The sequence below is a fragment of the Pantoea sp. EABMAA-21 genome, assembly GCF_030053335.1.
Lineage (GTDB): Bacteria > Pseudomonadota > Gammaproteobacteria > Enterobacterales > Enterobacteriaceae > Pantoea > Pantoea communis.
The window spans coordinates 1-57,671 of the sequence record NZ_JASGBX010000016.1; the positions used below are offsets into that span (position 1 = coordinate 1).

At 51.7% G+C, this 57,671-nt stretch carries 53 protein-coding genes, 1 tRNA gene and 1 other annotated feature (1 of these 55 running past the window's edge); of the genes, 33 read left to right on the forward strand and 21 right to left on the reverse strand.

Annotation, left to right across the window (positions count from 1 at the left end):
* Positions 1–24: 24 nt before the first annotated feature.
* Positions 25–100, forward strand: a tRNA-Asn gene (locus QMZ65_RS20010).
* 184 nt (positions 101–284) lie between these two features.
* Positions 285–3,887 carry an AAA domain-containing protein gene (locus QMZ65_RS20015; protein ID WP_283216553.1) on the forward strand — a complete coding sequence of 1,201 codons (3,603 nt, stop codon included), beginning with the start codon at positions 285–287 and terminating at the stop codon, positions 3,885–3,887.
* A gap of 147 nt (positions 3,888–4,034) precedes the next feature.
* On the opposite strand, the gene QMZ65_RS20020 is transcribed toward QMZ65_RS20015, so the two are convergent.
* The 5 genes from QMZ65_RS20020 to QMZ65_RS20040 form a co-directional block, all read right to left on the reverse strand.
* Positions 4,035–5,366, reverse strand: a complete 1,332-nt coding sequence (locus QMZ65_RS20020; RefSeq protein ID WP_160832748.1) for an MFS transporter — start codon at positions 5,364–5,366, stop codon at positions 4,035–4,037.
* A 627-nt stretch (positions 5,367–5,993) separates the two neighbouring features.
* Positions 5,994–6,296 (reverse strand): transcriptional regulator ProR, encoded by a 303-nt coding sequence (gene proR, locus QMZ65_RS20025; protein ID WP_097116700.1) that lies wholly within the window; start codon positions 6,294–6,296, stop codon positions 5,994–5,996.
* A gap of 4 nt (positions 6,297–6,300) precedes the next feature.
* Positions 6,301–6,654 (reverse strand): type II toxin-antitoxin system RelE/ParE family toxin, encoded by a 354-nt coding sequence (locus QMZ65_RS20030; RefSeq protein WP_283216554.1) that lies wholly within the window; start codon positions 6,652–6,654, stop codon positions 6,301–6,303.
* 242 nt (positions 6,655–6,896) lie between these two features.
* The gene (locus tag QMZ65_RS20035) at positions 6,897–7,553 is read right to left on the reverse strand and encodes a methionine ABC transporter permease (protein ID WP_283216555.1); all 657 of its coding nucleotides are present in this window, start codon (positions 7,551–7,553) and stop codon (positions 6,897–6,899) included.
* Positions 7,534–8,661 carry a methionine ABC transporter ATP-binding protein gene (locus QMZ65_RS20040; protein WP_283216556.1) on the reverse strand — a complete coding sequence of 376 codons (1,128 nt, stop codon included), beginning with the start codon at positions 8,659–8,661 and terminating at the stop codon, positions 7,534–7,536. The genes QMZ65_RS20035 and QMZ65_RS20040 overlap by 20 nt, the downstream gene beginning before the upstream one ends.
* Before the next feature lie 320 nt (positions 8,662–8,981).
* Here QMZ65_RS20040 and QMZ65_RS20045 point away from each other — a divergent pair, with 320 nt between their 5' ends.
* From QMZ65_RS20045 to QMZ65_RS20055, 3 genes are all read left to right on the forward strand, one after another.
* Positions 8,982–9,623: a TetR/AcrR family transcriptional regulator gene (locus QMZ65_RS20045; protein WP_058962323.1), complete on the forward strand. Its 642-nt coding sequence runs from the start codon at positions 8,982–8,984 to the stop codon at positions 9,621–9,623.
* A 74-nt stretch (positions 9,624–9,697) separates the two neighbouring features.
* Positions 9,698–11,080, forward strand: coding sequence for a D-arabinono-1,4-lactone oxidase (locus QMZ65_RS20050; protein WP_160832745.1), 1,383 nt, complete (start codon positions 9,698–9,700; stop codon positions 11,078–11,080).
* A 20-nt stretch (positions 11,081–11,100) separates the two neighbouring features.
* Positions 11,101–11,928: a glycosyltransferase family 8 protein gene (locus QMZ65_RS20055; protein ID WP_283216557.1), complete on the forward strand. Its 828-nt coding sequence runs from the start codon at positions 11,101–11,103 to the stop codon at positions 11,926–11,928.
* 38 nt (positions 11,929–11,966) lie between these two features.
* Here the strand turns inward: QMZ65_RS20055 and QMZ65_RS20060 are convergent, their stop codons facing one another.
* Positions 11,967–12,989, reverse strand: a complete 1,023-nt coding sequence (locus QMZ65_RS20060) for an LLM class flavin-dependent oxidoreductase (RefSeq protein ID WP_034824654.1) — start codon at positions 12,987–12,989, stop codon at positions 11,967–11,969.
* A gap of 217 nt (positions 12,990–13,206) precedes the next feature.
* Between QMZ65_RS20060 and QMZ65_RS20065 the strand changes: the two genes are divergently transcribed.
* Both QMZ65_RS20065 and QMZ65_RS20070 read left to right on the forward strand, forming a co-directional pair.
* Positions 13,207–14,256: a fatty acid desaturase gene (locus QMZ65_RS20065; protein ID WP_283216558.1), complete on the forward strand. Its 1,050-nt coding sequence runs from the start codon at positions 13,207–13,209 to the stop codon at positions 14,254–14,256.
* Positions 14,153–14,938 (forward strand): phosphate/phosphite/phosphonate ABC transporter substrate-binding protein, encoded by a 786-nt coding sequence (locus QMZ65_RS20070; RefSeq protein ID WP_502921539.1) that lies wholly within the window; start codon positions 14,153–14,155, stop codon positions 14,936–14,938. The genes QMZ65_RS20065 and QMZ65_RS20070 overlap by 104 nt, the downstream gene beginning before the upstream one ends.
* 109 nt (positions 14,939–15,047) lie before the next feature.
* Here the strand turns inward: QMZ65_RS20070 and fusA are convergent, their stop codons facing one another.
* The gene (fusA, locus tag QMZ65_RS20075) at positions 15,048–17,147 is read right to left on the reverse strand and encodes an elongation factor G (RefSeq protein WP_283216560.1); all 2,100 of its coding nucleotides are present in this window, start codon (positions 17,145–17,147) and stop codon (positions 15,048–15,050) included.
* A 214-nt stretch (positions 17,148–17,361) separates the two neighbouring features.
* On the opposite strand from fusA, the gene QMZ65_RS20080 reads away from it, so the two are divergent.
* On the forward strand, positions 17,362–18,279 hold the full coding sequence (locus QMZ65_RS20080) for a ketopantoate reductase family protein (RefSeq protein WP_283216561.1): 918 nt from the start codon (positions 17,362–17,364) through the stop codon (positions 18,277–18,279).
* Positions 18,280–18,374: 95 nt separating this feature from the next.
* On the opposite strand, the gene QMZ65_RS20085 is transcribed toward QMZ65_RS20080, so the two are convergent.
* Positions 18,375–19,142: a YdcF family protein gene (locus tag QMZ65_RS20085; RefSeq protein WP_283216562.1), complete on the reverse strand. Its 768-nt coding sequence runs from the start codon at positions 19,140–19,142 to the stop codon at positions 18,375–18,377.
* A gap of 99 nt (positions 19,143–19,241) precedes the next feature.
* Between QMZ65_RS20085 and QMZ65_RS20090 the strand changes: the two genes are divergently transcribed.
* Positions 19,242–20,309 (forward strand): LacI family DNA-binding transcriptional regulator, encoded by a 1,068-nt coding sequence (locus QMZ65_RS20090; protein WP_283216563.1) that lies wholly within the window; start codon positions 19,242–19,244, stop codon positions 20,307–20,309.
* 97 nt (positions 20,310–20,406) lie between these two features.
* On the opposite strand, the gene tmaR is transcribed toward QMZ65_RS20090, so the two are convergent.
* The 4 genes from tmaR to dacD form a co-directional block, all read right to left on the reverse strand.
* Positions 20,407–20,727 carry a PTS system regulator TmaR gene (gene tmaR, locus QMZ65_RS20095; protein WP_034824689.1) on the reverse strand — a complete coding sequence of 107 codons (321 nt, stop codon included), beginning with the start codon at positions 20,725–20,727 and terminating at the stop codon, positions 20,407–20,409.
* Positions 20,728–20,888: 161 nt separating this feature from the next.
* Positions 20,889–21,947: an FUSC family protein gene (locus QMZ65_RS20100; RefSeq protein ID WP_283216564.1), complete on the reverse strand. Its 1,059-nt coding sequence runs from the start codon at positions 21,945–21,947 to the stop codon at positions 20,889–20,891.
* 159 nt (positions 21,948–22,106) lie between these two features.
* Complete coding sequence (locus tag QMZ65_RS20105; RefSeq protein WP_182058091.1) at positions 22,107–22,571, reverse strand: GyrI-like domain-containing protein; 465 nt, start codon at positions 22,569–22,571, stop codon at positions 22,107–22,109.
* 83 nt (positions 22,572–22,654) lie between these two features.
* Positions 22,655–23,821: a serine-type D-Ala-D-Ala carboxypeptidase DacD gene (dacD, locus tag QMZ65_RS20110; RefSeq protein ID WP_283216565.1), complete on the reverse strand. Its 1,167-nt coding sequence runs from the start codon at positions 23,819–23,821 to the stop codon at positions 22,655–22,657.
* A 200-nt stretch (positions 23,822–24,021) separates the two neighbouring features.
* Here dacD and sbcB point away from each other — a divergent pair, with 200 nt between their 5' ends.
* Entirely contained in the window at positions 24,022–25,443 is a 1,422-nt protein-coding gene (gene sbcB / locus QMZ65_RS20115; protein WP_283216566.1) for an exodeoxyribonuclease I, read from the forward strand.
* Positions 25,444–25,601: 158 nt separating this feature from the next.
* On the opposite strand, the gene QMZ65_RS20120 is transcribed toward sbcB, so the two are convergent.
* The 5 genes from QMZ65_RS20120 to ltnD form a co-directional block, all read right to left on the reverse strand.
* A complete protein-coding gene (locus tag QMZ65_RS20120; RefSeq protein ID WP_283216567.1) occupies positions 25,602–26,954 on the reverse strand; it encodes a GntP family transporter in 1,353 nt (450 codons plus the stop codon).
* 234 nt (positions 26,955–27,188) lie between these two features.
* On the reverse strand, positions 27,189–27,968 hold the full coding sequence (locus QMZ65_RS20125) for an HPr family phosphocarrier protein (RefSeq protein WP_283216568.1): 780 nt from the start codon (positions 27,966–27,968) through the stop codon (positions 27,189–27,191).
* A complete protein-coding gene (otnC, locus tag QMZ65_RS20130) occupies positions 27,968–28,594 on the reverse strand; it encodes a 3-oxo-tetronate 4-phosphate decarboxylase (protein ID WP_034824702.1) in 627 nt (208 codons plus the stop codon). Before otnC ends, QMZ65_RS20125 begins: the two co-directional genes overlap by 1 nt.
* Complete coding sequence (otnK, locus tag QMZ65_RS20135; protein ID WP_097116682.1) at positions 28,591–29,850, reverse strand: 3-oxo-tetronate kinase; 1,260 nt, start codon at positions 29,848–29,850, stop codon at positions 28,591–28,593. Before otnK ends, otnC begins: the two co-directional genes overlap by 4 nt.
* A gap of 2 nt (positions 29,851–29,852) precedes the next feature.
* On the reverse strand, positions 29,853–30,761 hold the full coding sequence (gene ltnD / locus QMZ65_RS20140) for an L-threonate dehydrogenase (RefSeq protein WP_097116681.1): 909 nt from the start codon (positions 30,759–30,761) through the stop codon (positions 29,853–29,855).
* Positions 30,762–31,020: 259 nt separating this feature from the next.
* Between ltnD and ygbI the strand changes: the two genes are divergently transcribed.
* Positions 31,021–31,782, forward strand: coding sequence for a DNA-binding transcriptional repressor YgbI (ygbI, locus tag QMZ65_RS20145; RefSeq protein ID WP_097116680.1), 762 nt, complete (start codon positions 31,021–31,023; stop codon positions 31,780–31,782).
* 93 nt (positions 31,783–31,875) lie between these two features.
* Here ygbI and QMZ65_RS20150 read toward each other — a convergent pair whose 3' ends face one another.
* Both QMZ65_RS20150 and QMZ65_RS20155 read right to left on the reverse strand, forming a co-directional pair.
* Complete coding sequence (locus QMZ65_RS20150; protein WP_058962044.1) at positions 31,876–33,231, reverse strand: APC family permease; 1,356 nt, start codon at positions 33,229–33,231, stop codon at positions 31,876–31,878.
* 358 nt (positions 33,232–33,589) lie between these two features.
* Positions 33,590–35,005 carry a glutamine synthetase family protein gene (locus QMZ65_RS20155; protein ID WP_283216569.1) on the reverse strand — a complete coding sequence of 472 codons (1,416 nt, stop codon included), beginning with the start codon at positions 35,003–35,005 and terminating at the stop codon, positions 33,590–33,592.
* A gap of 213 nt (positions 35,006–35,218) precedes the next feature.
* Between QMZ65_RS20155 and puuD the strand changes: the two genes are divergently transcribed.
* The 6 genes from puuD to QMZ65_RS20185 all read left to right on the forward strand — a co-directional run bounded on the left by puuD (position 35,219) and on the right by QMZ65_RS20185 (position 40,860).
* Positions 35,219–35,983, forward strand: a complete 765-nt coding sequence (gene puuD / locus QMZ65_RS20160; protein WP_283216570.1) for a gamma-glutamyl-gamma-aminobutyrate hydrolase — start codon at positions 35,219–35,221, stop codon at positions 35,981–35,983.
* Positions 35,980–36,537: an HTH-type transcriptional regulator PuuR gene (gene puuR, locus QMZ65_RS20165; protein WP_097116678.1), complete on the forward strand. Its 558-nt coding sequence runs from the start codon at positions 35,980–35,982 to the stop codon at positions 36,535–36,537. Before puuD ends, puuR begins: the two co-directional genes overlap by 4 nt.
* Positions 36,538–36,561: 24 nt before the next feature.
* A complete protein-coding gene (locus QMZ65_RS20170) occupies positions 36,562–37,839 on the forward strand; it encodes an NAD(P)/FAD-dependent oxidoreductase (RefSeq protein WP_097116677.1) in 1,278 nt (425 codons plus the stop codon).
* Between the two features lie 201 nt (positions 37,840–38,040).
* On the forward strand, positions 38,041–38,397 hold the full coding sequence (locus QMZ65_RS20175; protein WP_084935105.1) for a GtrA family protein: 357 nt from the start codon (positions 38,041–38,043) through the stop codon (positions 38,395–38,397).
* On the forward strand, positions 38,397–39,311 hold the full coding sequence (locus tag QMZ65_RS20180; RefSeq protein WP_097116676.1) for a glycosyltransferase family 2 protein: 915 nt from the start codon (positions 38,397–38,399) through the stop codon (positions 39,309–39,311). The genes QMZ65_RS20175 and QMZ65_RS20180 overlap by 1 nt, the downstream gene beginning before the upstream one ends.
* A gap of 85 nt (positions 39,312–39,396) precedes the next feature.
* Positions 39,397–40,860 carry a glucosyltransferase domain-containing protein gene (locus QMZ65_RS20185; protein ID WP_097116675.1) on the forward strand — a complete coding sequence of 488 codons (1,464 nt, stop codon included), beginning with the start codon at positions 39,397–39,399 and terminating at the stop codon, positions 40,858–40,860.
* 373 nt (positions 40,861–41,233) lie between these two features.
* Here QMZ65_RS20185 and QMZ65_RS20190 read toward each other — a convergent pair whose 3' ends face one another.
* Positions 41,234–42,061: an SDR family oxidoreductase gene (locus QMZ65_RS20190; RefSeq protein WP_097116674.1), complete on the reverse strand. Its 828-nt coding sequence runs from the start codon at positions 42,059–42,061 to the stop codon at positions 41,234–41,236.
* A gap of 180 nt (positions 42,062–42,241) precedes the next feature.
* On the opposite strand from QMZ65_RS20190, the gene hisL reads away from it, so the two are divergent.
* The 16 genes from hisL to QMZ65_RS20270 all read left to right on the forward strand — a co-directional run bounded on the left by hisL (position 42,242) and on the right by QMZ65_RS20270 (position 56,529).
* Positions 42,242–42,289, forward strand: a complete 48-nt coding sequence (gene hisL, locus QMZ65_RS20195; RefSeq protein WP_100396937.1) for a his operon leader peptide — start codon at positions 42,242–42,244, stop codon at positions 42,287–42,289.
* Positions 42,265–42,386 (forward strand) — a sequence feature (His leader region). It overlaps the preceding gene by 25 nt.
* A gap of 54 nt (positions 42,387–42,440) precedes the next feature.
* Positions 42,441–43,340, forward strand: a complete 900-nt coding sequence (gene hisG, locus QMZ65_RS20200) for an ATP phosphoribosyltransferase (RefSeq protein WP_034824735.1) — start codon at positions 42,441–42,443, stop codon at positions 43,338–43,340.
* A gap of 4 nt (positions 43,341–43,344) precedes the next feature.
* The gene (gene hisD, locus QMZ65_RS20205) at positions 43,345–44,652 is read left to right on the forward strand and encodes a histidinol dehydrogenase (RefSeq protein WP_283216571.1); all 1,308 of its coding nucleotides are present in this window, start codon (positions 43,345–43,347) and stop codon (positions 44,650–44,652) included.
* The gene (hisC, locus tag QMZ65_RS20210; protein ID WP_283216572.1) at positions 44,649–45,719 is read left to right on the forward strand and encodes a histidinol-phosphate transaminase; all 1,071 of its coding nucleotides are present in this window, start codon (positions 44,649–44,651) and stop codon (positions 45,717–45,719) included. The genes hisD and hisC overlap by 4 nt, the downstream gene beginning before the upstream one ends.
* A complete protein-coding gene (gene hisB, locus QMZ65_RS20215; protein WP_097116671.1) occupies positions 45,716–46,783 on the forward strand; it encodes a bifunctional histidinol-phosphatase/imidazoleglycerol-phosphate dehydratase HisB in 1,068 nt (355 codons plus the stop codon). Before hisC ends, hisB begins: the two co-directional genes overlap by 4 nt.
* Positions 46,783–47,373: an imidazole glycerol phosphate synthase subunit HisH gene (gene hisH, locus QMZ65_RS20220; RefSeq protein ID WP_283216573.1), complete on the forward strand. Its 591-nt coding sequence runs from the start codon at positions 46,783–46,785 to the stop codon at positions 47,371–47,373. The genes hisB and hisH overlap by 1 nt, the downstream gene beginning before the upstream one ends.
* Positions 47,373–48,110: a 1-(5-phosphoribosyl)-5-[(5-phosphoribosylamino)methylideneamino]imidazole-4-carboxamide isomerase gene (hisA, locus tag QMZ65_RS20225; protein WP_045815223.1), complete on the forward strand. Its 738-nt coding sequence runs from the start codon at positions 47,373–47,375 to the stop codon at positions 48,108–48,110. The genes hisH and hisA overlap by 1 nt, the downstream gene beginning before the upstream one ends.
* A complete protein-coding gene (hisF, locus tag QMZ65_RS20230) occupies positions 48,092–48,868 on the forward strand; it encodes an imidazole glycerol phosphate synthase subunit HisF (protein WP_283216574.1) in 777 nt (258 codons plus the stop codon). Before hisA ends, hisF begins: the two co-directional genes overlap by 19 nt.
* Positions 48,862–49,473, forward strand: a complete 612-nt coding sequence (gene hisIE, locus QMZ65_RS20235) for a bifunctional phosphoribosyl-AMP cyclohydrolase/phosphoribosyl-ATP diphosphatase HisIE (protein ID WP_034824749.1) — start codon at positions 48,862–48,864, stop codon at positions 49,471–49,473. The genes hisF and hisIE overlap by 7 nt, the downstream gene beginning before the upstream one ends.
* A gap of 116 nt (positions 49,474–49,589) precedes the next feature.
* Positions 49,590–50,906, forward strand: a complete 1,317-nt coding sequence (locus QMZ65_RS20240; RefSeq protein ID WP_283216575.1) for a type II toxin-antitoxin system HipA family toxin — start codon at positions 49,590–49,592, stop codon at positions 50,904–50,906.
* Positions 50,903–51,238, forward strand: a complete 336-nt coding sequence (locus tag QMZ65_RS20245) for a helix-turn-helix domain-containing protein (RefSeq protein WP_283216576.1) — start codon at positions 50,903–50,905, stop codon at positions 51,236–51,238. The genes QMZ65_RS20240 and QMZ65_RS20245 overlap by 4 nt, the downstream gene beginning before the upstream one ends.
* Positions 51,225–51,701 (forward strand): YbaK/prolyl-tRNA synthetase associated domain-containing protein, encoded by a 477-nt coding sequence (locus QMZ65_RS20250; RefSeq protein WP_283216577.1) that lies wholly within the window; start codon positions 51,225–51,227, stop codon positions 51,699–51,701. Before QMZ65_RS20245 ends, QMZ65_RS20250 begins: the two co-directional genes overlap by 14 nt.
* Positions 51,702–51,767: 66 nt before the next feature.
* Positions 51,768–52,565, forward strand: coding sequence for an ABC transporter substrate-binding protein (locus QMZ65_RS20255; RefSeq protein ID WP_160832717.1), 798 nt, complete (start codon positions 51,768–51,770; stop codon positions 52,563–52,565).
* Positions 52,566–52,735: 170 nt separating this feature from the next.
* Positions 52,736–53,851, forward strand: coding sequence for a succinylglutamate desuccinylase/aspartoacylase family protein (locus QMZ65_RS20260; RefSeq protein WP_283216578.1), 1,116 nt, complete (start codon positions 52,736–52,738; stop codon positions 53,849–53,851).
* Between the two features lie 267 nt (positions 53,852–54,118).
* A complete protein-coding gene (locus tag QMZ65_RS20265; RefSeq protein WP_283216579.1) occupies positions 54,119–55,435 on the forward strand; it encodes a glycosyltransferase in 1,317 nt (438 codons plus the stop codon).
* Entirely contained in the window at positions 55,432–56,529 is a 1,098-nt protein-coding gene (locus QMZ65_RS20270; protein WP_283216580.1) for a hypothetical protein, read from the forward strand. The genes QMZ65_RS20265 and QMZ65_RS20270 overlap by 4 nt, the downstream gene beginning before the upstream one ends.
* A 730-nt stretch (positions 56,530–57,259) precedes the next feature.
* Here QMZ65_RS20270 and gnd read toward each other — a convergent pair.
* Positions 57,260–57,671 carry the final stretch of an NADP-dependent phosphogluconate dehydrogenase gene (gnd, locus tag QMZ65_RS20275; RefSeq protein ID WP_283216581.1) on the reverse strand. Its footprint extends 998 nt past the window's final position, so 412 of the gene's 1,410 nt are visible here — the last part of the coding sequence; its start codon lies off the right edge, out of view; it ends in the stop codon at positions 57,260–57,262.

Genomic DNA, 57,671 nt, shown 5'->3' on the forward strand with positions numbered 1-57,671 from the left:
TAATATGCGCCTCGTTCACACGATTCCTCTGTAGTTCAGTCGGTAGAACGGCGGACTGTTAATCCGTATGTCACTGGTTCGAGTCCAGTCAGAGGAGCCATATTTAGAGAAGCCCGCTCAGGGAAACCTGAGCGGGCTTTTTGTTTTTTCTATCACCAGCTTTCTGTCGCAACATACTGCTAACAATACATTCGCGATCCACTTTTAACTCTGAAATTCAAGGGTATGCTATCCTGCACCTGTCAATTCCTGCAATCATGGACCGATACGGTGCGGCAAAATCAATGAAAAACTCTTCGAAAGCTATTCTCTCGGCATGGCAAGACTATTTAAAATTCAGCGGCGCAGAAAAAAGCAAAATACCAGCTAGCCAGGTGCATGAAGATCATCAGTTGATGCTCGGTATAAATATCTGTGAGGACACGCCAAACGGTGTTTTGCTTCATGTTACCTCAGAGATGCGTGAGAACTGGCGTAAACGCTTCGTGAAGTATGGAGAAAAGGGAGAGATTACCGACATTGAACCCGTTAATTTACTCTTTCCGATATTGCGCTTTGTTGAAAAAGAACGAGAAAGGTTTATTACAAAGTATCTACCCCTGTTCTCATTCCCCCTGCCTAAATCTTTCTTTGAACAAGACAATAACTCATTGTTAATTCCTGTAAAGGATGGCCAGCAGGTTAGCGCTTTCCCATTCGTTTTTCGCGAAATATTCGGCATTGAGTTGGATGAATTAGGCGAAAACCGCCACATGATGAGCATTATCAGCTCACTTACCGAATGCAAATTCAGCACCTTTCTTGAAGCATTCGAAGCACTTCAGAAATGGGTTATTCAGCGAACCAACCACAGGCATCCGTCACTTGAAACAGCCTTCAACGCATTAATCGCTCCATTGCACAACGAAGATTATAACCTTAAACGGGATGGCGAAGATTTTGCCTGGCTTTGCGATAACGCCGTGGGGGAGTTCCCTCTACTTGAGCAGTACGTCAATCACATTCACCATGAAGAAAATCCATTAGATATAAAGGAGGTGGTGACTGGAGGATTGTTTGAAACGCAGTATCCGTTGGGTCATGGGCAAATGATGGCGATACAGGCCATAAATCAGGATGAGCGCCTGATTGCCGTGCAAGGAGCACCTGGTACGGGTAAAACGACACTCTTTAAATCTCTCATTGCGCAACAGTTGGTGGACAGGGCTCTGGCCATCGCTGATGGTAGAGACATGAATTACGGCATGCTGGTCACCTCGACAGCTATAAAAGCTGTTGAAAATATCATTGATGACTTACGCGTTGATCCTGTCACTAAGGATCTGGATTGGCTGTGGTTTCATAGCGGTTCAAACCAACAAATACAGCTTGAACTTGCCCGATTAGAACGCCTTCTCAATCGCTGGCGGCATGAAAGCTATGATCCACAAAGCCAGCATGCATCCCTATCTATACTATTAACACATCGCGCTGAATTGGATTCTTGCTACCGGGCCTATGTGCTTGAGAAAACTAATGCAAGTCAATCCATCATTGATTGCGGCTTCAATACAAGTGATGCGGAAGAGCTGTCGCATCTTTTAATGGCCAGAATAAAAGATGTATCTGCTCACGCCCAGCGCCTGGATATTCATGTCTGTGTACTACTTCCTGACGATCTCAATGCACTAGATAATGCTTTGCAGCAAAGGCTCCAGGAGCTTGAAGAGATAAAAGCACGGCATCAGCTGGCCACTAAAATGTCCCAGACATTGCTGGCAACATGGCCGCAAAAAAATAGTCTGGAACAAATACTGAGATGGATTGACTCACCTCTTCGCGTAGCACTTGAAATACACTATCGTGACTATCCCCGAAATGGATTGAAACGTCATCTGGCGCGCCTTTTTGAGGGAAAATATCCAGCTCGCTTACAGCAAATGAACCACGCTGCACCTGGAGATTTTCAATATTTCGGTCTCTCCTCGCTTTCTCATCGCCAGCTGGCAGCCCTGGCAGATGCCGGGGAAACTCTTGCGCACCAAACTGCCAATTTAGCGTTACTGGCACAGCTCCTGGATGGCGAACCCGATTTGCAGCAAATAGAAGAGATAATAAAGCTTCGCGCTGAAGTGGCCAAGATCCAACAGCAGTGTCTTCAGGTCACCCATGCACAACAGACCATGGCACTATACCGACAGCGTTACCCGGAAAATAATTGGTGTGACATTTTACGTAAACGCTTCATCAAACAACATCGAGAGATGTTTGAGGCTGCCATTTGTTTTATATGGCAGGAACAATTGAAGCGAAAAAATGAACTGGAAGAAGTTCTCACCCATTGGCGAAGTCTATTAAGTAACCAACGCAGTGCGGGATATCACCGCTGGCTGGATAAACTCGATGTATTTTACCGTGCTCTATCCTTGGTATACCCCGTAATGGCGACCACTTTAGTTTCTGCTTGGAAAGCGGCGGGCTACCGTAAACTGAGTGAGCTCAAGGGTCATAAACCGTGGAATCTTATACTGTGCGATGAGGCAGGGATGATTTCGCTTGAATCTGTGGTTCCTTTGCTCAGTCGCAGCGAGAAAGCCATGATTGTCGGCGATCCTTTGCAAATTGAACCCATCCGTAGCCTATCAGAAAACTTAATCATGCAACTCCGCATGAGCCATTTTGACGAAAATAATACGCTGTATGAACGGGTATCTCCTGCGACAGTTACCGCGTGGCATCGTGCCGCAGGGACACTTTCTGGCCGGGTTGATGCTACAGGCAACGGTATTGTTCTAGATGAACATCGTCGATGCCAGAAACCCATCGCTGATCTGTTTATCCGGCTGGCGGGTTACCGTGGCGTGAGTGTGGAAACCTCCTCGCCTTCTGAACGCATTATCAATGCTTTTGAGAAGTCAGGCGGGCACCATTTGATGTTTTACAGCGTCGAGGGCCAGAAAGGTGACAATGTGAATACCAATTTGGATGAGGTCGATGCTATTGAGCAATTGGTGAACAAACTGGAGGAAGCAGGCTATGATCTCACCTCCGATGTGGGCATTGTCACGCCCTATAGTAATCAGAAGTCATTACTTATTCAGCGCCTTGCTCAACGTATGAACCACCGACAGAAAAACTGCATTGGTACAGTACACCAATTCCAGGGGGTCGGTTTCGAAGTGATTATTTACAGTCCGGTTATTTTCCATCCTCTTGATAATCCAAATTTCCAGAATGCGTCACCCAATATGCTGAATGTTGTTGTTTCACGTGCGAAGCAACAATTCATCGTGGTTGGCAATCATCACCGGTTGCGAACAGCAGGAGGATATCTGAAAGTGCTTGCAGACAGCGTGGCGGAGGATTTTCTCCTTGAACAAGGAAGCCAGCACCCGCAGTTTGCTAACCTAAGCCAGACACCCCGCTTGCGCCGTTATTATCGTGATTGTGAACATATTGCTGCCTTTAGCGCACTGGCGGCGCAGAGTGAGCAGGAGCTTGTTATTATCACCCCGTGGATAAGGCAAGGGGGGCATCGCTCTCAGAGACCGGAACTGGCACTGCTTGTCGCAACTCAGCAACGCGGCGTCAAAGTGAAAATCTACTATGGCTATTATCATCAGCGATGGGCTCGTATCGATGATAATGATGAAGATCTGATTGCGCAGTACCGTGGACAGCTTGGGAAAGACAATGTTATCCGACTGACTGAAGGCACCCATGAAAAGGTCATGATGATCGATGGCCGTCACATCGTCATTGGAAGCTGGAACTGGCTGTCACACGGGTATCATGAGGGTTGTGAACGAGCTGAACAGTTCGGCCATGCTATTCGTCATGAAATCAGTGCCGAGTTAGATGACGAGTCTCTCGTGAAGGAACTAAGAGAGAGACTAAGCATGGACTAACCCTCAGAGATAATAACCCCCACTCCATCACGAGGAGTTGTTAATGTGCTCTTAGCAAAGCCCTCTTGGTCAGAGATGTAAAATGAAAAACCCCCGCTCAGGTTCCCTCGAGCGGGTTTTTGTCATTCTGGAAATGTCGTCTTTCTACTACCGCGCCAGCGAAGCCGCCTGACTCAGCGTCATATTACGCGTCTCAGGTGCCAGCCATACCGATACTAGCAGACCAATAAAGGAAACAATCGCGGCAGCATACATGGTGTATTCGATGCCCAGGCTTTGCAGGGAAATCGGCACCAGCCAGGTTCCTGCGGCAGAACCGATACGTGACATGGATGAACCCATACCGACAGCGAAGGCACGCACTTCCGTTGGGAACAGTTCGTTCGGATACACTAACTCCAGCACCTGCGCTCCGCCGATAAATACCGCGTAAGCGCCAAACATCACCAGCACCAGCATTTCAGAACCGTGGGAGAACATCCCCAATGCCAACAGCGCCAGACTTGACCATAAAAAGCTGTGGATGATCAGACGGCGGCGGCCCATGCTATCAATCAAACGGGTTGCCACAATACAGCCCACCACAAACAGCAAGGTGATGGCTATCGAACCCAGTGAGGCCCATTCGCCATCCAGATTCAGGGCTTTAAGTACTACGGGTGCGAACGAATACACCGCAAACATCGGTACGACGGCAGCACTCCAGAACACCGAGACAAACAACATACGTTTGCCGTAACCAGAGCGCACCAGATCTTTCAACGTGACTTTGGCTTCCACCGACTCCGCTGGCATATTTTTCAGCGAGAATTCTGGACCGTAGACTTTCTTGATGATCTGCTCAGCTTCATTGAAGCGACCTTTGCTGACTAACCAGCGTGGCGATTCCGGCGTGCCGATGCGCAGAACGAAAAGGAGTACCCCCAACACGGCCGGGCTGGCCAGTACCAGACGCCATGCGGCATCACCGCCAATCGAGAGAATGAGGTTACCCACGATATAAGCGAGGGCTGCACCGGCAAACCAGAGAATGGTCAAACCGGCCAAACGTTTACCACGATGCTTTTGCGGCAGGAATTCGGTCAGCAGTGAACCAGCGACCGGATATTCTAATCCCACCCCAACCCCCACCAGGAAACGCAGGATAAACAGCGTCAGCGCCGATTCCGCCCAGAAGGTGCCGACCGAACCCAGGATAAACAGGATTGGCCCGACAAAAAACAGACGACGACGACCCACAATATCGGTCAGCCACCCGCCAAGGAAACCACTGCAGAAGGTGCCGAGCATCGCTGAAGCGGCCACCATGCCCTGCCAGAAGGTATCAAGTTGCAGATGCTGGGAAAACTGCACGATCGCCACGCCGATAATACTCAGCACGTAGCCATCGAGGATCCAACCGCCACCCGCGCGCAGCGACATTAACTGGTGAAAATTATTAAGCGGGACATCTTCAATGGATATATTGGTGTTGCTCATAACAGGGTCTCTCCTGAATTATTCATTTCTCTGCAGGCGCAGCGATCTGTCCAAATCAAAAATGATTTGGCGGAACGTTAAAGAAACAGAAAAAACATCATTGACTGATTTAGGTATTTCTTTGAAAAAGAAATTGACCTATAAATTGAAAAACCCTGCGTTTAATCCCTGAACATAAATAATGAAATTAAGCATGATCCACTTGCAGATCGTCTGTCTTCATCATTGTTTAGCGGTGTGTTGACCCAATACGCATTTGTTCGCTTTTGTCTGTTAATCACAGGTTAACTCCATGTTCAAACTATGCTGAATTTCAGGTGGTGTAAACATGCCCAGGACACCCAAAACTTGAGATTGTGATCATCTCCAAAATTCATCTGAAAAAATAATTCGAAAAAGTTATACGTATAACTCATTGAAAATTAATTTATTAATTTCAAACCAAGGTAAAATCATACTACTTAATTGTATTTCCTTTGTATTTTTCATGTATGCAAAAAGTTACGTGGCGGGATGGATTTTCATGGGTTGGGGAGCAAGCAGGTAGGAGTGAGTCGGCGTGCAAGTACGCGAAACAGTGCGCCAGATCGCACTGTTTTTTCGCGGATAGAAAGTCAAAGAAGGGAATTAAACAACAAACTCATAATGCGAGCCATCGGGAAGCTCAATGTTGAGGCGCAGTTTTCCTCCTGCCGCTTCAACATAGCGCTTCAGCGTCGAGAGTTTTAAATCCCGGCCAGGCTTTTCCATTCCAGCCACGGTGGGTTGTTTAATATTTAATTGCTGCGCTATCTCTACCTGCGTTTTGTTTACTCTTTCACGCAATTCAGCAAGATGGATATTTAACAATACTTCTTCAGCCATGGCGTTAGCTTTAGCCACTACTTCAGACTTCTCAGACGCTAGAATCTGTTTGAGTGTTCTGCCCATGTCGTTACTCCTTTCTCTCTTCGCGTTGAAGATGATGGGTGAATTCTTTATCTGCGAGCGGGATCAGCTCAGCATAAAAACGCTTTTCATTGCCACTCTTATGACCTGCACAAAGCAACACACCGCTGCGCCAGGGGTCAAATGCGTAAAATGCCCGAATAGGATCACCTTTGCTCTGAATGCGAAGCTCTTTCATATTGCTAAAGCGAGAGCCTTTCAGGGAGTCGGCGTAGGGCCTGCATAATGCGGGGCCAGCTTGCTGCAATACAATCATTGCGGACAGAACGCAGGCTCGGTCAGTGTCGTCTTGCGCTACAAGCCAATCATCAAACGTGTCCGTTGTAATTATTTGCCACATGATACGCTCCTTGTGATATAGGTCAAATGCTATATAGGTTAAAGGCGATAATCAGTGTGGCGAGGCAGTTTGAATCATGCACTTGTTCTGTTAAAACGTGTCGATAAGGATTCCAAAAAAATGCCCGCTCAGTTATCCAGAGCGGGCATAAACAGAATCAACGACGATATTAATCCACGGCGGGCGGTAAAGGTGCCACATCTGCGTTGCTGTCGCCAATGATGGAATGCAATGCGCGAAGTCTAGTGTCGCTTATCGATGTGCTGCACCAGTCGATCGCCGGCCCACTGAATGCCGCACACCAGCACAATCAACACCGCGATCACCGCGATCATCACCGAGGTTTCAAAGCGTTGATAACCGTAACGGATCGCCAGATCGCCTAATCCGCCCGCACCAATCGCTCCCGCCATCGCCGATGCGCCGATTAATGCCACCAGAGTCACCACAAACCCCGAGAGAATGCCTGGCAACGCTTCAGGAATCAGCACATCCCAGACGATGCGCAGCTTGCTGGCGCCCATCGCGCGTACTGCATCAATCAGGCCCCGCTCCACATCACGCAATGACACTTCGGCCACGCGAGCGAAATACGGCGTTGCGGTGATCGACAGCGGGACAATCGCCGCCCAAGTGCCTAATGAGGTCCCCACCAGAAACCGCGTGAACGGGATCAGCGCCACCAGCAATATGATGAACGGCAGTGAACGGAAGCCGTTGATCACCAGGCCCAGCACCCGGTTAATCCCGCGATGTTCCGCAATGCCGCCCGCACTGGTCATCACCAGAATCAACCCCAACGGCAAACCGGCCACCAGCGAAAACAGCCCGGAAATCAGCGTCATTAATACCGTTTCACCTAACGCGTTGAGCAATAAATCAATCATCACTGGCGACATAACCCACTAACTCCACTTGCGCCTGCTGCCCGCGCAGCCAGCTGAGAATCTGTTGCTCATCGGTCACGTTGGCGACCGGAAGCGCAATAAAGAAGCGCACCACAGCGTAGTGCTGAATATGGTCGATGCCACCTTGCAGTAAGCGGAATTTACCCGGCAACGCTGCGGCAAAACGGGTCAGCAGACCACCCTGCGCGTCCTCGCCAGCAAAGTGCACGCTGTAAATGGCTTCGCCCTGTCTCCTCTCGGTCACCCGTGCGGCCAGCGCTTCCGGTAGCTGCGGCAGCAAACCACGCAATAAAGTTCGCGTCAGCTCGGATTGCGGATGGGCGAACACCTGCCACACCGGGCCTTGCTCAATGATCTCACCCGCGTCAATCACCGCCACGCGGTGCGCCACCGACTTGATGACTTCCATTTCATGGGTGATCAGCAGAATAGTGATACCCAGTTTTTGGTTGAGCGATTTCAGCAGCGCGAGAATAGAACGGGTGGTTTCAGGATCGAGCGCTGAAGTCGCTTCATCACACAGCAGCAGCGCCGGGCTTGCCGCCAGTGCACGGGCAATACCGACACGCTGTTTCTGACCGCCCGAGAGCGCCGCCGGATAATGCTGTGCCTTATCCGCCAACCCCACCAATTCCAGTAATTCCGCCACGCGTTGGGCACGTTGCACCTTATCCAGACCGGCAATTTTCAGCGGCAACGCGACATTCTGCGCCACGGTTTTCGCCGATAGCAGGTTGAAGTGCTGGAACACCATACCGACGCGACTACGCACAGATTGCAGCTGTTTTTCCGACAGGCCGGTAATTTTCCGGCCTTCGATTTCAATGACGCCTTCGTCAGGTTGCTCCAGCCCGTTCAGACAGCGAATCAACGTCGATTTGCCCGCACCACTGCGGCCAATCAGGCCGAGAATTTCACCTTTCTGCACCGTCAGTGAAATATCGCGTAGCGCCTGAGTTTGCCCAAAGCGACGTGAAACACCTTGCAAGCGCACCACGCTGCCGCTTTCGCGGGCAAGACGTTCACGGTCTTGCGCATTCTCTACCACGCCACGCGTTATCGCGCTAAACGGCGCTTCGACTCCTGTGAAAATCGTCATGCTAGATCCTTACCAGGCCGTTTCACCGATGCCTTTAGTGCCCGCCAGCAGCATAGCGCCAGCGGTTAACAAAAATGTCGTTTTGGCGGATGCCAGGCGAGTGTGCATAGTTATTTCCTCATCGTTATAATTGCAACGGTCAAAGTACACTGTCGTGATGAACAGATAGCCGCAGTATACGCAGATGCTTATTCCTGCATTATGATTTATCCGGGAATGCTATTCCTGAAAAGAATAAAGACACGCAGCCGCTCGCATCGCCACAAGTGAAAGGACGGCTGTGGTACCATGCCGTTTTGATTGACCTGTTATTGAGCGCTATGTCGGACACTACAACGAAACGTAAAAATGACCCGGAAGGGCTGAAAAAACGCATCCTTGCCGGTGCTCTGAAAACCTTCGCCGAGTTCGGTATGCAGGGCGCACGCCTTGAGCAGATTGCTGAACACGCGCAGACCACTAAGCGCATGGTGGTGTATCACTTCGTCAATAAAGAGAAGCTGTATATCGAGGTGCTGGAGCAGGTCTATCAGGCGATTCGTGAACACGAAACCGGATTGAACCTTGCACAGATGGAACCCGAGCAGGCGATGATTAAACTGGTCGAAGCCAGCTTCGACTATCACGCCACCCATCAGGATTTCATGCGTTTGGTGTGTACGGAAAACCTGTTGCGCGGTCGCTACATTGTGCAGTCCGAGCGCATCAAAGCGTTGAACAAAAGTACGCTGGATCTGCTGGATGACATTCTGACGCGCGGTCAGCAGCAAGGCATCTTTATTGATGGCCTGAACACCGTGGACGTGCACCGCTTATTGAGCAGTATCTGTGTGCACCACGTCGCCAACCGCTACACCTTCCACTTCCTGTTCACCCCTGAGGATACGGAAGAGGACAGCATCCGTCGTAACCGCCAACTGGCCGTGACCGCAACGCTGCGCTACATCTGCAAGGCACCTTAAACCTGGGCAGTGCTGTGATGGTCTACGCTTAAAGCTTTGGGACCGTCACAGACCTCAGTATAAGGAACGCCGTAGTGAACAGAGATTCCCTCCTTTACCCCCTTCGCAACCCGCAAAATACCGAGCACGACAGTGTCCTGTGGAACTGGGCGCAAAACACCGTGGTGGGCCAGCGTGAGCAAGTTCATCAGCCGCAAAACGAAGCCGAACTGCAACAGCTGCTGAGTTCGTCAACAGGCAAAGTGCGCGTCATCGGCAGCCGTTTATCACCCGGCCGCATGCTGTGTGTGAATGCCGACGATCTGTTACTCGATCTCAGCGCCATGCAAGGCGTATTGGGAGAGGATAACGACAGCATCACTTTCGCGGCAGGCACGCTGCTGCAGCATGTGTTCGACGCACTCACCGCGCGAAATCGCATGTTAGGCTGTTCGCCAGGCGTGATATCCGTTCAGACGCTGGCGGGCGCAATAGCGACGGGCACCCATGGCCAGGGATTGGATCAGAGTTCACTGGCGGATGAAGTGATAAGCATCCGCATGGTTATGGCCGACGGCAGCGTGCGGGAGTTTCAACGTGGCGATAGTGATTTCCCTGCGGCGCAAACCTCATTAGGTTCGCTGGGGATTGTGACCGCCGTGACGATGCGCACCCAGCCGTTCCGCCTGTTTACCTGCCATAAATTTGCCGAGTCCGCCGATACGCTGGAGCAGGATCTGCCGCGCTGGAATCAACAGTATGAGCTGAGCAAAGCCTGGTGGTTTGTGGATGACAACCTGATGCACGTCTGGAATGCCAACCCCGCCAGTGAAGCAGATGTTCAGGCGTGGCACACCAATGGCGGCGAGGTGATCGAGCATGGCGACGACACTGATAGCAGTCTGAATGACACCATCGATCAGACGCTGGCGCAGATGCATCGTGATACGCAAATTGAAGGTAAAGGTGGTAAACAGTTTCGCACCGTCACGCGCTTCCGCGATTTCACCGACCTCAGCGGCGACATCTATCAGCTGTTTTGTCGCGGTATTGCCGTGCCGCAAATCAACGTGGAAATTGGTGTGCCGTTGAATAAAACGCCGGAGATTATCAGCAAAATCAAAGCCTGGTATGCCGAGAATCATCCACACATGCACTACCCCATCATTCTGCGCTGCACGGGCGCGTCAGAAGCCTGGCTCAGTCCAGCGTATCAGCAGCCGACCTGTTTCTTTGGCTTCGTAGTCTATTACGCCGATGACGGTTCGCTGTCACAGGACGGTCTGCATTTCCTCACCGAGGTCGAGAAATTACTGGCAGCAGAAGGCGGACGACCGCACTGGGGAAAATACTACGATCCGCAGCGCTACAGCTGGCGGGATATCTATCCACAGTGGGATGCGTTCCGCGCGGTGCGGGAACAACTCGATCCGCAGCGTCGTTTTAGCAATGACTATGTCACGGCTTTGTTTGATTGAATTTTGACGGGGGAGAATGTATGTACGCCTGGGTAACACTACTAACACAACCGGATTATTTTATCGGCGTGAAAGCGCTGCACCGTTCACTAAAACGCAGCGAAACCGCATGGCCATTGATTGTGATGGTGACCGATGCGATTGACATCGAAACACGTGAAGATTTGCAGGCTTTAGGCTGTGTGATTCATCCGGTCGAGCCTCTGATGCCGAATGCGGACCTGGAGCAGCATTATGCCTCTGCGCAATTTGGTGAAGTGTGGAGCAAGCTGCGGGCATGGGAACTGACCGGCTGTGAGCGCGTGGTATTTCTTGATGCCGACATGCTGGTGCTGCGCAATATGGATGAGCTGTTTACGCTGGATCTCGGCGATCATGCGCTGGCCGCCTGTCACGCCTGTCGCTGCAATCCGAATAAAATCGCCAGTTATCCCGCCAGCTGGCAGCCGAAAAATTGCCACTATACCTGGCAGGATCGTGGTGAGTCGGCACCTGCCAGCCTGGACCGCTATCTTAATGGCGGCTTTTTGGTGCTCGAACCGGATGAAGAGGTGTTTAGCTGGCTACAGCAAAAAGTCGCTGCTATCACTGATCTACGCCGCTATCCGTTCTCTGAACAGGATTTACTTAATGAAGTGTTTGAGAATCGCTGGCTGCCGCTGCCGTATATCTACAACGCGCTGAAAACGCTGCCGTTCCAGCACAGCGCCATGTGGCGGGAAGAGGATGTAAAAAACCTGCATTTTATTCTGGCCAAGCCGTGGAAGCGCGATCTCAATCAACCTGAAAGCGAACGCGACCGCTACTACGCATTGGATAAGCTGTGGTGGGAGTTAGGGGTTAATTAAGAAAAGAGGCGCACTTCACAAAGTGCGCCTCTTTAGTTTTAACGCCAGCCCAGCTCCGGTGCCACATGGGTCAGAATACTTTCCATCACGTGCGCACAGTAATCCACGCCCAGCTGGTTAGGGATGGTGAGCAGCAGCGTATCGGCTTCGGCGATTCCTTCGTCCTGAGCCAGCTGTTTGATCAACTGCTCTGGCTCTGCCGCATAGCTACGACCAAAGATGGCGCGGGTTTTCTCATCGAGGAAGCCCACGGAGTCCTGATCCTGACCACTGCGACCAAAGTAAGCACGGTCGATATCATTGGTCAGCGCAAAGATACTGCGGCTCACTGACACACGCGGCGTGCGCTGATGTCCGGCGGCTTTCCAGGCTTCACGGTAAGCGCGAATCTGTTTCGCCTGCTGGATGTGGAACGGTTCGCCAGTTTCATCATCCTTCAGGGTGGAGCTTTGCAGATTCATGCCCTGCTGTGCTGCCCAGACTGATGTCGCATTTGAACCGGAACCCCACCAGATACGCTCACGCAGCCCTTCTGAGAATGGCTCCAGACGCAGTAAGCCCGGTGGATTCGGGAACATCGGCTGTGGATTCGGTTTAGCAAAACCCTCACCGCGCAGCACTTCCAGCAACTCTTCGGTGTGACGACGTCCCATATCGGCATCGGTTTCACCCTCTTTCGGGTTAAAACCAAAGTAGCGATAGCCTTCAATCACCTGCTCCGGGGAGCCGCGGCTCAGACCGAGTTGCAGACGACCGTTAGAAATCAGGTCTGCCGCACCGGCATCTTCCGCCATATACAGCGGGTTTTCATAACGCATATCGATCACGCCAGTACCAATCTCAATGCGATTGGTTTTGGCACCGACTGCCGCCAGCAGCGGGAACGGCGAGCTTAACTGACGCGCGAAGTGGTGCACGCGATAGTAAGCGCCATCCGCGCCCAACTCTTCTGCAGCCACGGCTAAATCGATGGATTGCAGTAACACGTCCTGAGCGGAACGGGTGGCTGACTGCGATGACGGGGTCCAGTGACCAAAGGATAAGAATCCAATCTTTTTCATGGTGAAATTCTCCAGGGGGACCGTACTGGCCCACACATGATGCATTAGGTTTCGATGGAGAAAGGTTACGCCAGGCGAGAGGTGACTGATAGCCAATAGTTTTCGCGCGCTTCATCAACTTTTTTGCATAAGTCATAAAAACACGGTCTTTGTGTTTATCACGGTGATCAATCATCTTGCGGGGAATTCATCCGATTCACAGATTTATGGCATCCGCATGGCAAACGACTATATCAACGCACAGCAGCGTGAAGTGGTGCACCAGCTGGGCCGCAATTGGCTGTGGCGCAGTGAACTACCTACCTGGGCGCTGATGGTCGGGGTGTATGGCGGCTGGTTTGGCTGCGTCATCTATTGGCAAACGCTGGGTCTGTTTTTAACCACTCTGCTGCTGATTGTGTTCACCACCTGGTATATGTCGCTGCAGCATGAGCTGATCCATGGCCATCCCACGCGTTTTCCAGGGCTCAACCAGCTGTTTGGTACCCTGCCGCTGGCGGTGTGGTATCCCTATGGGCTGTATCGCGATTCACATCTGGCACATCACCGTAACCACACCCTCACCGAACCGGATGAAGATCCGGAAACCTATTACCTGTCGCCGGAACGCTGGGCACAGCTTAAGCCGTGGCAGCAACGCTTGATTCACCTGCGTAATACGTTTCCCGGCCGTTTGCTGTTAGGTCCGCTGCTGGATATCGTGGCGACCCTGAAGATGATGCTTTTGGCGCGTGACCGTGCCGCTATTTCGATGTGGGTGATTCATCTGACGCTGCTGGCTGGGCTTTTCTACTGGATGCAGCAGCAAGGATTGTCGCCGCTGTGGTTCGTGGTTGCCGTGAGTTATCCGGCATTGGCGTTGACCAAAATACGTTCTTTCTACGAGCATCGCGCAGAAGAAGCCCCGCTGGCACGCTCCGTGAACAATGAAGCCGCCTGGCCATGGCGTTTGCTATTTCTGAATCTCAACTATCATTCTGTACATCACGATCTGCCCGGTTTGCCCTGGTACGGCTTGCGCAAAGTCTATCTGCTGTATCGCGACGGCTACCATCAGCGCAATCACGGTTTCCGCGTCTCTGGCTATGGCGAGTGGTTGCTGCGTTTCTGGCGCAAACCGGTCAACGTTAACGCCCATCCGCGAACGCACAAGGATGCACAGCATGCCGATCATTTCACTGCCGATGTACGATATTCATCATCCAACGACGCTTGGCCTGACCGCTGCGCTAACGACGCTGCTCCAACAACGCGGCGTGCAGGCTGAGGTTGAGTGGCACAGCGATCTCGTACCCCACTGGCGCGACGCTGATTTGCTGTTAAGCCAGACCTGCGGCTATCCGCTGGTGGCTTTATTGCCTGATGTCCAACTGGTTGGGGCATTTCAATCCAGCGCGCAAGGCTGTGAGGGACTGCGCTATCGCAGTTGGCTGGTGGCGCGCAAAGAGGATGAAAATCTCACCCTGAGCGATTTTCGTGGTCGCCGCGCGGTGTGCAACAGTGATGACTCGCACTCGGGCTACAATTCGCTGCGCTACGTGATCGCGCCACTGGCACACGACGGGCATTTCTTCAGTGAAGCGCTGCAGAGTGGCAGTCATCGTCAATCGTTGGCCGCGTTGCGTGAACAGCGAGCGGATATCGCGGCGATCGATTGCATCACCTGGGCGCTGTTGCGTGCTCATCACCCTGAAGAACTGGCCGGGTTAGAGATCATTGGTGAAACCCCGCTGTGTGCCGCACTGCCGTTAATCACCTCAGAAAAAACCGATGCCAAAACGCTTGAGCGTCTGCGCAGCGCCTTGACCGAACTCACTACTGATAAGAAACATCAGCAGTTGCTGGCAGCGAGTCTAATCAGCGGTTTTGCGGTGCCAGAGCGGGCGTTTTACGATGAGGTGCAAGCGTGGGAAGATCAAGCAGCGGAATACGGCGTGAAGTTGCTGTGATTTGAACAGCCGCGATGTAATTTATCGCGCAACGACCATCTTTCATCGCGCTGCAGCTATACGCAATATATCGCGCAGCTTAAAGGCGGCATCCTTGCCGCCCAAAAAATCACTCTGCGCGTGACGCAATAATTCCCTCGGCCACATTGCGTGGCGCTTCAGCGTAATGCGCAAATTCCATGCTGTAAGTGGCACGGCCCTGCGACATGGATCGCAGCATGGTGGCGTAGCCAAACATCTCTGACAGCGGCACTTCGGCTCGGATGATGCGCGCACCAAAGCGCTCATCCATACCTTGCAGCGTACCGCGACGCGAAGAGAGATCGCCCATCACCCCACCGGCGTAATCCTCTGGCGTTTCCACCTCCACCTGCATCACCGGCTCAAGGATCACCGGATCGGCCTGTTTAGCCGCCGCTTTGAAACCAAAAATCGCTGCCATGCGGAAAGCCATTTCCGAAGAGTCGACGTCATGATACGAACCGAAGGTCAGTGTGGCCTTGAGATCCACCACTGGATAGCCCGCCAGCACGCCGGAATTGAGCGCTTCACGAATCCCCTTCTCCACCGAAGGAATAAACTCGCGTGGCACTACGCCGCCCTTGGTGGCATCTTCAAAGGCAAAACCTGCGCCTGCTGCCTGCGGCTCCAGCGTCAGCACCACGTGGCCATACTGACCTTTACCACCCGACTGGCGCACAAACTTGCCTTCCACATCGCGCACCGTCTTACGAATGGTTTCGCGATAGGTGACCTGTGGCCGACCAATGTTGGCTTCCACACCGAATTCACGCTTCATGCGATCAACGATGATCTCCAGATGCAACTCACCCATACCGGAGATAATCGTCTGCCCCGACTCTTCATCGGTGTGCAGGCGGAATGACGGATCTTCTGCGGCCAAACGCTGCAACGCCAGCCCCATTTTCTCCTGATCTGCCTTGGTTTTCGGCTCAATCGACAGCGAAATTACCGGGTCCGGGAACTCCATGCGTTCCAGGGTGATCACCGCATTCGGATCGCACAGCGTTTCGCCAGTGGTCACCTCTTTCAAACCGACACAGGCGGCTATATCACCTGCACGAATCTCCTCGATTTCGATGCGATCGTTAGCCTGCATCTGCACGATACGTCCGATGCGCTCCTTACGCCCTTTCACCGCATTCCACACGCTATCGCCTTTGCGCAATACACCGGAGTAAACACGCACGAAGGTGAGTTGGCCCACATAGGGATCGCTCATCAGTTTGAAGGCCAGCGCCGAGAACGGTTCATCGTCATCAGCATGGCGCTCATCGTGCTCGCCTTTTTCGTTCACACCGGAAACCGGCGGCACGTCCAGCGGCGACGGCATCAGCTCAATCACCGCATCAAGCATGCGCTGCACACCTTTGTTTTTGAACGCGCTACCACACAGCATCGGCTGGATCTCGCCAATCAATGTGCGCTGACGTAAGCCCGCGATGACCTCTTCTTCGCTCAGGTCACCCTGCTCCAGATAACGATCCATCAACGCTTCACTGGCTTCCGCCGCAGCAGCCACCATATTCTCACGCCATTCGGCAGCCAGCGCCTGCAACTCATCAGGGATTGGCGCATAGCTGAACGTCATGCCCTGGCTGGCTTCATCCCAGTAGATGGCGCGCATCTTGTTGAGATCCACTACGCCTGCAAAATGCTCTTCCGCACCAATCGGAATCACGATCGGTACCGGATTGGCATGCAGACGATCTTTCATCATCTGCACTACGCGGAAAAAGTCCGCACCCTGGCGGTCCATCTTATTAACAAAGGCAATGCGCGGTACGTGATACTTGTTGGCCTGACGCCACACGGTTTCCGACTGTGGCTGTACGCCACCGACGGCGTCATACACCATCACGGCACCGTCCAGCACGCGCATGGATCGCTCCACTTCTATGGTGAAATCGACGTGTCCGGGTGTGTCGATGATGTTGATGCGGTGCGGCGTGAAGCTGCCATCCATGCCCGGCCAGTAGCAGCTTACTGCCGCCGAGGTGATGGTAATACCGCGCTCCTGCTCCTGCGCCATCCAGTCGGTGGTTGCCGCGCCATCGTGCACTTCACCCAACTTGTGGCTCATCCCGGTGTAAAACAGAATGCGCTCAGTGGTGGTGGTTTTGCCGGCATCGATGTGCGCGGAGATGCCGATATTGCGATAACGTTCGATAGGTAGGGGTCGGGGCATGATGCGTCCTTAGTCTGTTCGACTGGAAAAGTGGGCGAGCACCATTGCCCGCCGCTGCGCAACAGCATAGACCCATTGTACGAATAAATACGAACAGTTTGAGCCTTTTTTAGCCATCGTGAAAATCTTGCATCGGTTTCAGCATTTACGGGCTGGCAAGCTTAACCCTTCCCGATTTATGGTAAGGGTCTCACTCTCAACGGGAAATCTAACCATGCGCATTCTGGTTGTCGGCGCCGGTGCCACCGGCGGGTATTTCGGTGCACGTCTGGCGCAAGCAGGACGTGATGTGACTTTTCTGGTGCGCGAGCGCCGTTTTCAGCAACTGCAACAAAACGGTCTGGTGCTAAAAACACCGGGCGGCACAGAAGTGATTCACCCGCAGCTGGCGCAAACCGGCAAGCTGACAGGCCAGTTTGATCTGATCATTCTGACGGTGAAAAGCTTCGGGCTCGATCAGGCTATCGAGGATATCGCACCCGCCGTCGGGCCAGAAACACTGATCATGCCGATCCTCAACGGCATGCGGCATATCGATACGCTGCGCGCACGCTTTGGCGACAAGGTGATTGGCGGCTTGTGCAAAATCAACGCCACGCTGGGTGAACATGGTGAAGTGGTGCAGATGACGCCACTGCATATCCTCTACTACGGTGCACTCGATGGGCACAATGATGCACGTCTGCAACGTGTCGATGAGACGCTGAACATCGCGCAGTTCGATACGGTCTTTGCTGACAACATCATCAGCGAACTGTGGGAGAAGTGGCTGCTGCTGAGCACATTAGGGGCGGTGTGCTGCATCGCGCGAGGTAATACCCAAAAGGTGTTGCGATCCCAAGGTGGTGAAGCCTTGTTGCAGGGGATTTTTACTGAGGTGCTTTCCGTGCTTGGTGCTGACGGCTATCAGGAACGGCCAGCGGTAACGGCAAAGATTTATGAGACGCTAAATAATCCGCAGGTGGCGATGACCTCCTCGATGTATCGCGACTTAACCCAGGGTTATGAGATTGAGGCGGACCAGGTGATTGGCGATCTGTTGGTGCGAGGCGCACGCAGTGGCGTGGTGACGCCGTTGTTGAATGCGGTATATGTGAATTTGCAGGTGTATTTGCAGAATCGCAGCGCATAGTTGCGCCACGTTAACCGTTGCTGTTTTCGAGCCAGGTGCGCATAAAGCGCACCCTTGCGCGTTTTGTCAGGTCACTGTTGCTGGTGACCTGATGTTCAAAGACGCGACTGCACGCCTTTCAGTTGCATCAAGCGCTGCCAGCCTGCTTCTACCTCGTCCGGGATATCCACATGCCCGAGGAAACCTTTGCCGCGTGGACCGTAGCCGTTTTCATCATCGCGCAGGCGCTGGATCTCGCCCATCAGCAGCGAAAGAAAACGCTCCATCGACCACAATCCTTGCGGTGGCGCACCGATAATGCGCAGCATACCCGCATCCATCATCACCTGCGGAATAAACACCGGCCAGCTGATAAATTCGGGTGCGTCGGCACGGTCACGCCACTGGTAGCGGAAAGTTTCCCAGGTACGACGCTGCATCAGCGGGTCCTGCACCAACAGTACATGCTGCGGCTGCCACTTCTGCTCATCGAGCAGTTTTTGGCTGAAGGCGGCATTCTCTCCACAGTTGCGTGAGGCGGTTTCCAGCAGCAGCTGATCGTCCGGCAGTGCGGCAAACACCCGCGCCATATCCCCCAGCAATTCAGCCTCGCTTTTGCCTTGAGTCGGTATCTGACGATAGAGCGGATGATTAGCGATCATCTCCGCCAGTAAAACTGTCGAATGACCGATACCGCCACTGATCATCAGAGGCAGCTGATACTTCTTCGCCAGCGCAATCACACCTTCAACGTTGGGCAGTACCGCGTGACCGGCAAGAATTGCCAAATCAACCTCGAGCGTGCCATCTGTCGGCATGTGGTCAAGCGCCAGCCAGGCCGCAAGCGTATTGATATCCTGAATCTGTTGGCTATTGAGCTGCATCGCGTTCTCCTCGCATTAACACTGGCAGTGTAGCGGCTTAACTCCGCGACAGCAGAGAAAAATTTGCTACACTCGCCGCTATCAGATTCAGGAGAGTTTATGACTGCGCGTTCCGTTACCCTCGATGATGTCGCTGCACTGGCGGGGGTTTCCTACCAGACCGTTTCCCGTGTGCTCAACCATTCCGTGCAGGTTTCGCCACGCACGCGCGCCAAAGTCGAAGCCGCGATGCAACAGCTGAACTATGTGCCCAACCGCGTGGCACAGCAGCTGGCAGGAAAAGCCACGCGCACGCTGGGGCTGGCCACCAGCGATCTGGCATTGATGGCCCCGGCACAGATTGCCTCTGCGATCCATGAACGTGCCGCCGCACAGGGTTACCATCTGGTGATCGCCATGGCGAATGCGGCCGGAAATGCCCAGGACACGGTGAATGAACTGCTGGCGCAGCGCGTTGATGCACTACTCATCAACCTGCCGCTCGATGCTGAACAGGCGGCGCAGGTGCAGCAGCAGTGCGGCAGCAAGCCTGTGCTGTTTCTCGATGTTGAACAACATGCTGCTGTCAGCCAGTGCCAGTATCAGAGTGAATCGGGTGCGCAGCAGGCAGTGGAGCATCTCGTCGCGCTGGGCCACCAGCAGATTGGCGTGCTGAATGGGCCTGAAAGTTCGGCTTCGGCGCGGGCGCGCTTCACTGCATGGCAACGGGCGTTATCGTCACACCAGTTGCAGCCAATATGCGTACTGCATGGCGACTGGAGTGCGTCATCCGGGTATCAGGCGCTATTGCAGTTACTGCCGGATCGCCTGCCACAGGCCCTGCTGGTGGCGAACGATCAGATGGCGCTTGGGGCGATGCGTGCACTGCACCAACACGGCGTGAAAATTCCTGGAGAGATGTCGATTATTGGTTATGACGACACTGCCGAGAGCGCGTGGTATCAGCCGCCGCTCACCACCGTGCGTCAGGATTTGCAGCAGTTGGGTGCAGTATCTGTGGACCGCTTGTTGGCGGAACTGGCCGGAGAAGCTGTACAGCCCCTACCGTTGGTAACCGAGCTGATATTGCGCGAAACGACAGCTGCGCCGATGCAAGGGGATGTGGATATAGCGGAGATCGCCGGTCAGTTGAAGGCATTAGCGCGACAATTAAAACCCAAAGCCTGACCAGGTTAAAGCAGCACAGGCTATTGCGCACGCCACGGCAGGCAGTGCGGAAGCCGTTACGCTGCAAAAAATTTGGGACCTTACGGTCCCAACATTTTTACTGCGGCTTTGGTTCACCCATCGCTTTCAACTTCTTCGACAGCTCGCGACGCTCTTTCGACAAGTCAGCATTTTTGATGATGTACTCATCGACGCGGTCTTCATAGTCCACACGCATGGATGCAATGATTTCCTGAATCGCCTCAACGCTCATGCCTGGTTTGATGTACTCGCTCAGGTTGTCCAGCAGCAACACACGTTTCTGGTTATCACGGACTTTCTTCTCGTTATCCACGATTTCGCGCTGCAGTTTGTTTTTACGACGAAACATACGTACAAACTCCAGAACGTCCTGAAATGATTGCTTGGCATTTTCCATGTTGGCACCTTTCTTTGAGCCTGCCGCGGCAGGCGGAATAGTCATGAGCTACAGCTTAGCGGCTTGCTAGCTGGATTCGCAATTTTCACAGCTAATTTCGGACTGGCACTTATCTTAGCGCAAAGAAAGGGTGATTCACATTAAGTCATTGCCTGAGAAAACTATTTGCGCAGTGCCAGACGGACCAGATCCGTAATGCGCTCCAGTTGACGCGCCTGTTCCAGACTCAACCACACGTAGCCATAGATCGCCGTGGTCTCTAAGCGCCCGCTGCGGTTGGCAATCAACTGTTCCAGTTCCTGGGTGATCTCCTCCAGTTCATGGCTGTTGGCGATCACGCCTTCCGTCTCCCCTTTCACCATCAATGTGGCCAGCGCTTTCAACGTGTCTTCGGTCATTTTCTGACTGCGGCGCAGCGTCGGGGCATTGAGCAGCAACAGATGGCTCTCACGTGATGACCACCATGCATCAATTTGCATCTGCATCGTGTTAACCATATTACGGTTGATGGTCTGAATCGCTTCAAACACTGATTTCGGAATACGCGTCTCTTTACTCGCCGGTTCCAGCAGCGCGCGCATTTTAATCACGCTGGAGAGCTGCTTCTGGAATGGTTTGTTCAGTCGCGGTTTCTCCAGCAGGTTGGCGGAAAAGCCGGTGTGATGCAGTTTCGCCATCGCCAGAAATGAATCGGACAGCTGAATGCGCCAGTGCGTGTAGGCACGCTGAGCGAGAATCGCACTGAACAGCAGCGCCATAATCGAACCCAGGATCACATCGCCGCCACGCCACAACGCCACAGTGAAGTCACCGGCCGGAGCACCCACCACCACGCCGAGCGTGATACCAATCAGCAGCGCCATATAAGGATGTTTACCCAGCGTCAGATAGCCGCAAATAATCATCACCACGAAGCACCATGACAACATCATTGGCAGCGAGATCAGTTCCAGCTTCAGAGCAGTCAAACCCGATGCCAGTCCGGCAAAGGTGCCGCTGATGCGTTGGATCACACGCGGAAACACATTGCCCCAGGTCGAGATCGGCCCCATCACCACCACCAGGGTGATCAGCGGCCAGGTGCCCTCCGGAATATCCGTCAAACGCACAAACAGAAAACAGAGCACAAAGGCGATAGCGATGCGCACGCCGTGCACAGCGCGATAGTGGCGGTAGAACCAGAACTCAATGGCAGAGATGGGTTTGTCGGCGCGTAACATGGTGGTCCGGGAACGATAAAATTTTGCGCGCTATGTTACCCTGGCGCGCCACGAACATTGAGTGCTGCGCAACACTATTTCCGCTCTTTTTTTGCGATTCAACAAGTGCGCTACATCCTATTTTCGCTTATGAAACATAGAAGTAACGCACTGATGATATTAGTCGGCTGCACGTACCGGAATGTACATATCCACCAGCCAGTCGCCGCTGTCAGAGCCGTCGGAAAGGTAGTGTTCGAAGCAGGGACGATTATCCACCTGCCAGTCGGTTTTCGTCTTGAGATGATCAAACAGGCTGTGCCAGGCGGTGAAGAAATCGTTGTTCATCACTTCCATGCGCGCATGAAAATATTGCCCACCGGGCAGCAGGCCTTGCTCGATGTCGTCACCATAAGAGGGCACAGCATCGGTGGGCGCAGTGATCACCGTTTCAACGCGCAGCTCTTCCGGCGGAAGAATTTCAGGATTACCGTAATAGATGGCCAGCCATTCGCCTTCGACACCATGCTGCTCGACCCAGCTTTTTAGCTGGTTAAATCCGCGCGGCACCGTTTCCTGCCACGGACCCTGCAAATGGTAGCCCAGCCAGCTTTGAGGATTGCGCTCGACGATTGATGCTTTCATACCTTTGCCTCCGTTCAGCAGCAGAAAGCCCGCTCTGGCCGCTCCCCGATATCGACGGGAGCGGCCGCGACATCCGCTGCGGATTACAGTTTCTGTTTTACGTAGTCACTGATACGCGTGATGATGCCGGCTTTATCCACACCTTGTAGGGCATACAGCGGATAGCTCGCCAGCTGCTTGTCTTTGTCCATGACCTGGATTTCACCCACCTGCTCACCCGCTTTCAGTGGCGCTTCCAGGTCTTTACGCTCAATCACATATTTCGCCATGACGTTTGAAACTTCGGTACGCGGCAGCGACAGATAGATATCCTGAGTGGTGCCGACATCCACTTTGTGCGGATTGCCGTACCAGACGTTCTCGGTACCGATTTTCTTACCGGCATGGAACAGTTGCACGGTATCGAAGTTGTTCTGACCCCACACCAGCAGTTTACGCGCCTGCTCTTCACGCCCTTTCGAGCTCTTACCGCCCATGATCACCGCAATCAGGCGATGACGACCCACCACATTCGAGGCGATGATATTGAAACCTGCCGTTTCAGTATGGCCTGTTTTCATGCCATCAACGTGAAGGTTTTGATCCCATAACAAACCGTTACGGTTATTTTGCGTAATCCCGTTCCAGCTCAGGGTTTTCTCCGCGTACATGGCGTAGAAATCCTGCTCACCATTGATGATGGCACGCGACAGCACCGCTAAATCACGCGCGGTGGTGTGCTGGCCGGGTGCATCCAGGCCGTGCACGGTTTCAAAATGGGTATGCGTCAGACCGAGCTTCTGTACGTAGTTGTTCATCATATTGACGAAGCTGTCCTGGCTGCCCGCCACATAATCCGCCAGCGCCACACAGGCGTCATTGCCGGAGTCGATGATCACGCCACGCATCAGATCGCGTACCGTCACTTTGTCGCCGGGCTTGAGGAACATCAGTGAGGAGCCTTTGAACACCGGATTACCTGCAGCCCAGGCATCCTTACCCACGGTGACCAAATCATCACGGGTGATTTTTTTCTGATCAACCGCGCGATCCACCACGTAGCCGGTCATCAGCTTGGTGAGGCTGGCCGGGTTACGCTCTTCATCGGGATTGCCGGCAGTAAGGATCTGGCCCGTGGTGGCGTCCATTAACACCCACGAAGCCGCATCGATCGGCGGAGGCGTCAGTGGGAATGGCATGCTGTCGTCAGCGTGTGCCAGTGATGCCCAAACAATCATTCCAGATACAGTTACCAGCAGACGCCTTTTCAACACTTCTTCCTCTAATCAAAAAATGAATTTACCGCCGCACGTTTTACGGCAATTAGCGCCTGGATAGTTGAATAAATTGAAAAAAAGTATGAACTGCGGACAAATGCTGTGCGCCTGCCCACAGCAGCGGTAAACAAGGTTGTGCTGCCTGCTGCACACGACTATTCTGTGCGTTGATTTTCTATTGCCAGGATACTGCCGTGCCCGCCTCTGAGTTCACCTTTTTGTTCCACGATTACGAGACCTTCGGTAAAAGTCCCTCACTGGACCGTCCGGCGCAGTTTGCCGGGCTGCGCACCGATAAAGATTTCAACGCCGTAGGTGAACCGCAGGTGTTTTACTGCCAGCCCGCTGATGACTATCTGCCGCAGCCGGAAGCGGTGATGATCACCGGCATCACGCCACAGGTGGCTAAAGCGCGCGGCGTAACAGAGACGGCATTTGCTGAACGCATTCATGGGCTGTTTACTGAGCCACAAACCTGTGTGATCGGTTACAACAATGTGCGCTTCGATGATGAAGTGACGCGCAATATCTTCTATCGCAACTTCTTCGATCCTTACGGCTGGAGCTGGCAAAACGGTAACTCGCGCTGGGATCTGCTGGATGTGATGCGCGCCTGTTATGCCCTGCGCCCGGAAGGCATTATCTGGCCGGAAAATGATGACGGCTTCCCCAGCTTCAAGCTGGAACATCTCACCAAAGCCAACGGCGTGGCGCACGAACAGGCGCACGATGCGATGTCGGATGTGTATGCCACGCTGGCGATGGCGAAACTGGTGAAAGAGAAGCAGCCGAAGCTGTTTGAGTTTCTGTTTACCCATCGCAACAAGCAGAAACTGATGAACCTGATTGATATTCCGCAGATGAAGCCGCTGGTGCACGTCTCCGGCATGTTCGGCGCGGCGCGCGGCAACACCAGCTGGGTAGTGCCTGTCGCATGGCATCCAGATAATCGTAATGCGCTGATCGTGGTGGATCTGGCGGGCGATATGTCCCCGCTGCTGGAACTGGATGCGGATGAACTGCGCGAGCGGTTGTACACCAAACAGAGTGAGCTGGGCGACCGCGCGGCGGTACCGATTAAGCTGGTGCACATTAATAAATGCCCGGTGTTAGCCCCAGCGAATACCTTACGTCCTGAAGATGCTTCACGCCTGAATATCGATCGTGAACGCTGTCTGGCGAACCTGGCGCTGCTGCGTCAGCATGCCGAAGTGCGTGAGAAAGCGGTGACGCTGTTTGCGGAAGCCGAGCCGTTTAAGCCATCGGATGACGTTGACGCACAGCTGTATGACGGCTTCTTCAGTGATGCCGATCGCGCAGCGATGAACATCGTGCGTCAGACGCCGCCGCAGAATTTACCGGCGTTGGATTTGACCTTCGACGATAAACGTATTGCGAAGCTGCTATTCCGCTATCGTGCGCGTAACTTCCCCGGCACGCTGGATGATCAAGAGCAGCAGCGCTGGTTACAGCATCGCCGTGAAGCGCTGAATGCCGATCGCGTGCAGGCGTTCCTGTTAGAGCTGGAGTCGTTAGCGAGTTTGCATGAGGATAACGCGGAGAAGATGGCGCAGCTGAAAGCGCTGTATTTGTATGCGCAGGAGTTGGTGTCTTAATCGCTCACGCGCGTGATCGCGGCATATCGCAACCATGTGTGCACAGATGTGTATCAGATTGATGTTCGTTTGAAATGCATTTCAGATGCAGGCGCACATAAATGTGCGCCATACCCGTTGTCACTTAAGGGTCGCCTTAATGGCGACCGCTGTGAACCTTAAATCATCCCCCACACCAGCCAGGTCAGCGCAAAACCACTTAACCCCATCAGCGTAGTCAGCACCGTCCAGGTTTTCAGGCCATCGGCGACGGATAGCCCCAAATAACGTGTTACCACCCAGAAGCCGGCATCGTTAACGTGGGACAAGCCCAGGCCACCGAAGCACGCCGCCAATGTGACCAGCACACGTTGCATATCGGTCACATCGCCCAGCGCCTGACTCAACAAACCGCTGGTGGTGAGAATCGCCACCGTGGCCGATCCCTGAGACGCACGCAATGCCAGTGACAAGATAAAAGCAGCGGGCACCAGCGGCAGATGCAGGGTTTCCAGCGTCACCGCCAGGGCTTTACCGACACCGGATTCCACCAGCACTTTACCAAACGCACCGCCCGCACCCGCCACCAGAATCACACTTGCAGAGCCAGGAATTGCGCGACCGGTCAGATCTTCCAGCTTCTCTTTGCTCCAGCCGCGACGCACGCCCAGCAGCCATGCCGCCAGTGCCAGCGCAATCAGCAGGGCAATTGGCGGGTTACCAATCACCGTCATCACGTCACGCAGAATGCTGCCTTCCGCCAGCATGGTGTGCGCCAGCGTACCTAACACGATCAACACAATCGGCACCACAATCAGACCGGCAATCGTCATCGCACCCGGTGGTGGCACTTCGCTTTTTGGCGTGCCTTCAGGTTTCGCCAGCTGCAACTGCTCAAGTACATCCACTGAGAGGTGGTATTGACGCAGGTTCATCACTTTTGCCACGTAGTAACCGACGATACCCACAGGGATCGAAATCAGGATGCCAAGCATCATTAACCAGCCCATATCGGTATGCAGAATACCGGCGGCGGCGGCGGCGCCAGGGTGTGTCGGCAACGCGACATGCACGGTCAACATCACGCCCGCCATCGGCAAACCAAACTTCAGCGGCGAGACACGCGCCACTTTGGTAAAGCCGTAAATCAGCGGGATCACAATGATAAAGCCGACTTCAAAGAACACCGGAATACCGAGGATAAACGCCGCCATGGTTAAGGCTGCGACGGTACGCTTGATACCGAGCGATTTACTGAAGCGCTGCGCCAGCGATTCGGCACCGCCCGAGGCTTCAATCACTGCACCAAGCATCGCCCCCAACACGATGATAATGGTGATATGACCCAGCAGGTTGCCCATGCCGCTAAAGATGGTTTCCATGATCTTATCAGCCGGAATACCGGTACTGATGGCGACGATCAAACTGACAATCAGTAAAGCAACAAATGGATGGACTTTGGCTTTAATCACCAACAGCAGCAGTATGACAATGCTGGCAGTAGCGATAGCTAATAGCAACGCGGTAGACATGATAAACCTCTAATTCTATTCCCCCCGTCATACTTCAAGCTGCAGGTGCGTTGGCTACGTGGATTCGCCCCAGTCACTTACTGATGTAAGCTCCCGGGGACTCACCCACTTGCCGCCTTCCTGCAGCTCGAATTATTTAGGGGGTACTTGGGTATATTTTTAATGTTTTATGAATTCAGGTAAGACTTCGCCCGCACAGAGCGCAACGCACTGTGCTGGGCGGTACAACAAAGGTTATTTCGCGTAAGGCGCGAACCAGCCGAGGCCCGCTTCGGTGCGACCGCGCGGGAAATACTCGCAGCCGACCCAGCCGTCATAGCCGACTTCATCCAGCAGGCTGAACAGGTACGGATAGTTGATTTCGCCTTCGTCTGGTTCGTGACGATGCGGCGCAGAAGCGATCTGAATATGGCGATAGCGCCCGGCGTACTCGCGAATCAGATGGCTGAGATTGCCGTCCACCAGCTGAGCATGGAACAGATCCAATTGCGTGAACACGTTCGGACGATCGATACGTTCCATCATCGCCAGGGTTTGATACTGGCTGGAGTAGAGATAGTTCGGCTTCGTCATCGGGTTCAGCGCTTCCAGTAACAAGCGGATGCCGTGTGGTGCAAAGCACTCGGATGCGTAATGCATATTACGGACGAACGTTTTTTCATACGCCGCCTTATCGGCACCGTTTGGCACCGTTGCCGCCATCACATGCACTTGAGGGCAGCCCAGTGCTAAGGCATATTCCAGCGCACGATCGATATCGGCACGCGCCTCTTCTTCACGACCAGGAATTGCGGAGACGCCCCACTCCCCGACCTGCACGTTTCCGGCTGCGGTGTTGAACAGCACCAACTCCAGCTGATGTTTCTCCAGCTCGGCTTTGATCACCTCGGCCGGATAGTCATACGGGAACAGAAACTCAACGGCACGGAAACCGGCGTTGGCCGCTGCGGCAAAGCGTTCAATAAACGGCACTTCGCCAAACTGCGTGGATAAATTGGCTGCAAACTTAGGCATCAGTAATTCCTCAATTCCGCCACTTCGCCATCAGTCAGATAACGAATAGATCGGTCGCCGAGCGTGAACATCAGACGCGCGGTCTCTTCCAGTTCTTCAGTGTTATTCGCGGCTTCACGCAGCGATTTACCCACCACTACCGGGCCATGATTGGCCAGCAGGAAAGCGTTGTAACGTGGCGCGAGCTGCGCAAGATCTTCAGCCAGGCGGTCATCACCCGGTTTGTAATAAGGTACGACCGGCACATCGCCCACGCGCATCACCACATAGGGCGTGAACGGGCGAATGCAGTTTTCGCTGTCGAGATCGTTGAGGCACGAAAGCGCCGTCAGATAGTGACTGTGCAGATGCACCACCGCTTTACAGGCGGGATTGTTTAGATAGAGCGCGCGGTGAAACGCCACTTCCTTAGAAGGCTTGTCACCCGAAATCCACTCGCCCTGCATCGTCACTTTTGACAGGCGGTCGGCCTGCAGTTCGCCGAGGCAAGAGCCGGTAGGTGTCGCCAGCAGATTGCCATCTTCCAGCAACAGTGAAAGGTTGCCGGCTGAACCGGTGGCGTAACCGCGCTGGAAAAAGGAGGCGCCCAGTTGCACCATCTCTTCACGTGCTTGTTGTTCGGTCATGCTGAAAACTCCGTTTGTGCGCGGGCAAAGAATTGTTCGTCGCCAAAGTTGCCTGACTTCAGGGCCAGCGACAGCGGCTGCTGGATGTCACGCACCCACGGCACGCCAGGGGAGATCATCGGGCCGATGTGGAAGGCCGTTACGCCCAGGCTTTGTGCCACCACGCCAGAGGTTTCGCCCCCGGCGACGATAAAGCGCTGCCAGCCCCGTGATTTCAGCTCACGGGTGACGGCGGCAAACAAGTGCTCAACCGCTTCGCTGCTGCGTGCTGCGCCATATTGCTGCTGGATTGCCTGCAGTTGCTGAGCATCGGCAGTGGCAAAGAGCAAAGGTGCCAGAGGCTGCTGGTTATTCGCGGCAATCCAATCGCACAGTTCCTGCGCGTAGCCTTCAGCATCGTCGAGGCAGCGCTCCACCAGCACTTCATGTGATGGCGCCTGCTGGCGATAGGCCTGAACCTGACGATTGGTCATCTGCGAACAAGAGCCCGAGATCACCACCGCACGTTCGCCCTGTGGACGTCCGGCCTGCTCGGCATCGCTGTTTTGCTGCTGAGTGGCCCAGGCGCGCGCGATACCGATTGCCAGGCCGGAACCGCCGGTCACCAGCACGGTTTCTTTCAGCGCTTCGCCCTGGGTTAGCAGATGCTGCTCGTTGAGCGCATCCAGCACCACGTAGTTGATGCCCTGCGCTTTCAGCTCGCCCAGCTGTTTACGAACCGCTTCCGCGCCTTTGTCCAGCTGAGCAGCATTGATCACCGCCGCCTGCCCTTTCGCCTGACGCGTCATCAGACGCACCAGATTGCTGTCGGTCATTGGTGTCACCGGATGATGACGCATGCCCGATTCAGACAGCAGCTGGTCGGCAACAAACAGATAGCCTTGATACACGGTACGACCGTTTACCGGCAGCGAGGGTGAGATCACCGTTTGCGTCTCGCCCAGTGCGGCCAGCAGTGCATCGGTGACGGGACCGATGTTGCCGTGTTCGGTGCTGTCGAAGGTCGAGCAATATTTGAAGTAAAAACGATCGCAACCCTGCTGTTGCAGCCAGGCCAGCGCTGCCAGAGACTGGTCGATTGCCTGCTGTGCCGGGCAAGAGCGTGACTTCAGGCTGATGACAATCGCCTGCGCGCTCACATCGTCATGACCTTGCGGCACGCCGTTGAACTGAATGGTAGGCAGACCGTTCTGTACCAGGAAGCTGGCAATATCCGTTGCACCGGTAAAGTCGTCTGCAATCACGCCTAAACGCATGGTTACTTCTCCTTTGACTCGGGCAGCGTGATGCCGCTGAAAATCTTGATGACTGCGCTGTCATCTTCGCGGCCGTAGCCAGCATTACTCGCTTCGGTAAACATGTTGAGGGCGGTAGACGCCAGCGGCAGTGGGAAATGCAATGATTTCGCGGTATCGGCCACCAGGCTGAGATCTTTCACAAAGATATCGACTGCGGATTTCGGTGAGTAGTCGCCGTCCACCACATGACGCATGCGGTTCTCAAACATCCACGAGTTACCCGCGGCGTTGGTGACCACGTCGTACATGGTGTCGAGTGGAATGCCTGCGCGCGCAGCCAGCGCCATCGCTTCAGCACCCACCGCAATATGTACGCCCGCCAACAGCTGGTGAATAATTTTAACGGTTGAACCCAGGCCGATTTCGCTGCCCACGCGATACACTTTGGCGGCAACCGCATCCAGAACTGGCTTCAGTAGCGCAAAGGCTTCATCGCTGCCAGACGCCATCACGGTCATCTCGCCGACCGCGGCTTTAGCTGCACCGCCCGATACTGGCGCATCCAGCATCAGCAGTTGATGTTGTGCCAGTTGCTGTTCAATCGCCTGTGCATCCTGTGAAGAAATGGTTGAAGAGACCATTACCACGGTGCCCGGCTTGAGTTGTGCCGCCAGACCGGTTTCGCCAAACAGAATCGCTTTCACCTGCGCCGCGTTAACCACCAGCAGCAGTACGGCATCTAACTCTTGCGCGAAGCTGGCAGCGGAAGTTTGCGCATCACGCGCGCCGGCCTGACGCAGGGTTTCCAGCGCCTGTGGATTTAAATCAACGCCCCAGGTGTTCAATCCAGCGCGAATACAGGACTGCGCTGCGCCCATGCCCATGGAACCCAAACCAATGACGCCAATGTTATTCACGGTTGCTGACACAGCACACCTCCGTTGTTAATTTAAGTGATATTTTGTTCAATGCTGTTAATTCTGCCGCAGTTACTGGCGGAGAAACGTGCGGTAAATCACAAAAATTAACTTACACGCACAGCTTATAACATCGATTCACACCTCTGAATCCCTACGGGAACCCCAGTTCTGGAGGGATATTTGCTAACATTTGCCTGGGATAAATTGTGCTGCAGGCTGTGAATTGATGCCTTACAATGTGAAAAATTGGTAATTCAGGGAGAGCGATGTGATTCCGGTAGAACGTCATCAACAAATTTTAGCGCTGGTTGCCGAACGCGGCGTGGTGAGCATTGCCGAGCTGACCGAGCGTTTAGGCGTATCACACATGACGATACGTCGTGATGTGCAAAAGCTGGAGGAGCAAGGTGCCGTGCTGTCGGTATCGGGCGGCGTGCGCTCGGCGGATCGTCTGGCTGCTGAGCCATCACATCTGGCGAAAACCAGCATGTACAGCAGTGAAAAGATGGCGATTGGTCAGTTTGCCGCGCGCCATATTCCGCGCAACAGCTGTATTTATCTCGACGCAGGCACCACCACGCTGGCGCTGGCTCGCGAACTGGTCGAGCGTGACGATTTGTTGGTGGTGACCAATGATTTCGTGATTGCCCGGCTATTGATGGAGAGCAGCGGCTGCAAGCTGATTCACACTGGCGGCACCGTATGTCGCGAGAATCGCTCCAGCGTCGGCGAATCAGCGGCGAGAAGTCTGCGCATGCTGGCGATTGATATCGCGTTTATCTCCGCATCCTGCTGGGGGCCGCGCGGCTTGTTTACACCCGATGAAGATAAGGTGCCGGTCAAGCTGGCGGCCAGCGATGTCAGCAGTAAGCGCGTACTGCTGAGCGACAGCTCGAAATACAACAAGATTGCCACCCATCTGGCATTACCGCTGGAGCGCTTCGATACCCTCGTAACCGATACCGAATTAAGTAAAGCGGGACGCGAGACGTTGAGTGCGGGGGGTTGGGAGTTGGTGCTGGCGGGTTAAGTTTGCTGGTCTAAAAGCAAAAGGTCGCCAATGTGGCGACCTTTTGCATACGACACGAAGTCTTTATCCGCTGCGCATAATGCGCAACGAAAATTACACTTCTTCGCTGAACTGCGGAACCGGATTGCGGAAGGTGCGAGTAACAAACGCCAGGTAAATAATACCGACCGCTGCCCACACCAGGCCGAGCACCATCGAGGTCTCTTCCAGGTTGATCCACAGTGCACCCACTGTCAAAGCACCCATCACTGGCAGCACCAGATAGTTGAGGTGATCTTTCAGCGTCTTGTTACGCTTTTCACGGATCCAGAACTGCGCAATCACTGACAGGTTGACGAAGGTGAATGCCACCAGCGCACCGAAGTTGATCAGCGCAGTGGCGGTCACCAGGTCGAAGTTAATCGCCAGCAGTGCCACAGCGCCCACCAACAGCACGTTCAGCGACGGCGTGCGGTATTTCGGATGCACGAAGCCAAAGAAACGCTGCGGGAACACGCCATCACGGCCCATCACATACATCAGACGGGAAACGCCAGCGTGTGCCGCCATACCGGAAGCCAGTACGGTAACCACAGAGAAAATCAGGATGCCGATCTGCAAGGCTTTACCTGCCACGAACAGCATGATTTCAGGCTGTGAAGAGTCCGGATTCTGGAAACGCGAGATGTCCGGGAAGTACAACTGCAGGAAGTAAGACACACCGATAAAGATCACACCACCAATCAGCGCGGTCAGGAAAATCGCGCGCGGGATAGTACGTTCTGCATCTTTAGTCTCTTCTGACAGCGAACTGATGCCATCAAAGCCGAGGAACGAGAAGCAAAGTATGGTTGCACCGGTAATCATCGGCACCACATGGGCATTCTCAGACCAGAAAGGCTTGCTGCTGGTCAATGTTCCTGCGCCAACACCGTGCGCCACACCGTAAACCACCATACCAGTAATCACCACCATCACCACAACCTGCAGCACGACGATCACGCTGTTGAAGTTGGCAACGGTTTTGATACCACGGAGGTTAGAGATGGTCATAAAGGCCACCAGCAACACCACGAAAATCCACGACGGAATGCCCGGCACCAGCGTCTCAAAGTAGCTTTTCGCCAGCAGGATGTTGATCATCGGCATGAACAAATAGTCCAGCAGTGATGACCAGCCCACCATAAAGCCGACGTGCGGACTGATAGCCTTCTGAGCATAGGTGTAAGCGGAGCCCGCAGATGGGAAGCGGCGTACCAGCTTGCCGTAGCTCACGGCAGTAAACAGTATCGCGATCAGCGCGAAAGCATAAGCGGTGGCGACGTGGCCGTCGGTCAATCCAGAGACGATACCGAAAGTATCAAACAGGGTCATTGGCTGCATATACGCCAGGCCCATCATGACAACCGGGATCAAGGTCAGGGATTTTTTCAGGTGTGCACGCTGTGGTGCGGCGGTGTTAAGCGACATTGTTCAGGCCCCCAACAGAGGTGATCTGCGGGATACTGCGCAAAGTGCTGCAGTGAGAAGTGATATTAGTGTTTGCGATTGTCGCCGCGCCGTAATCATCACGAAAGCGAGAACCAGCTTGCGCTGGTGCAATTGTAAACAGCCCCATCTTTGTTTTCCTCAAATCTCACGCCCAAGCGTGTTGTCAGTATCTATCTATCCGGATGCGTGTCCGGCCTCGGTAATGTGTGTGTGTACTGCAATCTGCAAAAAAATAACCGACGTGATAAGCGTCGGTTATGTTTCGTATTTTCCAGGGAGCGTATTCTGCCCCAACTTATGCCATCGGCACAAGACGTTAGCGAAATTCTTCTGCGAGTCAGGCGTTCTTCAGCATCCAGTCAATCTCCGTGGCGGTGATAAGCCGTTCAAACTGCATTAACTCGTTCTGTTTGCAGCTATGCCACACGCCGCTGAAATGCTCGCCGAGCAGTTTTTGCAGAGGATAGCTATTCTCGAATTCGTACAGCGCATCGCTCTGTCGCACCGGCAATGGCAGCCCTTCTGCCTCATGTCCATTGCCCTGCACCGCATGCGGTAAGGGTAGCTGATTATCCAGACCGTGCAAAATACCGGCAAGAATTGTTGACACGACCAGGTAAGGATTTGCATCCGCACCGGCCACACGATACTCCACGCGATGGTTATCCACATCGCCGCAGGGAATACGTAAAGCAACAGTTCGGTTATTGTGCCCCCAGGAGGCCTGTAACGGCACGTAGGCTTCCGGTAAGAAGCGGCGATAGGCATTAACGTTCGGTGCCAGAAGTGCCATTGAAGCCGGCATCAAATCGATCATCCCGGCCAGCGCGCGTTTCAACAGCGGTGAATCGCTGCCGTCGTCGAGTGAAAAGGCATTATGATCGGCGGCATCCAGCATGCTGATATGCACATGCATCCCGCTACCCGCGTACTCTTCATAAGGTTTCGCCATAAAGGTCGCAGTCATACCGTGGTTTTCGGCCACCTGACGCACCAGGCGTTTGAGCAAAATCGCATGGTCGCAGGCTTTCAATACATCACGGGTATGGTGCAGGTTGATTTCAAACTGGCCCGGCGAGGCTTCCGCCAGCGCACCATCAGCGGGAATGCCCTGCTGTTTGGCAATATCGTCGATATCCCGCAGAACATCAGCGAAATGGTCGAGATTATCGACTGAATAAACCTGACTCTGGATATTACGTTCGTCACTACCCGGCGCACAGGGTGGCTGGATGTACCCTTCCGCATCACGCTTTTTATCGACCAGATAGAACTCCAGCTCTACCGCTACCACCGGGAATAGCCCTCGATTGCGCAGTTGCTGCCACAGCCGATTGAGGACATTGCGGGGTTCAACGTCAAAGGGAGTGCCATCTTGGTTACACATTGTCAGCAGCAATTGCGCGATGCGTTCAGGATCGGCGGCAGAAGGAATTAAAGTTCCGAGAACCGGGATACAGAGGTTGTCGGGTTCGCCCAGTGACTGTCCGAGTCCGGCTTCTTCGACGGTATTTCCGAGGATATCCATGGCGAAAACCGAGGCCGGGAAGTAACACCCTTTTTCCAGTTTTGCCAATGCAGAGATGGGAATGCGCTTACCGCGAAAGACCCCATTTAAATCATTAAGAAGAATATCGACATACTGCGTTTCAGGATGGCGTTCCAGCCAGGATTTAACCTCCAGCTGGAACGCGCTTGTTCGTTTCTCTTCACTGTGCCGCGTGAAGTCTTCTACTTCTACGAGGTTCGTCATGTTCCCACCCGCCCTTTACCGTTAAATATTGGTTCGCGCAATGCTCAAAATAACAGCCACTCCTCTAACATAGCGCTAACGCAAAAAGTGTGCAAATGTAACAATTCTGTTGAAAGAACGAACAACCGGTTGCTAGATTGACAATATATTGCACACTTTTCAGGCCGGATGCGCAAAAACGGTGAAAATATTGAACAGCAACGCGGAGACGTTATGGGCATTATTTTTGACAAACCCTTGATTGGCGTAGTGATGTGTCAGAACCACATCGGCAGCCATCTCGGGCAAACGGTTCACAATAAGTATCTCGATGCCATCGTGCTTGCCGGTGGTGTTCCCTTGCCTTTGCCGCATCAACTGATGCATGCCCCTCATCTATTAGAAAACAGTATGACGCTGCTGGACGGCATTTTGCTTACCGGCAGCCCGAGTAATATCGAACCCTGGCATTACGGTGAAGAAGGTAAAGAGGAGCATGCCGATCCGGCGCGTGACCGCCTCGCCTTCGGCATCATCACTCATGCGATTGGCAAAAAGATGCCGATTTTCGGTATTTGCCGTGGCTTGCAGGAGTTGGTGGTGGCCAACGGGGGTTCCCTGTATCGCCAGCTGCATATGACGCATCTGTTTCAGGAGCATCGTGAAGATGATGCGCTGCCGCTCGAACAGCAATACGCGCCGGTGCATGAGGTTCAGCCTGAAGCGGAAGGTTTGTTGAGCCAGGTGCTTGGCAGCGCTCAATCCTTTGCCGTGAACTCTCTACATGGACAAGGCATCCGCGAACCCGGCCCGCAGATGCGCATTGAAGCGCGTGCGCCTGATGGGCTGATTGAAGCGGTGAGTTTGCGCCAGCATCCGTTTGCACTTGCGGTGCAGTGGCATCCGGAGTGGCACTCCGATGACGACCCGGTTTCGCAACGCCTGTTTGCGGCTTTTATCCACGCGGCTCTCTGTTATCACAAGGAAATACAGCCATGAATGATGCCACTCTGGCGCCCGGACGACGTTTATCGCAAATCCGGCAGGAGATGGGATTGTCTCAGCGTCGCGTCGCTGAGTTGTCAGGACTCACACACAGTGCTATCAGCACCATTGAGCAGGACAAAGTCAGCCCAGCGCTGAGTACCTTGCAGAAATTGCTGAAGGTGTACGGCTTGTCGTTGTCAGAGTTTTTCTCGGAGCCAAAGGTAAACAGCACGCCGCGCGTGATCGTACGTCCGGAAGAGTGCGTTGAGATCGGCAGCCTCGGCGTGTCGTTGCGTTTGGTGGAGAACGGCGCTGAAAAACGTGCGCTGGCGATGCTTATCGAATGTTACGAACCGGGTTCCAGCACCGGAGAGAAACTGCGTCATCCCGGTGAAGAGACCGGCACAGTGCTGGAAGGGGAAATCACCCTGGTGGTCAACGGCCAGAGTTATCACCTTTATTGTGGCGAGAGCTATGTGATTGATACCGGCTTGCCGCACAGTTTTACCAATACGTCTGAGTTGCCGTGTCGCATTGTCAGTGCGCACACGCCAGCGAATTTCTGAGTTCACGCGCTAAAGGAGGATGTGATGCAACATGTGGGAAGTTATTACGCCGCAACCGCGAATGCGCATGAGCCGTGGCCCGAACTGCAGGAATCGGTGCAGTGTGATGTCTGTATTATTGGCGGCGGATTTACCGGCCTCTCCTCGGCGCTGTTTTTGACCGAAGCCGGTTATGACGTGGTGCTACTCGAAGCGGCAAAGATTGGTTTCGGAGCCAGCGGTCGTAACGGGGGCCAGGTAGTGAATTCTTACAGCCGCGATGTGGATGTAATTGAACAACGCTACGGCAAAGACGTGGCGAAGATGCTGGGCAATATGATGTTTGAGGGCGCGGAGATTATTCGCGATCGCATCGACCGTTATGCTATCGCCTGTGATTACCGTCCTGGCGGCATTTTTGCCGCGTTGAATCAGCGTCAGATGGGCCACTTGCGCAGCCAAAAAGCCAACTGGGAGCGCTATGGTAACCATAATCTGGAGCTGCTGGATGAGCGCGCGATTCGTCGCGAAGTGGCGACCGATCGCTATGTCGGCGGCTTGCTGGATAAGCGCGGCGGGCATCTGCATCCGTTAAACCTGGCACTGGGTGAAGCGGAAGCGATTCGCCGTCACGGTGGGCGCATCTATGAACAATCTGCGGCACTGGAAGTAAAGTATGGCGAGCCGCATCGGGTAAAGACCGCTAAAGGTGAAGTCACTGCCACCTTTGTGATTTTTGCCGGTAATGCTTATCTCCCCTCACAACTGGAACCGCGCCTGAGCCGTAAAAGCATGCCGTGTGGCTCGCAAATCCTCACCACCGAGCCATTAAGCCGCGACCAGGCGTTGGGTTTATTGCCGAACAATCACTGCGTCGAAGATTGTAATTATCTGCTGGATTACTTCCGCCTCACCGCCGATAACCGCCTGCTGTACGGCGGCGGTGTGGTGTATGGCGCCCGCGAGCCGGATGATATTGAAGCATTGATCCGCCCTAAGTTGTTACGCACTTTCCCTCAACTGAAAGATGTGAAATTCAGCCATCGCTGGAGCGGTAACTTCCTGCTGACGCTGTCACGTATGCCGCAGTTTGGGCAAATCGAGAAGAATGCGTTCTTTATGCAGGGGGATAGCGGACATGGTGTGACCTGTACCCACTTGTCGGGAAGGCTGATTGCCGAGGTGCTGCGCGGACAGGCAGAAAGGTTTGATGCGTTTGCGAAATTGCCACATTTGCCGTTTCCAGGAGGGAGACGGTTTAAAGTGCCACTGACGGCAATGGGCGCAGTGTGGTATGCGTTAAGGGATCGGTTGGGGGTTTAATGAAAAGGGAGCACAGCTCCCTTTTTAAACAAGGGTGTATATTTTTAAAAACTTCAGCAATCTTCATTCCCCATGCCCAACATAAAACCTCTCCCTGACATAACCTGCCCACTTTACGTTTCACCAACGTTCCTTTACCAAAACTTGCTATAACGCTAAGGGAATGCGAGGATCAGGCACTTTAATTTTTAGGGTTATGCAATGCTGCGGTTGTTTGCCAGATATACATCTGTCGGGGTGATTAACACCCTCATCCATTGGGCAGTATTTGGCGCACTCTTCGCGAGTGGCGCGAACCAATCTACGTCTAACCTTGCGGCCTTTTGCGTTGCGGTGACGTTTTCCTTCTTCGCTAACGCAAAATGGACCTTTAACGCCGAAGCGACGACTGCCCGATATTTTCTCTATATCTTTTTCATGGGCGCGATGGCGCTTTCGGTCGGATGGACAGCAGACCGCCTGCATATTAGCCCTATAGTGACACTGATTTTCTTCTCTGCACTCAGTCTTGTTTGCGGCTTCGCCTATTCGAAGTTTTTCGTGTTTAGGAAGAGTTAATGAAATTTTCTTTGATTGTCCCAGTGCTTAATGAAGAGGAAGCTATTCCTCTCTTCTACCGAGCAGTACGTGAGTTTGCATCGTTCCAAACTCATCAGGTGGAGTTGGTGTTTATCAATGACGGCAGCACTGATCGGACTGAAGCCATTCTTAATGAAATCGAGGCCGATGATGAATTGGTCAGACATATTTCGTTTACCCGCAACTTCGGTAAAGAACCGGCGCTTTTCGCCGGGCTTGAAGCGGCTAGCGGTGACGCAGTTATCCCGATTGATGTCGATTTGCAGGACCCAATTGAAGTCATCCCCGAGATGCTCGAAAAATGGCAACAAGGTGCGGATATCGTTCTTGCTAAACGCGTTGACCGCAGTACGGACTCCCACCTGAAACGCAAAACGGCCGAGTGGTTCTACAAACTTCACAACAAGATTAGCTCACCGGAAATTGAAGAGAATGTGGGCGATTTTCGTTTGATGTCGCGTGAAGTAGTAGAAAACATAAAATTGCTGCAAGAGCGCAACCTCTTTATGAAAGGCATTTTGAGTTGGGTGGGCGGTAAAACCGATATCGTGGAATATGCGCGCGCTGACCGTGTCGCAGGTACAACGAAATTTAATGGTTGGAAGTTGTGGAATCTGGCGTTAGAGGGGATTACCTCGTTTTCGACCTTCCCTCTTCGAGTTTGGACTTACATTGGGCTTATTGTTGCAGCCATTTCATTTATATATGGGGCCTGGATGCTAATTGATACTATTTTTTGGGGGAATCCTGTTAAAGGATATCCTTCCCTTATGGTTTCAATGCTTTTCTTGGGTGGTGTTCAGCTAATTGGTATTGGTGTATTAGGCGAGTATATAGGCAGAATTTACATTGAGAGCAAAAAAAGACCGAGGTATATCATAACAAAAAAATGATAAAAATCTTTGTACTTTAAAAGGTTAACTTGAACAAAATGTATTTATCAAAAGCAAAAACTTTAAAATGAGACATTGATAGGAAATGGAAAAATACTTAATTAAAAATAAAACAACAATGTACACATTCATTACAGCTATGATTTCATACATTATTGTTTATGGTTTTGAACTCACTCATTTTACTTTATCCATTGATGAAGAACCAATGGATAACTTCGCCCAGACATTATCTGCTGGCCGCTGGGGCCACGCCCTGCTGCGACACTACATACTACCTGAGCCATATGTTCCATTCTTCACCTTAATGCTTGCGATCATAATTTTATCAGCTACATCGGCTCTTTCCGCGAAATATTTGATGCTATCAAGACTGCAATCAATGTCGTTTGCAATTGCGTTAGCAGCCATTCCACAGATGGCATATCAATTGGAATTTAGTAATCAATCAGACACAATCGCAATATCTATGTTTTGCTCGGTTGCTTCACTCGTATCACTTAACAAGGGATCGCTAAAAGGCTGTATTACATTTATAATTCTTACGATCGTGTCGCTATCAATTTACCAGTCTATATTCCTTTTCGCCGCTTCATTATTGTGTGTATGGATTGCAGTTTCTGCAATCAAATCTGAAATGACGTTTAACGTAGCTCTAAAAAAAGTTGTTCTTTTTTCCACCTTAACTTTAGCAGCGCTTATGTTAGATGCTGCATTGTCTAAATTAGTTGCTTCCCACTATAATGTGATGATTTCAGGCTATCTATCTGCAATAGTTGGATGGGGTAAGTCAGATTTAAATCAAGTGATTAATAATTTATTCTCTTTCATTAGATCATACTTTACTTTTAATGCAGCATTCGGAATGAACTCATTCCCATTAGTAGTTATTCCTCTCATGGCGATCATTGTTGGAGCAATTTTAAAAAGAAAAAGTACCACCCTCATAATTTTTGCATCAATAGCTGTGCTTTTATCAGCCTTTCTTTTAAATCTTGCTATTGGTACAGGGTTGCCTCCAAGAGCAATGACCCAAATACCTGTTGTTTTTGCTGGGATTTTCATCATTGCCGTCGTATTCTATAATTATAATATTTCGGCATTATATGTTTCAGTTATTCTCCTTGCTGTTGGGGCCTCTGCATCTAACAAGCTTTTCTACAGTGATTACATGGCAAGGCAAGCAGATAATCAACTTTCAAGTCAATTAATTAATACCATTTATCTAAAATACCCCTCCATTGACCTGTCAAAAACCCCGGTATTTTTCTATGGCAGTTTCACGCCATTTAATTCATGGAGAATACCGACCGCTGATGTATTTGGCGCATCTTTCTTCGAATGGGATGGGGGGAACAACCAGCGAATGTATAAATATTTATCGGCAGCCAATATTGCAGATTTAAAATCACCTGATACTACTCAAGTAGAAAAATCAAGATTGATGGGCGAGTCGCTTCCCGCATGGCCTAATAGAGATGCAGTTGCATTAGTTGATGGAGTGGTAATTATTAAACTTTCAAACAAACTTAGTGATTATAATAAATAAGAACTTACTTTTTCTTAGACCCATCCTACAGGATGGGTTAAGTAGTCATAATAATTAAAATATTCAGATAAAAGAACTTGGTATTAAGTTTATGGATACGACATCAACTTATATTAATCATCACCAACATAAGATGAAGATAAAAAATCACTCAACTAAGAACCTTAATATAACTTTTTTGAAATTAATGAGCATTAATCCCAAAAAAATTCTTTAGCAAACTCAAAGAGAAATATTTTTATCATCATTCAAATCATAGTGATAACCCCTTAAATAAAAAATTTATTTATAAAATGACATTCATTTCTGAGACAAAAAGTTTACAAACATCAATTTTATACAGCGCCGTATCTTTACGACGCTCATGATTGCTCTACTCCAATGGCATCTTCATCGGGTCATCGTAGCTATACTCAAATCCCAACTCGTTGCATATCTTCGCCCCATCCACCACCTTCCCCGCCGACCGCTCCGGCTCAGCAACGAACGTTGGTGCCACCAGCCCCAGCTGCTTCGAAACAAACGGATAAAAATCATCACGTGCCGGGTGTTTCGAGGCACATAGGTTATACACCCGCCCCCCTTTAGGCGTTTGCAGCAGCAGCACAATCGCATCCACCACATCATCGAGATGCACCAGATTCACCGCGTGACCGCCATTCTCCAGTCCGGTTTTACCGGCCAGGAATCGACCCGGATGACGATTGGGACCGACCAGCCCTGCCAAACGCACAATATCCACGCTGGTGCCCGGCAGATCGTGCAGCCAGTTTTCCAGTTCCACCAGCGTTTTACCCGCCACGCTTTCTGGCTGCAGTGCACTGCTCTCTTTCATTACGCCCGAACCGGTGCCGTACACCGACGACGAGCTGGTAAAAATGATGCGCGGCACTTTATGCGCCAATGCCGTGTCAACCACGTTCTGCACGGCTTGCATATAATCTTCACCGCCCTGAACCGTGCGGCTGGCGGGTAACGTCACCACCAGCGCGTCCACCGCCATCAGCGTGGCCAACTCATCTGCTTCACATTCAATCTCGGGTGTTAGCACCAGTTGAAATGCCTCAATACCGCAGCGGCGCGCAGCATCCACACCATCGGGGGAGGTTTTGCTGCCGGTCACCTGCCAGCCGCGCGCCGTCAGCGCCATCGCCAGCGGCATACCCAGCCATCCCAGACCTACAATCGCGACTTTTTTCATACCGACTCCTGCTTTCCAGCGCTAAGACACTTCATCTTAGTCCCAGCGATTATGGCAAACCAGCGCAAACTGTTGCGGAAGGTTCCGAGAACTGACGTTAAAAAAGGGTTGCCAAGCGCCGCTATCTTCGTTAGGTTAATCAGCACGCAAATGAATACTCATTCAGCAACGGAATTTACTATGACACGCGTTCAGTTCAACCACCATCATCACCATCATCCTGACTAGTCTTTCAGGCGATGTGTGCTGGGAGACGATTAGGGTCTTCCAGTGGTGCGAACGCAAAGAGAGCCCCCGGGAGATCATCTTCCGGGGGTTTTTTTATGGGCGAACGCAACCCCACTGAGTTCAGACAGGATTGAATAAGAGGACAGGAACCATGTTAGATAACACCCGTATTCGCATAGCTATGCAGAAATCTGGCCGTTTAAGTGATGAATCACGCGAACTGCTGGCCCGCTGCGGTATCAAAATCAACCTTCAGCAGCAGCGTCTGATTGCGTTTGCGGAGAACATGCCTATCGATATCCTGCGTGTACGTGATGACGATATCCCTGGCCTGGTGATGGATGGCGTGGTGGATCTCGGCATCGTCGGTGAAAACGTACTGGAAGAAGAGCTGCTGGACCGCCGCGCACAAGGCGAAGACCCGCGCTACTTCACCCTGCGTCGTCTCGATTTCGGCGGTTGCCGCCTGTCGCTGGCGATGCCAGTGGATGCGGAATATACCGGCCCGCAGTGCCTGCAGAACTCACGTATTGCCACCTCTTATCCGCACCTGCTGAAGAAATATCTCGATAAGCAAGGCGTCTCCTTTAAGTCTTGCCTGCTGAACGGTTCGGTGGAAGTCGCGCCACGTGCGGGTTTGGCCGATGCCATTTGCGACCTGGTATCGACCGGTGCCACCCTTGAAGCCAACGGCCTGCGTGAAGTGGAAGTCATCTACCGTTCTAAAGCGGTACTGATTCAACGCGATGGCGAGCTGCCAGCAGCCAAGCAAGAACTGATCGACAAAATGATGACGCGTATTCAGGGCGTGATCAAAGCGCGCGAATCCAAGTACATCATGCTGCACGCGCCAAGCGAGCGCCTGGAAGAAGTGATCGCCCTGCTGCCAGGTGCCGAGCGCCCAACCGTATTGCCACTGGCAGGCGAAGTGAGCCGCGTGGCGATGCACATGGTGAGCAGTGAAACCCTGTTCTGGGAAACCATGGAAAAACTGAAAGCGCTGGGTGCCAGCTCGATCCTCGTACTGCCAATCGAAAAAATGTTGGAGTAACAGCATGAGCACAATCATGACCCCGATTGACTGGCAACAGTGTGATGAACAACAGCAGCAAGCGCTGCTGATGCGCCCGGCAATTTCTGCTTCGGCGAGCATCAGCGAAATCGTGCGCGATGTGCTGACGCAAGTAAAAGAACAAGGCGATGATGCGCTGCGCGAGTTCAGCGCGCGTTTCGACAAAGCGCAGGTGGAAAACCTGCGCGTCACGCCAGCAGAGATGCAAGCCGCCAGCGATCGTTTGAGCGATACGCTGAAGCAGGCGATGGCAGTCGCTGTCGGTAATATCGAAACGTTCCATAACGCGCAGATTCTGCCCGCGGTGGATATTGAGACCCAGCCGGGCGTGCGCTGCCAGCAGATTACCCGTCCTGTGCAATCTGTGGGGCTGTATATTCCAGGCGGATCTGCCCCGCTGTTCTCCACGGTATTAATGCTGGCAACCCCAGCACGTATCGCCGGTTGTGGTCGTGTGGTGCTCTGTTCGCCCCCGCCGATTGCCGATGAAATTCTTTATGCGGCGCAACTGTGCGGCGTAAAAGAGGTGTTTCAGGTAGGCGGTGCGCAAGCGATTGCTGCGCTGGCCTTCGGCACCGAAACCGTACCAAAAGTGGAAAAGATCTTTGGCCCTGGCAACGCCTACGTCACCGAAGCGAAACGCCAGGTGAGCCAGCGTTTAGATGGCGCTGCCATTGATATGCCAGCAGGTCCTTCTGAAGTGCTGGTGATTGCCGATGAAGGTGCCACGCCCGCTTTTGTCGCTTCTGATCTGCTATCACAAGCGGAACACGGCCCGGATTCACAGGTTATCTTACTGACCCCTTCGCTGAAAATGGCAGAAGGCGTGGCCCAGGCGGTGGAAGAACAGCTCGCGCAGTTGCCACGCGCGGCCACCGCACGTCAGGCGCTGGAGAGTAGCCGTCTGATAGTGCTGCGCGATCTGGCGCAGTGTGTGGAGATCTCCAACCTGTACGGTCCTGAGCACCTGATTATTCAGACGCGCCAGCCACGTGATCTGGTGGATGCGATCACCAGCGCCGGTTCGGTGTTCCTCGGTGACTGGTCTCCGGAATCAGCGGGTGATTACGCCTCAGGCACCAATCACGTATTACCGACTTATGGTTATACCGCCACCTGTTCAAGTCTGGGATTAGCCGATTTCCAGAAGCGTATGACGGTGCAAGAGTTGACGCCGCAAGGCTTCCTCAATCTGGCTGCCACCATTGAAACCTTAGCCGCCGCTGAACAGCTGGAAGCCCATAAAAACGCCGTTACCCTGCGTGTTGCCGCGCTGAAGGAGCAAGCATGAGCATTGAAGATTTAGCCCGCGCCAATGTGCGCGCGTTGACGCCGTATCAATCTGCGCGTCGTTTGGGGGGTAACGGTGATGTGTGGCTGAACGCCAACGAGTTCCCACTGCCGGTGCCGTTTGAGCTGTCTCAGCAAACGCTGAACCGCTACCCGGAATGCCAGCCGAAATTAGTGATTGAGCGCTATGCGGCTTTTGCTGGTTTATCGCCGGAGCAAGTGATTGTCAGTCGTGGTGCTGATGAAGGCATTGAGCTGTTAATGCGCGCCTTCTGTGAGCCGGGCAAAGATGCGATTCTGTTCTGCCCGCCGACATACGGCATGTACAGCGTGAGCGCGGAAACCATCGGCATCGAGTATCGCACCGTGGCAGCATTGGATGACTGGCAGCTCAATCTGCCCGCCATTGCCGAACAGTTAGACGGCGTGAAAGTGGTCTACATGTGCAGCCCGAACAATCCGACCGGCAACCTGATCAATCAAGACGATATCCGTAAACTGCTGGAGATGACCGCCGGTAAAGCACTGCTGGTCGCCGATGAAGCCTATATCGAGTTTTGCCCGGAGGCGACTCTCGCCGGTTGGTTGAAAGAATATCCACATCTGGTGATCCTGCGCACGCTATCAAAAGCCTTTGCGCTGGCTGGCCTGCGCTGTGGCTTTACGCTGGCCAACAAGCCCGTGATCGACCTGTTGATGAAAGTGATCGCGCCTTACCCGCTGGCGACCCCGGTTGCTGATGTCGCGGGACAGGCGCTGAGCGAAGAAGGCATTGCGCTGATGCGTAAGCATGTCGCCGAACTCAACGCCAATCGTGCATGGCTGTTTGAACAACTGCCACAGCTGAACGTGGTGCAGCAGGTGTTCCCGAGCGAAACCAACTACATTCTGGCGCGCTTCACTGATTCGCCAAAAGTGTTTAAAACGCTGTGGGATCAAGGCATTATTCTGCGCGACCAAAACAAAAACCCCGGCCTTGCGGGATGCCTGCGCATCTCCATCGGCACCCGTAAAGAGTGCGAGCGCCTGATCGCCGCGCTGCAAGCCTTATCAGTGGAGCAAGCATGAGTCAGAAGACCCTTTTTATCGACCGCGACGGTACCATCATCTCTGAGCCGCCAACGGATTTTCAGGTTGATCGCATGGAGAAGCTGGCGTTTGAAAAGAACGCCATCCCTGCGCTGCTGGCCCTGCAAAATGCCGGCTATCAGCTGGTGATGATCACCAATCAGGATGGCCTGGGCACCGACAGCTTCCCACAGGCTGATTTTGATGGCCCACACAATCTGATGATGCAGATTCTGACTTCGCAGGGCGTGAACTTCAGCGACATCTTGATCTGCCCGCATAAGCCGGAAGATAACTGCGATTGCCGCAAGCCGAAAACCAAAATGGTGGAAGCCTGGCTGGCACAAGGCGCACTGGACACCGCAAACAGCTACGTGATTGGCGATCGCCTGACCGATATCCAGCTGGCGGAGAACATGGGCATTCAGGGCCTGCGTTACGGTGCAGAAGGTATTGACTGGGACGCGATCCAGGCACGTCTGACCAAACGTGACCGCCATGCGCTGGTACAACGCAACACCAAAGAAACGCAGATCAAAGTCGAAGTGTGGCTGGACCGCGAAGGCGGCAGCAAGATCAATACCGGTGTCGGCTTCTTTGACCACATGCTGGACCAGATTGCCGTACACGGCGGCTTCCGCATGAACATCGACGTGAAAGGCGATCTCTACATCGACGATCACCACACCGTGGAAGATACCGGTCTGGCGCTGGGTGAAGCGCTGCTGAAAGCGCTGGGCGACAAGCGAGGCATCGGCCGTTTCGGCTTCGTGCTGCCGATGGACGAGTGCCTGGCACGCTGCGCACTGGATATCTCTGGTCGTCCGCATATCGAGTTTAAAGCCGAGTTCAGCTATCAGCGTGTCGGCGATCTCAGTACCGAGATGGTTGAGCACTTCTTCAGCTCCCTCTCCTACGCCATGATGAGCACTCTGCACCTGAAAACCAAAGGCAAGAACGACCATCATCGTGTGGAAAGCCTGTTTAAAGCCTTTGGCCGCACCCTGCGCCAGGCAATTCGCGTAGATGGCAACACCCTGCCGAGTTCGAAAGGAGTGCTTTGATGAACGTGGTGATTCTCGATACCGGGTGCGCCAACCTTTCCTCCGTGAAGTGGGCGATTGAGCGCCTCGGCTACACGCCAGAAGTGAGCCGCGATCCGGATGTGGTGCTGCGCGCCGAGAAGCTGTTGTTGCCAGGCGTGGGCACCGCGCAAGCGGCCATGAACCAGTTGCAGGAGCGTGACCTGATCGATCTGATCAAAGCCTGTACCCAACCGGTGCTAGGCATTTGCCTCGGTATGCAGTTGCTGGGACGCGGCAGCGATGAGAATGGCGGCGTGACCACGCTGGGTCTGGTGGATGAACCGGTTTCGCTGATGGATACCCAGGGTTTGCCCTTGCCACATATGGGCTGGAACCAGATCACCTCGCAGGCGGGTAATCACCTGTTCCGTAATATCCCGGACGGCAGCTACTTCTATTTTGTGCACAGCTACGCCATGCCAGTGAATGCCGCCACCATCGCTCAGTGCGATTACGGCCATCCGTTCACCGCTGCGTTGCAGAAAGATAATTTCTTCGGCGTGCAGTTTCACCCGGAGCGTTCTGGCAAAGCAGGCGCGCAGTTGCTGAAAAACTTCCTGGAGATGTGATGATTATCCCCGCATTAGATTTAATCGACGGCAAAGTGGTGCGTCTGCATCAGGGCGACTACGGTCAGCAGCGCGACTACGGTAGCGATCCGCTGCCACGCCTGCAGGATTACGAACGTCAGGGCGCGGAAGTGCTGCACCTGGTGGATCTCACTGGCGCCAAAGATCCGGCTAAACGCCAAATCCCTCTGCTCACTACCTTGCTGCGCGGCGTGAATGTACCGGTGCAGGTCGGTGGCGGCATCCGCAATCGTGAAGACGTTGCAGCCTTGCTGGCGGCCGGCGCGACTCGCGTGGTGGTGGGCTCCACGGCAGTGAAACAGCCAGAGGAAGTGAAAAGCTGGTTCAACGAGTTCGGCGCGGATGCCATTGTACTGGCGCTGGATGTGCGCATTGACGCCAACAATCGCAAAGAAGTGGCAATCAGTGGCTGGCAGGAAGCGGCTGGCGTAACGCTGGAAGAAGTGATTGGCTGGTATCAACCAGTTGGCCTAAAGCACGTGCTGTGCACCGATATCTCCCGCGATGGCACGTTAAGTGGTTCCAACGTGGCGCTGTATAAAGAAGTGTCTGATGCCTTCCCGGATATTGCGTTCCAGAGTTCCGGCGGCATCGGCTCGCTGGATGACATCGCGGCCTTACGTGGCAGTGGCGCACAGGGCGTGATTGTCGGTCGTGCTTTACTGGAAGATAAATTCACCGTAGCGGAGGCGATTGCATGCTGGCAAAACGGATAATTCCTTGTCTCGATGTCCGTGACGGACAAGTGGTGAAAGGCGTGCAGTTCCGCAACCACGAAATTATTGGCGATATCGTGCCACTGGCGCAGCGCTATGCGCAGGAAGGCGCTGACGAGCTGGTGTTCTATGATATCACCGCCTCTTCCGATGGCCGTGTGGTGGATAAAAGCTGGGTGTCACGTGTCGCAGAAGTGATTGATATTCCATTCTGCGTGGCGGGCGGTATCAAGAGTGAGGAGGATGCCGCGCGCATTCTGCAGTTCGGTGCGGATAAGATCTCCATCAACTCCCCGGCGCTGGCTGACCCGACGCTGATCACGCGTCTGGCAGATCGCTTTGGTGTACAGTGCATCGTGGTGGGTATTGATACCTGGTTCGATGAAGCCACCGGCAAGTATCACGTCAATCAATATACCGGCGATGAATCCCGTACGCGGGTTACGACCTGGGAAACCCTCGATTGGGTGCAGGAAGTGCAAAAGCTGGGCGCGGGTGAAATCGTACTGAATATGATGAACCAGGATGGCGTGCGTAACGGCTACGACCTGGTGCAACTGAAGAATGTGCGTGACGTGTGTAAGGTGCCCCTGATCGCTTCTGGCGGCGCGGGCACCATGCCACACTTCCTCGAAGCCTTTGAACAGGCAAACGTCGATGGTGCACTGGCTGCTTCAGTGTTTCACAAACAAATTATCAATATCGGCGAGTTGAAAAACTTCCTGATCGACAACGGTGTGGAGATTCGCGCGTGTTAACTGCAGAACAACTGGCCAAACTGGATTGGGCCAAAACCGCGGGCATGATGCCCGTCATCGTCCAGCATAACGTTTCTGGCGAAGTGCTGATGCACGGTTATATGAATGAGGAAGCGCTGCAAAAGACGCTGGCGGAAGGCAACGTCACCTTCTTCTCTCGCACCAAAAACCGCTTGTGGACCAAGGGGGAAACCTCCGGTCACTTTCTGCAGGTCGCTAGCATCACCCCGGATTGTGATAACGACACCCTGCTAGTGCTGGCAAACCCGATTGGGCCAACCTGCCACCTTGGCACCTCAAGCTGCTTCTCACCGGCTGCGCCAGATTGGGCGTTCCTGTATCAGCTGGAGCAGCTGCTGGCTTCGCGTAAGAGCGCCGATCCTGAGAGTTCTTATACCGCGAAACTCTATGCCAGCGGCACAAAGCGTATCGCGCAGAAAGTCGGTGAAGAAGGCGTGGAAACCGCGCTGGCTGCTACGGTGAATGACCGCCATGAGCTGACCAATGAAGCGTCTGACTTGCTGTATCACCTGATGGTGCTGCTGCAGGATCAAGAGCTGGATTTAAGCACGATTATTAATAATCTGCGGGCGCGTCATAAGTAACAGATTGTGCATTATGCTGCTCAAAATTTTCGTTTCATAAATATTTTGAGCAGCAAACTTCTCAAAAAAAGCAAAGCTAGTTAAAATCGAGCAACATACTGCTCATGGTGGTTAGCATGCTTACCCTACAGATCTACCTTGATGGAAACTGGCACGACGTTGCCGAGCTTGATGTTAAAGAGCCTTCTAAAGGTCGTGAAAGCGCAGCACTTCTTGCTTATGACTTCAATTATGCAGCTGAACAGCTCGATCGAAACGATATCGCTAGCTGTAGTTTGAATTATCCCGTAATGCTGATAGGCAGCCATTTTGCGCAGCCTTGGTTTGGTTTCCTCGACGATATTGTCCCAGCGGGAGCAAGCCGACGTTATTGGATTCAGCATCTTGGTTTACAGGGTAAATCTTCAGCTGAGCAAGATTATGCACTATTGAAAGCCGGCACAATTGCGCCTGTTGGAAATTTACGCATCAAAGATTCCCTACCCCAACTCCCTGAAAATAGCCAACTCAAGACTCGTCGTTTTCCTGCCGAATGGGCGATTGAGAGAGATACTGATTTTCTTGAATATGCACAACAAATGGGGGCCGCCAGCGGCGGTGCAACAGGTGCGGGAGGGGAAGCGCCAAAACTGCTGCTACGACGGAATACTAACAGCGAAGTGTGGATTGATACCTGGCAGGATGATCAACTGAACCGGGATACCCCTTATCTGGTTAAGTATCCGCGTGGTTCAAGAAGCCTAATCGACTGCGACATCCTGCGCGCAGAATATCATTTCTACCATGAGTTACAGGCTATGGGTGTCGAGACGATTGATACGCAGGAGATGTTGCTATGTGAAGGTGAACGTTACCCCTCTCTTTGGCTACCACGCTTTGATATTGCGTTTGTTGAAAACAGAAAAGTCATGTACGGGCTTGAGTCCATCTATTCGCTAATGCAAAAACCACCGGGCAGTTATCTCAATCATTTTGAGGTCATTCGCTGCCTGGTTGAGCGATTAGCCTTAACAGGTGCAGATCGCGAAAAATTGGTCAGTGAATGGGTCAAGCGTGACATGCTCAATGTTGCATTTGGTAATTCAGATAATCATGGGCGTAATAGTGCCATTCTAAAGAAACCATCAGGCATGTGGCTTGCACCGGTATATGACTTCGCACCAATGAAAGCGGATCCAGAGGGCGTGGTGCGAACGACTCAATGGGGTTCACCTTACGAAGAAGGTGGCCTTTACAATTGGCAGCTGATTGCTCAACAGCTCAACGAGTTTATCCCTGAAGCCTCATTACTCAATTCGTTGCGTGAGTTAACCTGCAAGCTCACTGGGTTAAAATCCCGCCTTGCCGCTCGGGGTGTACCACAGTCAATTCTGGAAATGCCTGGCATTGGCTTTAACTATCTCGAAGAACGTATCGCGGGGTGGCAAATATGAAGAAATCGATGACGCCTTTTGAGCGAGAAGCGATGCTGCTAGGCCTTCTTCAGCAATTTATTGAGGAGAAGTTAACTCATGGCCAACTCTTAATGCAGCTTCGTAAAAAGGTGCTGGGATTTTCACAGGAACGCTATGCCAGCTTAGCGGGCATCAGTCGTCGCACGTTATCTGACGTTGAGCAGGACAAAGAAAGCATCACGCTGACTACGTTGAATCGCGTATTTAAACCTCTTGGATTGAAACTGGGCTTGCTGCCACGCCAAAAACATATGATGCAGGAATTACTCAGCAATCTTACTCAACAGGGAGCCCCTGATGACCACTCATGAAAAACTGATCGTCCTGCTCGACCAGCACAACGCCCGTTATCGCGTGATGGAACATCCCGCGACTGGCAAATGTGAGGCTGTTGCTGATATTCGCGGAACTGAAGTGGGACAAGGCGCCAAAGCATTGGTGTGCCATGTCAAAGGTAACGGTATCAAACAGCATGTGCTGGCGGTTCTGCCGGCTGATCAACAGGCGGATTTGAGCAAAGTGGCCGAAGCGGTTGGCGGTCGTCGTGCTTCGTTAGCCTCTCCGGCTGAAGTGGATGCGTTAACCGGCTGCGTGTTTGGTGCTATTCCACCTTTCAGCTTCCATCCTGATCTACAACTGGTCGTCGACCCGCTGCTGTTTGAACGCTACGACGAAATTGCCTTTAACGCTGGGCTGCTGGAGAAATCCGTGGTGCTGAATGTGGCAGATTATCGTGCACTGCATAATGGTAACGTGATGAAAATAATCTGCTAATTGCCATGGCGGACCGTGATCGGTACTCTGCGTTATTCCACATCACGAAAAAAGAAGACCGAAATTATGGCAAGTTCTCGTTTTACTGCCCGCCTGCGTCAGACGCTGGCGCTGGCTGTGCTGGCAGGTTGCGCATTTGGCGCTCAGGCAAAGATTGAACAAGTACGCTTCGCGGTTGATCCAACCTACCCACCTTTCGAATCCAAAACGCCACAAGGCAAGCTGGTTGGCTTTGATATCGACCTTGGCAATGCGTTGTGCGAGCAGATGCAAACCAAATGCGTGTGGGTTGAGAGCCAGTTCGACGGCATGATTCCAGCGCTGAAAGCCCGCAAGTTTGATGCCATCCTGTCGGATATGGGTATTACTGAAGAGCGTCTGAAACAGATCGACTTCACCGTGCCGCTCTATGATACGCACACCCAATTAATTGCACGCAAAGGCTCTGGCCTGCTGCCAACGGCTGAATCGCTGAAAGGCAAAACGGTTGGTGTTGAGCAGGGAACCGTGCAGGAGCGCTATGCACTGGCAAAATGGCAGCCACACGGCGTGAACGTGGTGCCTTATGGCGATCAGGCACAGGTTGAAAGTGATTTGATCTCTGGTCGTCTGGATGTGGTATTTACCGATGCAGCACAGGCAGCTAACGGCTTCCTGAAACATCCGCAAGGCAAAGATTTCGAGCTGGCTGGCCCGATTGTGGAAGACCCGATTATCGGTCCAGGTACAGCGATTGGACTGCGTAAAGGTGATGAAGAGCTGAAAACAGCCCTTGATAACGCCTTTGCTGAAATCAAGAAAAACGGCACTTTTGACAAGATCCAGAAGAAGTACTTCGCCACCGATATCTCGATCCAGCATTAATCAATGCAGGGGCGGTCTTCAGGCCGCCCTGTTCGCGCTGCTAACATGAGCAAGCGCAAATTTAGCGGCTTCATACCCGCTCATTTTCACAGCAGCACTATAATTCCAGTCAATAAAATTAATCAGGCACGACGTTCAGCGTGCCGTAGATACAGGACATCGACCGCGCCATGCAACAACAACATCATCCCTTGTTAAGTGCTTCCCTCGGTACACAGCGCGAAATCGTCAGCTTTCATTTCGGTACCGATTCCCAGCAGCGCGTCTACATTCAGGCGGCACTGCACGGTGATGAACTGCCGGGTATGGCGGTGGCGTGGTATCTGAAACACAAGCTGCTGGCACTGGAATCGGCCGGGCAGCTCAAATCCAAAATTACGCTGGTGCCGGTGGCAAATCCGCTGGCTATGGGGCAACACTGGCACGGCAGCCATTTGGGCCGATTCCATACGCTTTCAGGTCAGGATTTCAATCGCCGTTTCCCGGCGTTAGGCGATACCCTGGCTGAAGAGTTGGCCGGTTCGTTGACGCAAAGCGAGTATGAAAACAAGCGGCTGATCCGTGATGCCATTGATCGCCATTATCGCGATCGCATTGCTAAAACCGAACTGGATGCGCAGCGCTTCACGTTGATGCGAATGGCCAGCCAGGCCGATTTGATGATTGACTTGCACTGTGACTGGGATGCATTGCCACATCTCTACACCACACCGCACGCCTGGCAGGACATAGAACCCTTAGCGCGTTGGTTAGGTAGTGAAGTACAGCTTCTGGCCCAAATCTCTGGTGGCGAGCCGTTTGATGAAGCCTGCTGCGAACCATGGCTGACGCTGGCCGAGCGGTTTGGTGGTGAGTATCCAATGCCACGTGGTTTGTTGCCAGTGACGCTGGAGTTACGTGGTGTGGCGGATGTGTCGCCTGAACAGGCGGAGAAGGATGCGGATGCGATTATTAACGCGCTGATAGAAGGTGGCTACATTGCGGGTGACGTGAGTGAGTCCCCTGCTCTGATCAACCCTGCAACGCCGCTGGCGGGTTGTGAGTATATTCATGCGCCGCATTCTGGGCTGTTGTTGAATCGCCGTGAATTAGGCGAGTGGATCAAGCCGGGTGAAGTAGTGGCTGAGATTGTGGACCCGATTACCGACCAGGTTACGCCGCTAGTGGCAGAGTTTGGTGGGGTGCTGTATGCAAGAAACCTGATGAAGTTTGCAACGGCGGGGATGCTGGTGGTGAGACTTGCAGGGGAGAATGCGGGGCGTGAGGGGGAGTTGTTAGTGGTTTGAATATAATAATTTTCGTCATTATTATTCCACTTAAATCACAAACCAATTAAGATGTTGACTGAGGTCATTTTTAACTCTGTATCAACATGAACGCTGTCATTTAAAGAGTATTCTATAATATCAATTAGTCAAAGGTATTAGAAAGTTATGTTGAAATCTGAACTACCTATAGGCATACTTATTACATTATTAGAATACCGTTAAGGATTATTAGAAATTTAAAATAATAAGTTACATCAAAAAATGATAGGTAATTAAGGATATAACATGAATAAAAAAATCAAACTCATAATAGGAAAATATTTTCCAAAAGATCACGTTAATGAAGATAAAGAAAACACAAACAGCCAAACTCAAGACCAGCCCGAGAGCTTATTAACCACGCTCGCAACTCTTAGGCCTGAATTATCTAAAAAATATATTAGCTCAATCTTGATTAATGAAGAAAAATACTTGAATTTCTATGATGATATCAGACTTGCCAACATATCAGCAAGCGATCATTATTTTACATATGGCTATAAAGAAAGGCGCGAGTTATTTGAGCCAGACTTCAAAAACATATCCAAAACGGCTCGCTTAGAAAATGGAAAATCGGTATTCTATTTAGAAGCACCAAGAAATAACGCGATATTTAAATACAGAATCAGCTTTAAAGAAAAAAATAATAAAAATTCAATTTTCTTAGATCAAGAAGATTCAATAATAGAAATCACTCTCGCGATTTTTAAAGCAAAAGAAATTACTTTTGTTCGTCCTAAATACGGAAATGAAAAAATAAATTATATTATAAATATTTGTAAAATCCTTAATGTAAGAGTGATCATTGATTACGATGATTTATTATTACCTGAGTTCACACACCTCATTGGCGCTGTAAGATCGGGTGTTTCGAATTTTGAGGATATGCATAATGAACTGATCAAAGACTCTTCAATTTTGTTAAGTGCCGATGCAGTGACTTGCTCTACACATGTTATTGCCGATTCACTTTCAAATATAGTGGACGACGTCAGTACTTGTAAGAACAAGCTTCCAAAAGAATATTTCATTTCAAGAGGAGAAGTTTTAGCTAAAAAAATCGAAGGTAAAATAAAAGTTTTATATCTTTCTGGTTCGAAGACACATTTTAAGGATTACAGTTTAATTAGCGGCCCTCTTTTAAAAATTTCTCAAAATCATCCAGATTCATTCACTTTAACTCTATTAGGTGCAGTATCCAATCAAAAACACATATTTTCTCACTTTGGATTAGAATGCAATATTATTCCCCTTCAAGAATTTCAAGAAATGCTTAACATTATCAGAGAACATGATATTGTATTAGTTCCTTTAGAAAAAAATAAATTCAATGATGCGAAATCAAATATTAAATTTATTGAATCAGCCTCTCAAGGTGTAGCAGTAATGGCTTCATCTGTGAATGAATATTCTGATTGTATAAAGACATTTGAAAATGGGTGGTTATGTAGTACTGAAGAGGAATGGTTGAATACCCTTTTACATTTATTATCCAACCCAAATGAAATACTTAAAACTTCATTAGCAGCATATGACTCTGCTTTAACGGGATACAGCATATGAATGAGCAAGTTATAAATGGAATCTATACTACAGAAAGTGATGATAAATCTCAAGAACGCTTACTATATTTACCTATCAACAAATCTCATTTTGAACTTGCTCTAATACTAACCAAAGAGAGTAAATTCCAAAGTTATATATATGCAGAAAATTATCAATTAATTGCAAAGGATTATATCGAAGATAACCCAAACAGTAGAGTAAAATTCATCTTTGACAAGGTATCAATAGCCGGACTACTCCCAAGCATGCATAAACTAATAGTGTTTGTAGGGTATGTTATACCATCGCTACCAAAAGTCTTTAATGAAATTATATCTACATGCTTAAAGGTAAGGATTCCTATCATAGAAGTCCCACATGGAATGTTTCAAACCGGAATAAATATATCTGATGATTCAAAATTAATTAGTATCCAATCTCAATTTTTAGGGATTGGTAGTGCATTACCTTCTATTTCCGATAAAAAATTGTTTTGGTTTGGAAATTGTGGTTTTGGGTATCCTAGAACAGTTAAACGTCACGCATTGAATGAAAGACGCTTACCAAAATTCACTTTAATAACATCCAATACAAATTGGTATTTATATTCGCATAGTGACAAGAGACGTTTCTACACAGAGGTTTTCAAATACGCAAAAACAAAACCTCTTGAATTCTTCATTTGGTGTCCACACCCAGCAGAACTTAGTAGTGAAGGGTTTAGTGCAGGAGCGTTAAAATACCGTCCTGCAAATATTTTTATCTATGGGGAAAGTAATGATATTTATTTTCATGATTTAGACAGCGCGGACGATTTGATTGCACACTGTGATTATGCGATCTCTACTATTAGTACGTGCTTGCTCGATTATGAAATTTTCGATAAAAGAGTCAATCTATTCACATGTATTGGCACTCAAAATTTAATGAACATTATATCTCAAAAAAGCACATTTAATTCTCATAAAGAGATTACACATAATGCAACTTATTTAAAAACTGGTTTACTAAAAGAGTTCAATTCAGAACTTTATGACAATATGATATCCGAGGATATCCACATCGAAAATAAATTTAAGCATCAATTTATAACTTCTTTCATGTCTTGTTAGTGTCTACTTAACTCAGCCTCAACATGGGGCTTTTGACCTAATTTTGACTTGTCATACATTCTAAATTAGATATAAAAATAATCAAATAGGGTAATATGCTTACGCTTTTGTTCTTTAAATTCCTCACAAAAAATCGAGGTCATAAAAATTATCACCAAGTTAATATTTGTTTACCTGCCAGTCGTAAACTCTTTTAAGTCATCTAATACACACATAGACTTTAATATGTGAACAGTTTATTAGCACCAACTTAGAGTATTGGTGATAATTTCACCAACCAGACAAGCACTTAAAAACAGTTTAGTCTTACAATTTAACTACTATGCTAAGTTAATCAGAGAGATTTTTCACTTTAGGGTACGAGTTAAAAAAACCAAGCTATATCCATGAAAAATAATTTCACGATGTAAATTATCTCTAAAATATAGAATTTTTTAAATTTTAAAAAGATTAGGGATACAAGGCTGTATCTTTCCACTTTCAGCCTATAATTTATTTCATTTTATCGATATACACCTCGGTTACTCATATATCATCAAATATGATAAAGGGTGAAATTGGCAGAGCAATCAAAGTAACAAAAATAAAATATTTCTCAATCTTTTAAGATTGAAAGGAGCATTAATTAAAGTTAGAAATTACATAGAATTACTTTATGCAAAAAAAACGTCAGATGCTGCGCACCTGACGTTTATATGGTTAAAATATGGATTTCTATAAAGTTAGTGGTTTATTCAAACCACTCGGTGTGGAACACACCGTCTTTATCAATACGCTTATACGTATGGGCACCGAAGTAGTCACGTTGAGCCTGAATCAAATTCGCAGGCAAAACTTCTGAACGGTAACTATCGTAGTAAGCGATTGCAGCAGAGAAGGTCGGTGTTGGGATACCGTTCTGAATCGCGTAGGAAACTACATCACGCAGCGCTTGCTGGTATTCATCAGCGATATTCTTGAAATATGGGTCAAGCAGCAGGTTAGCGATGTTTGCGTCTTTCGCGTAAGCATCAGTAATTTTCTGCAGGAACTGTGCACGGATGATACAGCCCGCACGGAAGATTTTAGCAATCTCGCCGTAGTGCAGATCCCAATTGTTTTCTTCAGAAGCAGCGCGCAGTTGTGAGAACCCCTGTGCATAA

Bases quoted from the DNA above. Each gene is read 5' to 3' on its own strand.
- QMZ65_RS20085 (WP_283216562.1), bottom strand. From the start codon at position 19,142: ATGCAGCTCAATAGCCAACAGATTCAGGATATCAATACGCTTGCGGCC.
- QMZ65_RS20035 (WP_283216555.1), bottom strand. From the start codon at position 7,553: ATGTCGCCAGTGATGATTGATTTATTGCTCAACGCGTTAGGTGAAACG.
- QMZ65_RS20045 (WP_058962323.1), top strand. From the start codon at position 8,982: ATGTCGGACACTACAACGAAACGTAAAAATGACCCGGAAGGGCTGAAA.
- hisH (WP_283216573.1), top strand. From the start codon at position 46,783: ATGAACGTGGTGATTCTCGATACCGGGTGCGCCAACCTTTCCTCCGTG.
- QMZ65_RS20250 (WP_283216577.1), top strand. From the start codon at position 51,225: ATGACCACTCATGAAAAACTGATCGTCCTGCTCGACCAGCACAACGCC.
- QMZ65_RS20170 (WP_097116677.1), top strand. From the start codon at position 36,562: ATGCAACATGTGGGAAGTTATTACGCCGCAACCGCGAATGCGCATGAG.
- fusA (WP_283216560.1), bottom strand. From the start codon at position 17,147: ATGCCCCGACCCCTACCTATCGAACGTTATCGCAATATCGGCATCTCC.
- QMZ65_RS20055 (WP_283216557.1), top strand. From the start codon at position 11,101: ATGTACGCCTGGGTAACACTACTAACACAACCGGATTATTTTATCGGC.
- QMZ65_RS20245 (WP_283216576.1), top strand. From the start codon at position 50,903: ATGAAGAAATCGATGACGCCTTTTGAGCGAGAAGCGATGCTGCTAGGC.
- QMZ65_RS20265 (WP_283216579.1), top strand. From the start codon at position 54,119: ATGAATAAAAAAATCAAACTCATAATAGGAAAATATTTTCCAAAAGAT.
- QMZ65_RS20065 (WP_283216558.1), top strand. From the start codon at position 13,207: ATGGCAAACGACTATATCAACGCACAGCAGCGTGAAGTGGTGCACCAG.
- QMZ65_RS20255 (WP_160832717.1), top strand. From the start codon at position 51,768: ATGGCAAGTTCTCGTTTTACTGCCCGCCTGCGTCAGACGCTGGCGCTG.
- hisB (WP_097116671.1), top strand. From the start codon at position 45,716: ATGAGTCAGAAGACCCTTTTTATCGACCGCGACGGTACCATCATCTCT.
- proR (WP_097116700.1), bottom strand. From the start codon at position 6,296: ATGGGCAGAACACTCAAACAGATTCTAGCGTCTGAGAAGTCTGAAGTA.
- otnC (WP_034824702.1), bottom strand. From the start codon at position 28,594: ATGACCGAACAACAAGCACGTGAAGAGATGGTGCAACTGGGCGCCTCC.
- QMZ65_RS20150 (WP_058962044.1), bottom strand. From the start codon at position 33,231: ATGTCGCTTAACACCGCCGCACCACAGCGTGCACACCTGAAAAAATCC.
- QMZ65_RS20180 (WP_097116676.1), top strand. From the start codon at position 38,397: ATGAAATTTTCTTTGATTGTCCCAGTGCTTAATGAAGAGGAAGCTATT.
- hisF (WP_283216574.1), top strand. From the start codon at position 48,092: ATGCTGGCAAAACGGATAATTCCTTGTCTCGATGTCCGTGACGGACAA.
- QMZ65_RS20125 (WP_283216568.1), bottom strand. From the start codon at position 27,968: ATGCCTAAGTTTGCAGCCAATTTATCCACGCAGTTTGGCGAAGTGCCG.
- QMZ65_RS20270 (WP_283216580.1), top strand. From the start codon at position 55,432: ATGAATGAGCAAGTTATAAATGGAATCTATACTACAGAAAGTGATGAT.
- QMZ65_RS20070 (WP_502921539.1), top strand. From the start codon at position 14,153: ATGCCGATCATTTCACTGCCGATGTACGATATTCATCATCCAACGACG.
- hisA (WP_045815223.1), top strand. From the start codon at position 47,373: ATGATTATCCCCGCATTAGATTTAATCGACGGCAAAGTGGTGCGTCTG.
- puuR (WP_097116678.1), top strand. From the start codon at position 35,980: ATGAATGATGCCACTCTGGCGCCCGGACGACGTTTATCGCAAATCCGG.
- QMZ65_RS20080 (WP_283216561.1), top strand. From the start codon at position 17,362: ATGCGCATTCTGGTTGTCGGCGCCGGTGCCACCGGCGGGTATTTCGGT.
- QMZ65_RS20240 (WP_283216575.1), top strand. From the start codon at position 49,590: ATGCTTACCCTACAGATCTACCTTGATGGAAACTGGCACGACGTTGCC.
- hisC (WP_283216572.1), top strand. From the start codon at position 44,649: ATGAGCATTGAAGATTTAGCCCGCGCCAATGTGCGCGCGTTGACGCCG.
- QMZ65_RS20105 (WP_182058091.1), bottom strand. From the start codon at position 22,571: ATGAAAGCATCAATCGTCGAGCGCAATCCTCAAAGCTGGCTGGGCTAC.
- QMZ65_RS20030 (WP_283216554.1), bottom strand. From the start codon at position 6,654: ATGTGGCAAATAATTACAACGGACACGTTTGATGATTGGCTTGTAGCG.
- tmaR (WP_034824689.1), bottom strand. From the start codon at position 20,727: ATGGAAAATGCCAAGCAATCATTTCAGGACGTTCTGGAGTTTGTACGT.
- QMZ65_RS20100 (WP_283216564.1), bottom strand. From the start codon at position 21,947: ATGTTACGCGCCGACAAACCCATCTCTGCCATTGAGTTCTGGTTCTAC.
- QMZ65_RS20185 (WP_097116675.1), top strand. From the start codon at position 39,397: ATGGAAAAATACTTAATTAAAAATAAAACAACAATGTACACATTCATT.
- QMZ65_RS20090 (WP_283216563.1), top strand. From the start codon at position 19,242: ATGACTGCGCGTTCCGTTACCCTCGATGATGTCGCTGCACTGGCGGGG.
- hisD (WP_283216571.1), top strand. From the start codon at position 43,345: ATGAGCACAATCATGACCCCGATTGACTGGCAACAGTGTGATGAACAA.
- QMZ65_RS20175 (WP_084935105.1), top strand. From the start codon at position 38,041: ATGCTGCGGTTGTTTGCCAGATATACATCTGTCGGGGTGATTAACACC.
- QMZ65_RS20190 (WP_097116674.1), bottom strand. From the start codon at position 42,061: ATGAAAAAAGTCGCGATTGTAGGTCTGGGATGGCTGGGTATGCCGCTG.
- QMZ65_RS20020 (WP_160832748.1), bottom strand. From the start codon at position 5,366: ATGAGCAACACCAATATATCCATTGAAGATGTCCCGCTTAATAATTTT.
- puuD (WP_283216570.1), top strand. From the start codon at position 35,219: ATGGGCATTATTTTTGACAAACCCTTGATTGGCGTAGTGATGTGTCAG.
- QMZ65_RS20155 (WP_283216569.1), bottom strand. From the start codon at position 35,005: ATGACGAACCTCGTAGAAGTAGAAGACTTCACGCGGCACAGTGAAGAG.
- QMZ65_RS20120 (WP_283216567.1), bottom strand. From the start codon at position 26,954: ATGTCTACCGCGTTGCTATTAGCTATCGCTACTGCCAGCATTGTCATA.
- QMZ65_RS20040 (WP_283216556.1), bottom strand. From the start codon at position 8,661: ATGACGATTTTCACAGGAGTCGAAGCGCCGTTTAGCGCGATAACGCGT.
- otnK (WP_097116682.1), bottom strand. From the start codon at position 29,850: ATGCGTTTAGGCGTGATTGCAGACGACTTTACCGGTGCAACGGATATT.
- QMZ65_RS20260 (WP_283216578.1), top strand. From the start codon at position 52,736: ATGCAACAACAACATCATCCCTTGTTAAGTGCTTCCCTCGGTACACAG.
- hisG (WP_034824735.1), top strand. From the start codon at position 42,441: ATGTTAGATAACACCCGTATTCGCATAGCTATGCAGAAATCTGGCCGT.
- QMZ65_RS20060 (WP_034824654.1), bottom strand. From the start codon at position 12,989: ATGAAAAAGATTGGATTCTTATCCTTTGGTCACTGGACCCCGTCATCG.
- QMZ65_RS20015 (WP_283216553.1), top strand. From the start codon at position 285: ATGAAAAACTCTTCGAAAGCTATTCTCTCGGCATGGCAAGACTATTTA.